We start from the raw sequence: 57,671 nt of genomic DNA on the forward strand, positions 1-57,671 counted from the left end.
CAAAATTATTCGGTTCCATTATCTTGTTTTTTTAAAATAGTAATTTGTGTTTGTAGCATTTTTCTGGCGTGCGATAACTGCGATTTTGATGTTCCCTCATTAATTCCTAACATCCTGGCAATTTCATTATGTTTATAACCTTCTATTGCATATAAATTGAAAACCATTTTATAACCATCCGGCAAAGCATCAATTAAGTATTGAATCTGATCTACCGTAAACTTACTATCAATGGCATTGAAGCTTTCTTCAACAAAAAATTCATCTTCGGCAAATTTTACTTTTTTCTGAACTCTTAAATACGAAATACATTCATTAACCATAATTCGGCGGATCCAGCCTTCAAAGCTTCCTTTGTGTTCAAAACTTTTCAGGTTTGTAAACACTTTCATAAAAGCGGTTATCATTACATCTTCTGCCAGCTGAATGTCTTTTATATATTGTCGACATACGCTTAACATTTTAGAAGAATACTTACCGTAAATCTGTTGCTGTGCCTGACGATTATTTTCGACAGCCAGCTTTATGATTTCGGTTTCTTCTTGATGTAATGGAATAATTTTCATTAATAAGCTTTCGGTTTTGGTTTTAGAAACAGACTTCTATTAGCATAGACGATTATCAATTTAAAATGGTTGCATGGGAATCAAAAAAAAAATGTCTTTGTAAATTTTGACAAACACATTTTTGGATTAGATAATGACAAACAAACGAATCTGATGAACAAACCCGAACTGAAAAGACAACAAATCCAGAGTTAAAAACACCTTTATAGTTACTAAATAACCAAGCTGCCTGAATTTTAAGCAACATCCTCTTATTTGTGTTTTTACAAATAAAAAGTCCATTTGATTATTTCTCCTTATTTTTGAAAGACATCGGGCTGCTGCCTGTTTGTTTTTTAAAGAATTTCCCAAAATTAGAGGTATCAGAAAAATTCAGTTTAAAAGCAATTTCAGCTACATTGAGATCGGTGTACGTAATAATCAGTTTAGCTTCTCGAACTATTCTTTCATTAATTAATGACAATACTGTTGAACCTGTAGTGATCTTTACCGATTTTGATAAATGACTAACACTAACAGCCAGAAGAGCGGCATATTCTTCTACTGTCCTTTTGGTAAGATAATGCATATTGATTAATTGCATTAGTTTTTTGGTCAGCAATTGCTGGGCATTTGGTTTCTGAATCGTTTTCTGCTCCTCAACTGCCCTAAATTCCTTCAGTTGATAAAGCAATGCCAGAAACTTATGTACCGCTACACTGTACGTCGACCGGGAGGCCTCATACGACTGGAACACTTCTTCAAAATGTGGTGCTATATTTTTGTATTCGCCCTGACTGAGCTGAAATAAATTTGTACTCAAAGTATCAAAAAAAGGAAATTCCTGTACCAAATCAGGTTTGAAAAAACCAAAACATTCTTCCTTAAAATAAATCAGATAGCCTTCGGTATTTTTATCCCTGAAAAAACTATACACTTGTCGTGGGGACTGAAAAACCAAAAACGATTCTTTAATCACTTCTTCCCTATTATTATATCCTACCTGGGTATTTCCTACAGAGGTTAAAAGAGCTACAAAAAAGAAACCTCGCCGAAAAGGCGGTTTGTAAATATCGCCTTCATGTTCTGCCAATCGCATACAATAAAACAAAGGATTGCCGGTGCGATGTTTAACAGGTATAGATTCTAAAAAAGAATTGATATCATCATAGAAGGGAATGTTTTCTTTTTCTTCTGGCATCTCTTTATGGTCTAAGTCTAACAGTATAAAAGGTTATATCTAAAGTAAATTTCATTGTACAGATGGCCAGGATTATAGCTACCTCTAACACTTGTCTAAGATCGAAAATCCAATTGACTTGTGCAATATCTAAATAACTAGTAATTCATGAAATATACCAGAATTGACCATTATTGTCCTTTTTTGAACCATTTTAAAACACGGTACTTCAAATACCTTTGATCTGTCAAATATTATTAAATAAAACCTTAAAACAAATGAAAATGTTAATACTTAAAATTCTTACCGTATTGATTATACTAGTGGCTATTCTATGTATAATTGCCGCTTTTGTACCTACCAAATACACTATTAAAAGAGAAATCACCATTAATACCCCGGCTGAAACGGTATACAATTACGTAAGATTTCAGAGCAACCAGAAGGAATTCAATCAATGGCTGCAATATGATCCAAATACCATAATTGAATTAAAAGGCAACACTGATGGACAAGAAGGATCAATTCTCTATTTTAAAAGCAAAAACATCAAAACCGGTGAAGGCGAATGGAAAAACACCCGTCTAATCAAAAACCAACAAATAGATTTTAACCTCCGATTTATATCTCCATATGTTTTTACTGCTGGCGGGTCTTTATATTTTAAACCTCAAAGCACAGATAAAACGACTCTTTTGTGGGAATTTAAAAGCGGGAAAAACTGGCCTTCGAATATTATTCTGCTATTTGTAAATATGGATAAAATTATTGGAGGAGATATCGAAAAAACCTTGAAAAATATAAAACTTAACACTGAAAAACTATAATTATGTCATTTCAAACTTATCTAAAAAACATCGAAGAAAAAACAGGTAAAACACCTGGCGACTTTCAGGTCATTGCAGAACAAAAAGGTTTTACCGAAAACGGAATCATTGGCCAGAGTATTAAAGCCACAACTATTATCAATTGGCTTAAAGCTGATTACGATTTAGGGCATGGTCATGCAACTGCTATATATGCTTACATTAAAGGAAAACGGGAATAATACTTTACAGTAAAAGAGCTCTGAATTACAGATAATTTGAGGCAATGATTATATTACTTCTTTCTTTCAATAACACAATTTATCATAAATCTATTGCTGTGCTTGTCGATTGTTTTCGACAGCCAGCTTTATGATCTTGGTTAATTCAAAAAAAGACAAAACTAATTGATTAACAAACAATTAAATCAAAACTCATTTCAATTAGAAACTAAAATATCATCCATTTAAAGTGAAAAAAAATACAATAAAAAAACCTTGCAATAAAACTATTACAAGGCTCATTATACTCAAATCTCTCTCAAATAGCAGTTTATGGCTGATTTTACCAACCGCCGCCTCCGCCGCCTCCACCTCCGCCTCCGGAACTACCACCACCAGAGCTACCAGAACTCCAGCTGCCGCTACTTCCTGATGATGAACTTGATGAACGCGAAGTTGGATCTACTGCTGCTGCGTTTACAGAATTTCGCAAGTCTGATAAAAACAGCGTTGGCTGTCTATAAAAATTATCATTCCCCTGATACCATTCCGGATTATATTTTGCCAGCTCTAAAATTTCTTCAAACTGTTTTCCCCATTTTATTTCAACTCCTAATGCTATTGCATACGGAAGTAATTTTTCAAATAACACAGGTGTTAGTTCCGGCGGATTCAACATATTCATTCTATCTTTTTCTGCCGTTTCTAGATATAATTTAAATCCTTCTAATCGATTAAATACTTCAGCTCCTCGTTCAGTTAATTTACCTAAGTTTACTACATAGAAAATATAAATTACAACAATAACCGCAATAACTATCATCTGGGTTATACTTAGAAAAGGGATACTCATAAAAAACAGACCAACTCCCAGTGGATAAATAAAAAATGCTAAAATACCTCTCAAAATCAACCAACCGGTTCCTGCTGCTTTTTTTGTAAACCAATATGTTAATGCTGCTAACGCGCAAATTAATCCACTGTAAAAAGGATAATTAATATACCCCTCATTTTTTGAGAACATCTCAAATGCCAATCCGGCAATTACCAGGACAGCAAAACCAACCCATTTTAATCTGGTATTATTTAAATAAATTTCTTCTAATTTGATTTGATTCTCTATCGCTTTAATCCAATTAGAATAGGCTTTTTCAAAAATTTTGTAATTAGAATCTGCAATTTTAATTTTTACTTTTTTTGAAAAACTGTTTACGATATCAGACTCTTCAACACTTAATGATTTTGCCTGTTTATCAAGAACTTCTATTTCGTACTTTTTTGTATTAACAAAAATACCGCTTTCTATCTCAGAACTAATTCTGATAGCTCCTTTGACAGCACTGTTGATAACCGATGACATATAGATTTTGTCTTCCAGTTTTCTGTGATACACGTAACCTACTACTGCTGGTGACCAGTCAAAAGGCGGTAAAAACTCCGGAATTATCGCTTTTTTTACCGGATCTTTTCCATATTTTCTCCAATTAAAAAAGAAGAAAAGCATCATCCCAATTCCAAATATAGCAGACCACAGATAGGTTTTTATCTGTTTATAAAAAGAATTAGATTTTTGAACCAAAGTTGGCGGGTCAACAATTCCTTTGGCAAATGAGGCGGCAACAGTAAGTCCTTCATTTTCTCTAAGGTGAACTGCCGAAAAACTGACCACCGTTTTAGTATCATTTAAGGAGCTTATGCAATTTGAAGCCGTAGAACCTTCCGCACCACTGTAACAATGCAGGTTTTCAAATTTATTATTTTCAGAAGGAAGATAAAATTGACACGTTACTTTATCAATAGGAAAATCCCAGCCGTTTCCTGTTACATTCCAATAAAGTTCATCATAATAATCAAAATAACCAATTTGAAAAGGAACATGATAAGCGATTTGGTATTTATAAATTCCGCTTTCTAATTCGACATCCTTATTTCCAATATAAACTTTCCAATTATTTTGTTCTTCTTCTGTAAAATAGTCCTCTGTTGCTCCATTTTTTTTAATAGAATCAATTGTATATTTTACATCAATATCGTGACCATTTTTATCTTTCCTTTTTAGTGGAAAAACCCTCAAGAGGCCATGTTTAAAAGCATTTCCTTCTGCTTTTATAGTAATATTTTCAAGAACCTGAATGTTGCCGGATTTTTCAATTTGAATTTTAACATCAAAATCCAAAATTCTCTCCTGCGCCTGAAGCTGACAAAAGAAAAGCGCAATTAAAACAAAAAATATTTTTCTTAGGAACATACCAAAACAAAGGATTAAAACTGAACTTTTGGTGTTTCTCGCTGAGCTTCATTTTCTAATTCCAGAAAATTTCTTTTCGAAAAACCAAAAGAACCAGCAAACAAATTACCCGGAAAAGATTCAACAGCCGTATTATACTCTCTCACAGTTCCGTTATAATACCTCTTAGAGCGTTCTATTTCAGTTTCGATTTCACTTAATTCTGACTGTAAGCTCAGAAAATTTGTATTAGCTTTTAAATCAGGATAATTTTCTGCCAGAGCAAAAATAGATCCAACAGCATTCCCAAGTTTTTTATTAAGTTCCATTTTTTCATCTGCACTATTTGCATTTAAAGCTTGATTACGCAGATTTACAATATTTGAAAGTGTTTCTTTTTCGTGATTTAAATATCCTTTTACCGTTTCGACAAGATTTGGAATCAAATCAAATCGTTTTTTTAAGATGACATCTATACCGCTCAAAGCTTCTTCGAGGAAGTTTCTTTTTGCAACAAAACCATTGTAAAGCATCATTAAATAAACAACCAGAAGAATAGCCAATACAACCACTACTATTAAAATAACCATATTTTTATTATTAAATTCAGCTCTAAATTAATAATAAATCCCTGTTATTTAATATTAAGATTATTTTTTTCTTTCAATAACGTAGTTAACCATCAAAGTCAAAGCATCTTTATACTCAGAATCATCGAAGTTCTGAAGTAAAGAGAGTGCTTCTTGTTGGAATTCGACCATTTTGTTTTCGGCGTATGCCAAACCATTATTGTTTTTTACAAAAGCAATAACTTCTTTTACACGTTTCTTGTCTTTGTTGTGGTTTTTGATGGAGTTTATCAGCCACTTTTTTTCTTGCAGAGTACAAGTATTCAAAACATGAATTAAAGGCAAAGTCATTTTTTGCTCCTTAATATCGATTCCTGTTGGTTTACCAATCGCTTCTTCGCTGTAATCAAACAAATCGTCTTTGATTTGAAAAGCCATTCCGATCAGTTCACCAAACTTGCGCATGTTTTCTACCTGAGCATCGTCTTCGATTACTGCTTTTGCACCAAGCGCACAACAAGCTGCAATTAGCGTTGCTGTTTTCTTTCTGATGATTTCGTAATAAACATCTTCGGTAATATCGAGTCTTCGGGCTTTTTCTATCTGAAGTAATTCACCTTCGCTCATTTCACGAACAGCTACAGAAATAATTCGAAGTAAATCAAAATCGCCATTGTCTATTGACAAAAGCAATCCTTTTGAAAGTAAATAATCCCCAACTAAAACTGCAATTTTGTTTTTCCAAAGTGCATTGATAGAGAAAAATCCACGACGACGATTACTGTCGTCCACAACATCATCATGAACTAAAGTTGCTGTATGAATTAATTCTATCACCGAGGCTCCACGATACGTCCTCTCATTTACAACACCACCTGAAACCATTTTTGCCGTTAAAAAAACAAACATCGGACGCATTTGTTTTCCTTTTCGGTTTACAATATAATAGGTAATTCTGTTCAGTAAAGCAACCTTTGAGGTCATCGATTCATGGAACTTTTTTTCAAAAAGTTCCATTTCGTTAAAAATGGGCTGTTTTATTTGGGAAGTAATATTCATTTCGATTTCAAATATACTATTTTTAATAAAAAAACGTTGTGTATTTTATGTTAGTATATCAACAATTTGAATACTAATTTAATTTCACACCAAAAACACAATGTAGTTAAAGCCTAATTTGAATTCATAAAGTTAAAACCAAAAAACAATTTATTATGAAAACAAAACTTTTCCTTATTGGAACATTAGTCGCTTTATCTTTTTTTGTTAGTTGTAATTCTGACGAAAAAACAAATGACGGATCATCTGCAGCAATTTCTAAAGATGAAATCATTACAAACTCTAAAATTGACGCGTCAATAGATGATGTAACGAATATTGCTGAAGATCAATTTAGCGCACAACAGAACGTTACCGCAAAACCAAGCGGCACTGTAAAAAGTTTCCTTCCAAGTTGTGCTACGATTACAACAGTTTTAACTAATAATACCTGGACAAGAACTGTCGATTTTGGTGTTGATGGCTGTACACTGGGGAATGGAAATACGGTAAAAGGAAAAATGGTTATTTCTTTTTCTAATGATTTTGAATCCTCAACCCAGACTATTAGTTATACTTTTGATGGATTTTATCACAATGGCAAAAAACTTCAGGGTAGCAAAAGTATTGTACGAACTGTAAAAACAACCGATTTACTGGCAACAGCGCATCCTGTTTTTACTGCTACAATAGATATGACTATTACTTTTGATGACGGAGGTATCTACACCAGAAAAGGTTCTCTGGTAAAAGAAATGGTTGAAGGGTTTGATACCTGGTTCGATTGGGATGATAATGCTTATCTGGTAACAGGAAGCGGGACAACAACTTTCCCTAACGGAGATACTTTTTCAGCTGAAATTACTACCCCTTTACAATTTAAAGCATCATGCAAAAAATCAATTCCTGTAAAAGGAGTTTTATCTGTAACCAAAAACGGAGCTACGGCTGTTGTTGATTATGGTGACGGAACATGTGATACACTTGCAACAATCACAAAAGATGGAGTAACGGAAGAAGTCGATTTGAAAAAATAAGAATCCCTTTTTGCCTGAAAAAGCATTAAAAACAAGAATTTTTCTCGTTTTTAATGCTTTTTATATATTTAGAAATGAAGATTATATCTAACTTTCTTTATTTGCCAATTGTCCGCAGGCAGCATCAATATCTTTTCCGCGGCTTCGTCTTACTTTAACAACTACGCCAATATTTTCCAAGGCTTTTATATAAGCCATAATTGACTCTTCTGAAGCTTGTTGAAACTCACCATCATCAATTGGATTATATTCGATTAAATTGACTTTACATGGCACGTATTTGCAGAATTTCACCAAAGCATCAACCGAAGCCTTATCATCGTTAATTCCTTTCCATACTACATATTCGTAAGAGATTTTGCTTTTAGTTTTTCTATACCAATATTCTAAAGCTTCCCTTAAATCTTTTAACGGGAAATTTTTACTAAAAGGCATAATCTTCGCACGCGTTTCATCAATCGCAGAATGCAGCGAAACGGCTAATTTGAATTTTACATCATCATCGGCCATTTTTTTAATCATCTTAGGAATTCCTGAAGTCGAAACCATAATACGTTTTGGCGACATTCCTAAACCTTCAGACGAGGTAACCATATCGATTGCTTTAATGACATTGTTATAATTCATCAAAGGCTCTCCCATTCCCATAAAAACAATATTAGAAAGCGGATGATTGTAATACAAACGACTTTCCTTATCAATTGCCAAAATCTGATCGTAAATTTCTCCCGGTTCCAGATTTCGCATGCGCTTTAATCTTGCCGTAGCACAAAAATTACAATCCAGACTACAACCTACCTGACTTGAAACGCAAGCCGTTGTTCTGGTTTCTGTTGGAATCAAAACAGATTCTACCACTAAACCATCATGAAGACGAACAGCATTTTTTACTGTACCGTCACTACTGCGCTGCATAGTATCAACCTTAATATGGTTGATTACAAAATTTTCTTCAAGCATTAAACGGGTTGCTTTTGCAACATTAGTCATATCCTCAAAACTATGTGCTCCTTTACTCCATAACCATTCATAGACCTGATTTCCGCGAAATGCTTTATCATTATTTGAAACAAAAAAATCTCTCAATTGATCTTTTGATAAGGCTCGTATGTCTTTTTTCTCAATTTGCATGGTGCAAAGTTAATCACTTTTGTTCTTTTTTTTTGATTTTTAGATGCATTCTTAAAACGGAACTAATAAAAGGAAAGATATTTTAAAAAAAATCTAATTAATACAAAGAAAGTATGGTCTATACTTCATTTACTTTTCAATTTTTACTAATTAATATTTGGCTTTATACTTTATAATTTCAAATTAAATCATCACCTCTTTAAAACTAAAATACTTACACACAAAAACTTATCCTACAAATCACACTCTTACAAAAAATGCATTGCAAAAAATGATTATTTCATCTCCTTAATGTAAGTCTTTAATAAAATCTTAACCATGATTTTTATCAGTTCTTATCCTATTCCTTCGTAATAAATTTGATCTAAGAAAAAGATAGAAGTTATAATCAAAACCAAACTGAGTTATAAACTATCCAGGTTTAACTAAATACCACATACAAATGAAAACGATTAAATCAATTTTATTAGCCGTAGTAATTACATTATCAATTCAGGTAAACGCACAAAAAAGATACTCCTTAACAAAATCAACTTTTGAAGTTGCAGGAACTTCTAATATACACGATTGGGTTATGAAATCTTCAGATGGTACAGGAGGCGCCATGTTAACTTTTACAGATTCAAAACTAACCGATATAAAAAACTTAACGGTTACATTAGCTGCAGAAAGTATAAAAAGCAGCAAAACCAGTATGGATGATGTAGCTTATGAAGCTTTGGACACTAAATCTCACAAGAATATTAAATATGTTTTAAAATCTGCTGACAAAGTAAACGAAACAACATGGGTTCTTACCGGAACTTATACCATTGCAGGTGTTAGTAAAGATTATAAAACCCAAGTAAGAATTACAACAAATGACAATAGCGCTTTTGTACTACAGGGCTCTAACCGAATGACTTTTGCTGATTTTGAAATGACACCTCCATCTGCAGCACTTGGAGTGGTTAAAGCAGGTAAAGAATTAACAGTGCTTTTCAATATTACTTTAACCGATTCGGCTAAAAATGAAAATAATTTTGTGATCAGATAAACACTTAATAATATGTAGAACATTTACTCTTTTATTTTTTTTTCGAAACAAAGAAATTTCAGTTTTAAAAAATAAAATTTGGCACGAGAATTGTCTTTCTCTCAAAAGAAAAATAATCTTACAAAGCGCGCAACAATTTTAAAATTTGTATTTTTATTATTCCACTTTATAACCTTTAAAAATTTTATAACCTAAAAAGACAATTTATCATGAAAAAACAAATTTTAAGCTTAGCTGTTGTTGCATTATTAGCGTTCGCTGTACAATCTTGCGAAAAAAAAGAACCAAAACCTGCACAAGATGAATTAACTCTTGGAAACAAAGTTGATTCGTTAACAACAGATATCGAAGAAGTAAAAGACACTGCTGTAGCCAAAACAGAAAATGCAGCTCAAGATGTTAAAGATGCTACCAAAAAAGCAGCAGACGATGTTGAAGCTGCCGCTAAAAAAACAGCAACTGACGTAAAAGATGCTACTAAGAAAGGTGCTGAAAAAGTTGAAAATGCAGCAAAAGCAGCAAAAGACGGAACTGTAAAAACAGCGAAAGATGTAAATGATGCTTTGAAAAAATAATTTCATTACAATCTAATATTAAACCATTCGTTTTCCCGAATGGTTTTTTTTTTGCAAAAAAGTGAGTGAATATTTTTTGTATTTTTACAATCAAATTTAGAAGACACTACAATGCATTTTATTTCACAAGAATTAGAAGATTATATCGAACAGCATTCTGAAAACGAACCAGCGTTATTAGCAAAACTCAATAAAGAAACTTACCAGAAAATTCTTCTGCCAAGAATGTTAAGCGGACATTTTCAAGGTCGTGTTCTAAGTATGCTTTCTAAATTGATTCGCCCTGTAAACATTCTTGAAATAGGAACTTATACCGGTTATGCTGCTTTGTGTTTATGCGAAGGAATGCAGGAAAATGGCCAATTGCACACCATTGATATCAAAGAAGAACTAATTGATTTTCAACGAAAATACTTTGACGCTTCGCCTTGGGGAAAACAAATTTTTCAACATTTAGGAGAAGCAGTAGATATTATTCCAAATCTGGATGTAAAATTTGATTTAGTTTTTATTGATGCCGATAAAGAAAACTATATCAATTATTGGGAAATGATTGTCCCAAAAATGAACAAGGGCGGAATCATTTTATCTGACAATGTTTTATGGAGCGGAAAAATTCTGGATCCGGTTCATCCAAATGATGTAAGTACAAAAGTACTTTTAGAATACAATCAGCTTTTAAAAGATGATCCAAGAGTGGAGACCGTTTTATTGCCAATTCGTGATGGGTTGACGGTGAGTAGAGTACTTTAAGGAAGGTTCTAAGATGCTAAGGTTCTGAGTTTTTTTATACTGATAATTATAAAAATAAATTTCAAAGATGATTTTTTTGAACGAAATAAATACTGAAGGTTTCTCTATTGTAAACAATGTTTATACAGAAAATGAAATTGAAAAACTGATTTCATTAATTGAAAATAAAACCGAAAGTGACTCTGATAATTCGACTTTCAGAAAATCTCAGGATTTATTTGCTATCAGACAATTTCATAAAGAAGTTCCTGAAACTTTAGATTTTATTTTTAATGAAAATTTAAAAGAGATTATTGATTCTAATTTTGGAAAAGGGTATTTCATTACCAAATCAATTTATTTTGACAAGCCCGAAAAATCAAATTGGTTTGTCGCTTATCATCAGGATTTGACAATTTCAGTAGATAAAAAAATTGAAGCTGAAAACTTCGATAATTGGACTATAAAACAAAATCAATTTGCAGTGCAACCACCGGTAGAAATTTTAGAAGACAATTTCACCATCAGAATCCATATAGATAAAACTACTAAAGACAATGGTGCTTTAAAAGTTATCAATAATTCTCACTCAAAAGGGATTTTAAGAATCGAAAACTTGGATTTTGAATCAGAGAAAAAAACTATATGCGAAGTAGAAAAAGGAGGCATCATGATTATGAAACCGTTATTATTTCATGCTTCAAACAAAACCACAAACAACGAAAGAAGAAGAGTAATTCATATTGAATTCAGCAAACAACAACTTCCAGCCGGATTAGAATGGAGTGAAGGCACAATTCTTAAAAACAATTAAGACACGACACTAAATAAATAAGGTTCTAAGTCTTCTCAAACAAAAAACTTAGAACCTTAGTATCTTAGTAACTCAGAACCTTTCTTAAAAATTATCCCGGAAAATACTGTGGCTTTAATTTTCGGTATACTAAGTAAATCAAAGATCCAAAAAGTGCTCCGAAGAAATATCCTGTAAGTATATCGCCCGGGTAGTGCAATCCTAAATAAATACGGCTATAAGCAAAAACTAAAGGCCACAAAAATAAAAATCCAAGATATTTGAACTGGCGTTTTAAAACCAGATACAAAAAGGTTGCTACAGCCATAGTATTGGCGGCATGACCAGAGAAAAAGCTGTATGATTTTCTAACCTGAACAACACGTATAAATGAATTGATTTCCGGATTATTGCAAGGGCGCAGACGCTCAAATGTGTGCTTAAACAAATTACAGGTCTGATCGGTAAAAGCGATCAAAACTGCTATAAAAAGTAGTAAGTACAAGGTTTGTTTACCTCCTATTTTTTTATAAATAAGATAAAAAACCAATAAAAAAATGGGAGTCCAATACCACTGATTTGTAATAATCAGCCAAAGTTTATCATATGTCTCAGAACCTAAACCATTCAGATACACAAAAAGATTGGTATCTAATTCCTTTATTTTTTCAAGCATATTACATTTGGCGTTTTATAGGTCCTGAAAGCGAATCAATATCTTCTTTTACTTTGTCAATTTCTGTTGCTGTGTTACCCAGCAAGTTACCAGAATCTCCTAAAATATTTGATTTTGCATCGTTGATTTGAGCATTAATATTTCCTGTAATATCAGTAAGGGATTTTGTATCAAGACCATTAGCCTCTGCTCCTTTTTGAATTTCACTTTTAATATCGTTAGTTGCATTTTTTAATTGTGCCATTGCTTTTCCCATTGTACGGGCGATTTCTGGTACTTTATCAGACCCAAAAAGCATTAGTACTATAAACAGTATGAAAACTAATTCTCCTCCTCCTATACCGAACATATCTTTTATTTTTATGTGCCACAAAGATATTAAATTTTGCAGCGTAGAGTTTTAAAATTTACTTAAAAAAAAAAGACTCTTTTCAGAGTCTTTTTTGCTTTATATTTAGTCAAATTTTGACTTTTGTTCCACTTTTGGCCAGGAATTATTAGTCACATCAATGTCAGCAGTCAATAACTTTGGATCAATTTGTATGCTTTTTATTGCTTTTGAAGTTGCATAAACTTTCTTGGCAGTATCATTATTTTTTCTCCAAATTTGCGCCGGATACTGATAATTGTCTTTTGAGCCATCTTCATAAGTGATCTCCACTAAAATTGGCATAATCATTCCTCCTGGTTTATTAAACTCAACTTCATAGAAATACTTAGGCGATTTTAAACTTGCTTTCTCTTCACTTGTAAACGTTTTTTCTACATAGTCTGCTAAAGTTTTTACGTCTTCAACTTTCAATGGTTTTTTACTAGAATCGCTAACTTCTGCATTGTCTCCTGCTACTAAATAAACAAAAGGGCCTTTATCAAAACCAAAACGTCCTTTTTTAACTTTTACATCTTTAATATCTGTTGTTGGAGTTTCAGAAACATAATACTGTTTAACCTCTTTAATTCCGATATCTACAAAATCAGTTGAATAAAACCATCCTCTAAAAAACCAATCTAAATCAACTGCCGAAGCGTCTTCCATTGTTCTAAAGAAATCTTCCGGAGTTGGATGTTTAAATTTCCATCTGTTTGCATAGGTTCTGAAAGCGTAATCAAACAACTCTCTTCCCATAACAACTTCTCTTAAAATATTAAGTCCTGTAGCCGGTTTTCCGTAAGCGTTATTTCCGAATTGATGAATTGTCTCAGAGTTTGACATAATTGGCTCCAAAAACTTCTGATCACCACTCATATAAGGAACAATATTTTTAGCAGGACCACGTCTTGACGGAAAGTTAGGATCTAATTCCTGTTCTGCTAAATATTGCAGAAACGAGTTCAAACCTTCATCCATCCAGGTCCATTGACGCTCATCAGAGTTTACAATCATAGGAAAGAAAGTATGTCCCACCTCATGAATAATAACACCAACCATTCCGTTTTTAACTTCTTTACTGGTTACTCCATTTTCATCAGGGCGACCATAATTCCAGCAAATCATAGGATATTCCATCCCCTGATCCTCTGCAGAAACCGAAACAGCCTTTGGATAAGGATAATCAAAAGTATGTGATGAATAGCTTTTAAGAGTATGCGCTACAGTCATTGTAGATGTTTCTCCCCAAAGTGGATTTGATTCCTTAGGATAAACCGATTCTGCCATTACGACTTTACCGCCCAATTTAACAGCCATTGCATCGTAAATGAATTTTCTTGAAGAAGCAATTCCGAAATCGCGTACATTTTTTGCACTGAATTTCCATGTTTTTTTCTTTTCAGAGAAACCTTTTTCTGCTGCTTCAGCTTCAGCCTGAGTTACAATTACAACTGGTTTATCAAATGATTTCTGAGCCTGCTCATAACGTTTTACCTGTTCAGCAGTAAAAACTTCGCTTCTGTTCATTAACTCCCCCGTTGCATCAATTACATGATCAGCAGGAACTGTAATATTTACATCAAAATTTCCAAACGGAAGAGCAAATTCTCCACTTCCCCAAAACTGCATATTTTGCCATCCTTCAACATCATTATAAACTGCCATTCTAGGATAGAATTGTGCAATTACATATAATTTATTCCCGTCTTTTTCGAATAATTCATAACCTGAACGCCCGCCTTCTTTTCTATAATTATTAATATTGTACCACCACTTTATTGCCATAGAAATCTTTTCTCCCGGTTTTAAAGGAGTTGCAAGATTAATACGCATCATAGTTTCGTTGATTGTATATGACATTGGATTTCCTTTAGCATCTTTTACCTGCTCAATATTAAATCCGCGTTCTAAATCTTTTTTCAAATATTTACCTGAAAAACCATCAAGCGGTAAAACCTGATTGATTTTTTCACTTTCTGCTAAAGTGCTTTGCGTATTGGCTTTGGCCTGATTTTGATCCAGCTGAATCCATAAGTATTCTAAACTGTCAGGAGAATTATTTGAATACGTAATAACTTCAGAACCTGTTATTTTAGAGTTTTTATCGTCTAATTCAATATCAATTTTATAATCTGCCTGCTGTTGATAATATGCAGGACCAGGTGCTCCAGATGCTGTACGAAACATATTTGGTGTCGCCAACAAATCGTACATCTGGCTAAATTTGTTCGTATCGTATTTTCCTTGCTGTTTTGGAGCAACAGGAGTAGTTGTTTTTTCCTGAGCTAGTAGCATAGCCGGAAAAAGTAAGAATAATGAAAGCTTTTTCATAAAAATTTAATGGTAATTTAAACAGACGGTGAAAATAACAATTAAAACAACAATTTTATGTTTTCACTAGTACTTTAACAGTTCTTTCCTCGAGGATTCTGTAAAAAGTACACTCTTTTTAGTATTGAATGCTGAAATATGCGTAATGTTTTGCTGTTCCGCATTCCAATCTACTAAAATTGAGTTTGAAATTTCAAGTGTTTTAAATTTATCTACATCTTTTACTCTGGAATAACAAACCAAAACATCATTTGACTCTACTTCTTTAAACAAAAAAGTAATTACTTTAGTCTGACCGTTTATTTTAATTGCAAAATTTTCAGTAAGATATTTTTTTAACAATTCGATATCTTCCGGAGTTTCTTTATCAGTACCTACAAATGCTTTTTTATGGTATTTTTTTTCTAATCCGTTATTTAGATCATCAATAAAAATACGGGAAGTGATTTGAATCATCTTTTTTTCAGCTGCATAATTAACCTGAAAAACACCCACATAAAACTTGTGAAATGCAAATGCTGAAAGCGATAAAAACAATATCCCGATTATAGGATAGAAAAACCTATTTCTCATTTTTGATGCACATTCGATTTTTGAAATTCTTTATTCTTATTGATTAAAAAATCTATTAATTCAAATTTCTGATCAGGATTAACATGTCTTTTAGACTCAGGATCGTTTGAGCAATACATTAAAAACAACTCCACTTCATCCTGCTCTAAACCTAAGGTTTTAGTAAAAAAATCTGGTTTAAAATTATCCTTTACATACGTAACAAAAGCAATGTCGGATATTTCCTCTTCTTTTACGTTGTCTTTTTTCTTCAGCAATTTCTTAACATCTTTAAAAATTCGAACAAAGTCTGTTCCGTATTTAATAGTCTGATCAGAATACATTGCCGTATTTTTTGCCGTAGATTGTTTGTCATCTTCAAATTGCATATCGACTATAGACTGCGACCCAACTCCTAATGATTTTACTTTTAAATCTTTACGAACAACAACTTCCTTTAACTGATTGTTTATCAAATCCAAAGGCACAACTAAAAGAATTTGCGCACAATCTTTCTCTGATAACACAATTTTTTTAGATTGAAATGCCATTCCGCTAAAAAGCAAGGTATCTTTTGGCTGAGCCAAAATATCAAACAAACCTCCTGAACCAATAAATGTTCTGGTATTGGCATTAATATTCATAACATAACCACTTTCTATTGAAAGTGAAGTATTAACCACTTGTCCGTGAAGTGATTTCCTCGTAGCATTTTGTCCTAAAGCAAATTGACAAAATAAACAAACAACGAATATTCCTAACTTATTTTTCATTTTCTAGAATAATTAAATATTTTCTGGCTAAATCTGTGATTAAAAACATACTCATTGTTTTGTTTTTCGTATTCAAAGATACAGCAAATTCAGTATCATCCACACAGAATAATTGAAATCCTTTAATATCATCTACCGGAATTTTCAATCTGTCAGTATAATAATTCTCCTCAAAAAGATATTCTATTTTCCTAAAAAGCATTTCTTTCTTTTCTACATTTACTTCTTTTTTAAGCATTGCAGTACGTCCGGAAATCTTGTTAATTAATTTATCTACAGATGTTGAAGTTGCTGTAAAAACTTTTCTTTCTGCTGGCGTATAAGTTTTCATCCCGCGTGGCACGATTCCAAGATTTTCGGTTGTGATATTTGCATTTTCATTCACAACAACTTCTTTCAGTTCAATTTCTTTGGCTGTCATTTTCACCAGAAGCTTACCAGACTCCATATCCTCAGCTGTAATTCTAAGCTTTAAGGGCTCTAAATTTACAGACGAAAAAACCAAAACATCACCTTCTTTAACCACAATGGAAAACATTCCGTTTTCATCTGAAACCGTAGTTAATTGAGTGGTATTATCCACAATATTAACTCCATTTACAGAAGTTGACTTTTCAAAAATCTGACCCAAAATTTCTTTTGAAGCTGTTTTTTGCGAAAATCCAACCTGAATCAAAAACAATAAAAAAATTATATTTAAAACTTTACTTAATTTCACCTGCAATTATTTCTTTATATTTAGTAGCCAGTTCAGCCAGTAAAAATTCCGTCGAAGTTTTATTCTTAGAATTTAGTATTACTGTAAACTTGTCATTTTCAACAGCATAATATTCAAATCCTTTCACATATTCACCAGGAATTTTCAAGACATTAACAAAATGCTCCAGAGTAAACATTCGTTCTAAAAGCCTCATAAAAGCCTCTTTTTTCTCAACCTCAACTTCTTTTTTAAGCATTGCTGTTCTTCCTGAAAAAACATTCAATATTGGATCAAGCGAAACAGACCCGCCTAAACCAACATGTGCATCTAAATCTGTAGCGGTATGTAATTTTCTTTCTGCCTCTGTATATGATTTTTGACCACTCGGAATTATCCCTAACGAAACTGCATTTATACCCCTATAGTTTCTAACTACAACTTCCTGCAATTGATGCATTACCATATTTAATTTTACAGTAAAATTAATATCCGTAAAATTCTCAGGTGTTAACAAAACTCTATTTTCTTTAAATTGTATTGCCGAAAAAACAAGAGTATCACCTGCATTGGCCAAAATCGAAAAGCCTCCTGAAGCATCTGTTATCGTCATTGCTTCTGTCTGAGCATTTACAACATATACACCCTCCAAATCTGAAGTATTGGCATTGATTTTTCCATTAATCACGGTACGCTCCTCAACCTGAGCACAAACGCTTTGCCCCAAAATAACCAGAAAAAAACAAGCGACTTTACGAATCAAAATGATGAAAATTTAGAATTATTCTTAAAGCCGTAAAAATATCTTAATGTATTCCAAATATAATATTAAGGACTTGGTAAAAATATGTTAATTAAACTTTGATAATCATCCTCAAAATCAGAGTTTTTAATACCTTTAACCTATTGAATTTGATTTAAAAAAATATGAAAAGCATTATTATTGCCAGCACTTCTACACTTCACGAAGGCAGCTATTTAGAGTATTTATTACCTACATTACAATCTCATTTTAAAAATTGCAAAAATCTTTTATTTATACCTTATGCACGTCCAGGCGGTATTTCGCATGACGATTACACTCAAAAAGCCTCAGAAGCTTTTGCCTCTATCAATATTTCTGTAAAAGGAATTCACGAATTTGAAGATCCTGAAAGCGCCATCAAAAACGCTGAAGGTATATTTACAGGCGGCGGTAATACTTTTTTACTGGTTACACAATTGTATAAAAATAAAATCATGCAGCTTCTTGCCGAAACAGCAAAAAATGGCACTCCATATTTAGGAACCAGTGCAGGAAGCAATATTTGTGGTTTATCTATGCAAACTACCAATGATATGCCCATAATTTACCCTCCAAGCTTTCAAACTTTAGGATTAATTCCCTTTAACCTAAATCCACATTACCTAGATCCGGATTTACAATCTAAACATATGGGAGAAACACGAGAAACAAGAATTAAAGAATTCCATTCTTTTAATTCAATTCCGGTTTTAGGTTTAAGAGAAGGAAGCTGGCTGGAAGTTAAAGGAGAAAAAATCACTTTAAAAGGAAACCTGACGGCGCGTTTATTCAAACAAAATGAAACTCCGATTGAATTAGACACTGAAAGCGACCTGAGCAATTTAAAATAAAATTTCAATGTTTTAAACTCCAAATTCCAAGATTAAAATGCATGAATCTAAAAAAATGGAATTTGGAATTTAAAATATCGGAATTTACATTAGTATAAAACAAAAAAGCCTCAAACAATGTTTGAGGCTTTTGAAGAGCGAAAGACGAGGCTCGAACTCGCGACAACCAGCTTGGAAGGCTGGAGCTCTACCAACTGAGCTACTTTCGCATTAACAGGGTGCAAATATAAATAATTTAATTTTAAAAAAAAAAATAAAATCAAAAATTATTTACTTTTGACTAAAAAAACCGAAACGTTTAAATTTTGGTTTTTTAGAGCGAAAGACGAGGCTCGAACTCGCGACAACCAGCTTGGAAGGCTGGAGCTCTACCAACTGAGCTACTTTCGCATTGGTGGTGCAAATATAGAAAGAAAGTTAAGTTCAAAACAAGCTTTTTGGTAAAAAAAATCAATTAAAAACAACATTTTTTTATAACTTATTTAAAATTAAAAAGTTATAAAATCAAATATTTTTCAAGAATTATGAATATTATTAAAGAAATCCTGTCAAAAGAAACTTATGCAGTTCGTCAACCCGTTTTAAGAAAAGGAAAATCTATAGAAAGTTGCGTCTTTGAAGGGGATGATTTGGCAGATACACATCACTTCGGATTATATGATAATAAAAAATTAATAGGAATTATTTCATTATTCAACAAAATCAATCCTATATTTGCCGACGAAAATCAGGCTCAAATTCGAGGAATGGCAGTTTTAGAAACGCATCAGAAAAAAGGATTTGGCGAAGCTTTAGTTAAGCATTGCGAAAACTACTGCATCGAAAACAAAGTCGGTTTAATTTGGTTTAATGCCAGAACTGCCGCAGTCGGCTTTTATAAAAAAATGAATTACCAGGTTGAAGGAGAAGCATTTGATATCAAAGACGTTGGGGAGCATTATTTGATGTTTAAAAATTTATAGAATGAACAAACTTTACTTTTTATTAGTAATATGTATTTTTATTGGTTGTAAAAAAGACACACCCAAAATCACCCCAATTGTCAAAAAAAAGACACCAATAATCATCCTTACTGACGAAAGAAAAGTTCAAATTGATACTGCCAAAATAAATATTTTTAAGAGCGAAACTCTTAAACAATTTTACACTGCATCTGAAAACAAAACTGTCTGGGGAAATCTAAAAAAAAGAACTTATGTTTTATCTCAGCTAGAAGAATCAGACAAACTAGGTTTAGAACCAGAAGATTACAAAATTTCGCAATTGAAAAAATTCGAAAAAAAAGTAAGCTCTCTTAGTGATTCTGACCTTGCAACTTATGATATTTTACTAACGTATAATTTTGAGAAATACTTAAACCATCTTTATAAAGGAAAACTAAATCCTAAAACCCTTTACACTGACTGGGATTTGGAGGAAAAAACTTTTGATGTAAACAATATCCTTATAAAAGGTTTCAACAACAACAAGCTAGATAGTGTTGTTGATAATATCCAGCCAAAATCGCAAACCTATAAAGAGTTATTAAAGGCACTCGAAATCATAAACAGTTTCCCGGATGATCATGTAAAAAACATTGAATCAGCCGAAAAAATCACCTTAAATGACACCAATTCTGCTTTAATAAATATTAAAAAAAGACTTTTGTATTGGGGTGACATGGAAGGCAAAGACAGCCTTTCAAAAATTTACACCAAAAAAACATTCGAATCTGTCAAAAAATTTCAGGAGAGACATGGATTGGCCGCTGATGGAGTTATTGGTGTAGGCACTATTAGCGCATTAAATTATTCTAAAGAAAAAAGAAAAGAACAAATTATTGCCAATCTGGAAAGATGGAGATGGTTTACAACTGATTTTGCCGAAAACTATTTTATCATTAACATTCCTGATTATAGCTTGAATGTTGTGGAAGAGCAAGACACAACTTTGACACGAAATATTGTTGTAGGAACAAGCAAAAGAAAAACTCCAATTATCACCTCAACATTAAGAACAATTGTTTTTAACCCCACATGGACCGTTCCTCCAACAATTTTAAAGGAAGATGTTGTACCTGCAATGAAACGAAACCGAAATTATCTAGCCAATAAAAACATAACTATATATGACACTTCTGGAAATGTTGTTGCTCCAAATGCCTGGAATGAAAACAAACCCAATAGATACCGTTATATTCAAAGTCCAGGTTACAACAACTCTTTAGGAGTAATGAAAATTTTGTTCCCAAATCATCATAGCGTATACCTGCACGATACCAATCATCGCAATTACTTTGGAAGAAGCAATCGTTCATTAAGCTCTGGCTGTGTTCGTGTTGAAAATCCTCTGGAGCTGGCAGAACATATATTAGCTGACTCTGTAAAATATTCAAAAATAAAGATTGACACTATTATTGCTTCTAAAAAAACAACTAGTATCAAAATCGAAAAAAAATACGCTTTATATCAATGGTACTGGACGGCTTGGAGCAAAAAAAATCAGCTCATTTTTAGAGCTGATATTTATAATCTGGATTCGGATTTGTATGCTAAATTAAGAAATTAGCTTTTCTTCCATCATAAAACTTCTTGATGGATGATAAATATACAAACACGATTTATCTTTTATTAACTGAATTATTTCATTTGTCAATTCAACAGGAACTGCCGGACATCCCTGGCTTCTTCCTAATCTTTTATGATCTCTGATAAAAGACTCAGAAACGTAATCTGCTCCATGCATAACAACTCCTCTTTGACGGGCGTTATCATTATACCCTCTTTCTAAACCATCCAGGCGCAAAGAAGCTCCATGTTTACCCTGATAAATCTCTCCGGTAGCATAAAAACCTAAACTGCTTTTATAAGACGAATTGTTATTTGAAAATGAAGAAGCAAATTCTTCTCCGGTATTTCTTCCGTGAGCTACTAATGACTGAAATAAAACTGTATTGGTTGCTAAATCAATCACCCATAGACGCTTACTATTTGATGATAAACTAAAATCAATCAGCGTTAAAATGTCTTTATGAATAACTCCTTTTTCTTTTAAGATATAAAACCCTTTTAAGGCTTCAGAAAAAGTTTTAAGTTCCGGTAACTGAAAATTGTTCGGATTCAAAGCGGTGTAAACACTTTCAATCTTAGCTTCAACGGTTAGTTTCTCAACCTTAGCAATGCTTCTGGTTGTTTCACTTTTAATTTTCGGGGTGTTTTTAGAATCTTTACCAAAAGACAACAGCAAAAACACAAATAGTGGATAAATCTTGTAAATCATTGAATTTCTTTAGGTTAATAATAAATTTGGGTAGGGCAAAAATATAAAAATTTTACAGCGATTGAAACTCAATACCTTGAATGTGTGCTGTTTTGCATAAAATTTAACAGAATAATAGTAAAATTTTGCGTTTTCAGCAAAAAAACAACGTTTTATGTAAGATATTTACTCATATTAAAAACCTTAACATTTTGAAGAATTTTCTTAAAGAAAATACAATTAAACATTATTTTTGATTTTTGAAACTGTAACTATAACACTAAATCACAACCTACTTACTTTATCTATTAACACTTTTAAAGTATTTCTCTTTTTAACTTTTCATCAAAAAGTTACTTTTCACAAGTATTATTTTGATTTCTTTTTTACAGATTTAGCCAAAAAATACAGAAATTAAAGTTTTCCATAATTAAGGACAATATATTATAGATGCCACGATGTGCAATCATAAACCCGACAAGATTTTAAAAGAAATATCGCAATAGCGCTCATAACTTTGATTGCATTATTGACAAACAATTTAAAGACAATGTCACTGGTTTACTAAACAACGAAACCATAAAACATGTTTTTTCAGTCAGCGTTAAGTATTTTATCGATTATAATGCTGTCAAAAATAAACTCCGCAGAAGAGTCTAGCGTGAATTAACTTTAAAAAATAAAGACTTCTGCAACTAAATTATTATTTTTTAATACGCTTCATTTTATTAAACATAAATGTAACAGTGCGTTCTTGCTAATTTTAGAAATGGCTTATCTTTGTAAAAAACTAAAAAGTAATGAACAAGAAAGTTATCCTAATGATTTTAGATGGTTGGGGAAAATCTCCTGACCCTAAAGTATCTGCAATAGACAATGCAAATGTTCCTTTTATAAACAGTCTTTACAAAAATTATCCAAGCGCACAGCTTAGAACCGATGGATTAAATGTTGGTTTGCCTGAAGGTCAGATGGGAAATAGTGAAGTTGGTCACATGAACCTTGGTGCCGGAAGAATTGTATATCAGGATTTAGCTAAAATCAATTTAGCAGTAGCACACAAAACACTTGCAAAAGAACAAGTACTTATTGATGCTTTTACTTATGCTAAAGAAAACAATAAAAAAGTACACTTTTTAGGATTAGTTTCCGATGGAGGTGTTCACTCACATACTTCTCACTTACGCGGATTAATTGATGCTTCACAGGAATATGGTTTAGACCAGGTTTACGTTCACGCTTTTACAGACGGACGTGACGTTGATCCAAAATCCGGTGCAAAATATATTCACGATTTAGAAGACTATATTAAAGATACTCCGGTAAAAATCGCTTCAATTGTTGGACGTTATTATGCAATGGATCGTGACAAACGTTGGGAGCGTGTAAAACTAGCTTACGATTTAGTAGTTAACGGAGTAGGAATTCCTTCTACAAATCCTGTAGCAAGTGTTCTTGAAAGTTATGAAAAAAATGTAACCGACGAATTTATTGAACCTGTTATAATAGTAAATGAAGAACAAAAACCACTAGCAACAATTGTTGAAGGTGATGTTGTAATTTTCTTTAACTTTAGAACAGACAGAGGCCGTGAACTTACAGAAGCACTTTCTCAACAAGATTTTCACGAGCAGAACATGCACAAACTAAACTTGTATTATGTAACATTGACAAACTACGACGAAACATACCAAAACGTAAAAGTAGTTTACAATAAAGATAATATTACCGAAACTCTTGGTGAGGTTTTAGAAAAAGCAGGTAAAAAACAAATTAGAATTGCCGAAACTGAAAAATATCCTCACGTAACGTTTTTCTTCTCAGGAGGAAGAGAAACTCCTTTTGAAGGCGAATCAAGAATTTTAAGAAATTCTCCTAAAGTTGCTACTTACGATTTACAGCCAGAAATGAGCGCTTATGAACTAGCTGATGCCCTTGTTCCTGAATTAAACAAAGGCGAAGTTGATTTCGTGTGTTTAAACTTCGCAAATGGCGATATGGTAGGACACACAGGAATCATGGAAGCTGCAATTAAAGCTTGCGAAGCTGTAGATGCCTGCGCTAAAAGAGTTATCGACGCTGCTCTTGCTAACAATTACACTACAATCGTAATTGCCGATCACGGAAACTGTGAAACGATGATCAATCCTGACGGAAGCCCAAATACTGCACACACAACAAACCCAGTGCCTATTATTTTAGTTGACAAAGAATTGAAAAACATCCAAAATGGTGTTCTCGGTGATATTGCTCCAACAATTTTAGAATTAATGGGGGTTCAACAACCAAATGCAATGACTTGTCATTCGCTTTTGTAGAAAATTTAAAACCATATAAGTGCTATAAGTTCATTTAAACGGAACTTAAAAAATCTCGCAAAGACGCTAAGTCGCAAAGAAATTTATAAACTTTGCGTCTCTGCGACTTTGCGAGAACTGTTTTATAATAGAATGTAAAGCCTAATTAATCTTATACATTTCTTATTTATATGATTTTTACTTTATAAACAATACTTATTTATATTTACTTATATTACTTATAGGGTTTGTATTTTTAATATACCGCTTTGTCATCCTGAGCGGAGTCGAAGGCTTATGAAACGAAAAAGGGCTTCGACTTCGCTCAGCCTGACAATCGTTTTATCAGGCAATAAAATAATGATAAAACTGTTCTACTCCATAAATAACAAGCCCTATAACTCCGCCAACCAAAGTTCCGTTGATTCTGATATATTGAAGATCTTTTCCTATTTCTAACTCCAGTTTTTCCGAAACTTCTTTCCCATCCCAACTTTTTACGGTTGAAGAAATTAAATCCCCAATTACTTTTTTATTATTTAAAAGTACGGACAACAAATCATTTTTAATAAAATTATTGATTTTGTCAATCATCACCGAATCTTCCTTAATTCCATTTCCAAAACCCTGAATTAAGTTGGCAATATTCTTTTTAATAGAGGATTCATTCCCCTTTTCCAGATCATTCGATATTGATACTTTTATTTCGTCCCAAATCCCATTGATGTAGTCCTGAACTTCTTTTTTCCCAACGAAACCTAAAATCATATCATTGATTTTAATTCTCATTTCTTCCGAGTTTTTTACCTTCTCTAAGAAGTCAAAGATATATTCATCTATTTTTAAACGAACAGCACTTTCCGGTTTTTTAGCTTCATTCAAAAAATCCTGCAATCCGTTAAAAACCCCTTCACTAATACTTTTGTCAGCCAACCCAAAACTTAAAAGCGGAGTTGAAGCTTTTACTTTCTTTCTGATTAAATCTTTATTATTAGTCAATTCATTACTTATCACTTCAAGGAGATTCGTCAGCATCTCGTTTTTCAAATTCCCTTTTTGCAAAGGTTCCAATGCCAATGCAACCCAATCACCAAAATTAATTCCCTCAATTTTTTCCTTAAACTGAACCTGAATAAATCTTTTAATATCTTCATCTTTTATAGTTCGTAAGATTCCCGGAATAATATTTACAGTAACCAAACTAGCAATCTTATTTGCGTTCTCTTCCTCCGAAAGCCAATCTGAAGCTTTTGTCGCAAAATTGAATTCTTCCAGTTTAATTTCTAATTTTTCTCTGTTCAGAAACTCTTCAGAAACAAAATTTCCGAGATTTTCACCGATTTCATTTTTCTTGGTTGGAATAATCGCCGTATGCCAAATCGGAATTCCCATCGGATGACGAAAAAGCGCTACAACAGCAAACCAATCGGCAATTCCGCCAACCATTGCCGCTTCGCTAAATGCCTGCAACATTGGAATTTTAAAGTAAATCGCAATTATAAATAATACAACTGCAACTCCCAAAAGAGCCAAAGCATTTCGCTTCATTTTCTTTAGCGCCCTTACTTTGTCCATATCTTGGTTTATAATCGTTTCCATAATTAAAAGTATTTCTACTACTAATTTATGGCTTTTTTCTGAAACACTTTAACTCCATTGATTAATGGCCACGAATTCACAAATTATATCAAACCATTATCTTTAGATCTTTTTATAATAACGTTTGTGAAATGCAATTTTTAAAGATTTTAATTGGAGATAATTCGTGAATTCTTGGCGAAAAATTTTTAATCAGAAATGAGATAAAAATTGTATTTTTGCCAACTGAAAATGGGAAAAATATGATTATCCAGAAAACTAGAGAAGAAATCGAATTAATGCGCGAAAGTGCTTTAATCGTATCAAAAACATTAGGAATGATTGCTTCTGAAATTAAAGAAGGAGTGACTACATTATATCTTGACAAATTAGCTGAGGAATTTATCCGTGATCATGGTGCCGTTCCAAGCTTTTTAGGATTATATGATTTTCCGAATTCACTTTGTATGAGCCCAAATTCTCAGGTTGTTCACGGTATTCCTAATAATACCCCCTTAAAAAGTGGTGACGTTATTTCAGTTGACTGTGGTGCTTTTAAAAATGGATATCACGGAGATCACGCTTACAGTTTCGAAATTGGAGAAGTTGCGTCTGAAGTTAAAAAACTTTTACAGGTAACTAAAGAATCTCTTTACGTTGGAATTAGAGAATTTAAAGCTGGAAATCGTGTTGAAGATGTTGGAAATGCAATTCAAAAATATACAGAATCGCACGGTTACGGAGTTGTTCGTGAATTGGTTGGTCATGGTTTAGGGCAAAAAATGCACGAAGAACCAGAAATGCCAAACTACGGAAAACGTGGTCGTGGAAAACTTTTTGTTGAAGGAATGGTTGTTGCCATTGAACCAATGATTAACCTTGGAACAAGAAATATTAAACAACATAAAGACGGCTGGACTATTACAACTGCTGACGGAAAAGCAAGTGCACATTTTGAGCACGATGTGGCATTAATTGATGGTAAACCAGAATTATTATCTACTTTTCAATACATCTACAAAGCCTTAGGAATCGAAAGCAATGAAGAAGATGAATTTAGAAAAGTACCGCTTGTATTATAACACGGATTTCACGAATTAACACGAAAGACTATTTTGTCTAAATTTCACGAAATGAAAGGTTGAATAATGAGTGAATTATATTTAAAAGAGGAGTCTTATAAAATTATTGGGATCTGTATGGAAGTCCATAAAATTTTAGGAAAAGGACATAGTGAGAAGGTTTATGGTGATGCTTTAGAATATGAATTTCAACAAAATGAGATTCCTTATAATCGTGAATTAAGATATAATATTACTTATAAAGACATCGTATTACCAAGTTATTATTTTGCAGACTTTGTTATTTTCGATGAAATCATATTAGAACTTAAAGCAATTGCAACATTAACAACAAGTGAAATCAAGCAGACATTAAATTATCTAGCTGCATCAAAAAATAAATTAGGCCTATTAGTCAATTTTGGAGAAGACAGCCTCAAATACAAAAGAATAATACTTTAATCCAAATCAAAAGTTCGTGAAATTTCACCACAGCATTAATCCGTGTCAATTTGTGAAATTCGTGTTCAAATTTATTTAACTGTGAAAAAACTTTTCAAATTAGTTCTTAATACAATCCCGCGTCCGTTATTAATTCGTTTGAGTTATGTGGCGCGTCCAATTTTAGCTTTCTCTTTAAGAGGAGATAAATTTACAGATCCTATTGACGGAAAAAGCTTTAAATCGTTTTTACCTTATGGATACGGAAAACAGCGTAACAATGTCCTTTCGCCTAGTACACTTTCATTAGAAAGACACCGTTTGCTTTGGTTGTATTTAAACGATCAGACTGATTTTTTTACAGCTCCTAAAAAAGTATTGCATTTTGCTCCGGAACAAGCTTTTTACAAAAGATTCCGTAAGCAGAAAAATCTCGATTATACAACAACCGATCTACTTTCGCCTTTGGCAGATGTAAAAGCAGATATCTGTAATTTACCTTTCAAGGACAACGAATATGATGTTATTTTATGTAATCACGTTTTAGAACACATTCCAGACGACACAAAAGCAATGCAGGAATTATACCGTGTTTTAAAACCAGGCGGAATGGCAATTCTTCAAATTCCTCAGGATTTATCCCGAGAAGTTACTTTTGCAGATGACTCGATTACAGATCAAAAAGAACGTGCTAAAATCTTCGGACAATACGATCACGTTCGTGTTTATGGTCGCGATTATTTTAATAAATTAAGAAGTATTGGTTTTATTGTAATTGAAGAAGATTACACTAATAAAATTGCACCAGAATTGGTTGAGAAATATTGTTTAGCAAAAGGAGAAATTATCCCGCTTTGTTTTAAACAGGAAAACTAAATTTTTCACCATATAAGTGATATAAGTTCATTTAAAAAGAGTTTTCAAATTATTGATATTTTGAAAACTCTTTATTTTTTTGCCCAAATCCCTAAATATAAGCCTAACCAAATCCCTTAAATCTTGGAACCTACAAAACCATTTCAGTTCTGTTTTGACATCAGTTTTGAAAAAAATCTGAATACTTATATCCCAACAGCATATATTGTTGAAAACACCAGCGAAATCAAATATCTGGACAAAAAAGCGACAAAAGGTGTACTTGAAAGCTTTGGAATTGATTTTGAAAATTTAGATCCTAATTCAAAAAAAATACTCACAATATGTGACTCTTTAAAACCTGAATTTATTTTCAAAAAATTTGGTGCAAAAATCAAATCAGCCAAAACAATTGCAGATTTACAGAAAGATTCCAAAATTGACTTTGCTATTCGTCAGCATCTAAAAATCAATTTAAGCCCTTTTTACAGTCTTATTGTACAAGAACAATTTCCCTTATCCCTCAATTTAGGAGCAGCAAAAGATTTTTATCATTCAAGAGTCAGTATTAATCCACTGGATTTTGAACCTCAGATTCAATTTGATAAACATTCTGAAGGAATCACTTATACTCTTTCATTAAAAGAAAACGAAACTACATTTCTTCCGATGGATAATCAGGTAGATATCCTTTCGGATGAACCCGGCTGGCTAATTGTCAATAAAAAGTTAGGGCAATTAAAAGAGCTGAATGCTAAAAAACTAACCCCTTTCTTAAAAAAGAAATCCATTGAAATTCCTTCAAAATTAGTCGACGATTATTTTAAAAATTTCATTCCGGAAATAGCCAAAAAGATTGACATTGAAGCCAATGGTTTTGAAATTGAACTTCGCAACCAAATTGTTTCCTGCACGATTCAGCCCGTTTTTGATTTCTTTAAAAACTGTTATTATCTCAATCTTTATTTTGACTATAACGGATATATTTTTGATGCCAGTAAAACTAAAAAAACACATTCTTTTGTTGATTTCAGCGTTGCAAACGAACCAAGAATAATTCAGTTTAAACGAAATTCTGATGAAAATTCATATACTGATAAATTACTGGAAATTGGTTTAGAAAAAATCAAAAATGAATTATTTGGATTGAACTCTGATACTGAAACTTCTGACTCTTATATCAATATCCAATTCATTATTGATAACAGAGAAAAACTGGAAAGTCTTGGTTTTACGATTCAAAATCTGAAACTAGAAAGCAAAGAAATCATTACAGAAAGTAATACGATTTCAATTGCAAAAGAAACAAAAGCAGATTGGTTTGACATTAAAATAATCATTACGATTGGTAATTATAAAATCAATTTCAGCGATATTATCCCAAATATAAAAAGCAAAGAAAGACTTTTCCAATTACCTGATGGAAATTACTTTTTAATTCCCCTGGAATGGTTCAGTAAATATGGCTCTTTGGCAAAATTGGCTAAAACAGAAAATGGGGCATTACTTTTACGCAAAAGCAATTTTACGGCATTGGACGGAATTTCAGAAATCGACAATGATTTAGACCAAATTCATAAAGCTGAATTTACTGATTCAGATTTACTAAAAGCAACCTTACGACCGTATCAGATTGATGGCGTAAAATGGCTTTTAGGTCATTTTAACTCAAATCTTGGTGCGTGTCTTGCTGATGACATGGGACTTGGAAAAACCTTGCAGACTTTGGCTGTTTTAGTTTCTGTTCAGGAACAATTAGGTTTTACCACCAAAACAACCAATTTTGATTTGTTTGCAAACGAAACTACTATCGAAAGAGAACCACTCAAAGCTTTAATTGTTTTACCATCTTCATTGGTTTTTAACTGGTTTAATGAAGCTGTAAAATTCACTCCCCACTTTTCAAAAATGCAGTATGTTGGTAATGACAGAAAATTATTAGCAAGCAGATTAGATTCAACTGATTTGATTTTTACAAGCTACAGTATTATTCATCGTGACATTTCCATTTTAGAAAAATACAATTTCCGTTATTTGATTTTAGACGAGAGCCAATACATTAAAAATAAAAATTCTAAGATTTTTAAAGCCATCAATAAAATTAGTACGGGTCATAAGATTGCCTTAAGTGGTACACCTATAGAAAATTCGCTAGACGATTTATGGTCTCAGATGCAGTTTATAAATCCGGATATTTTGGGCAGTTATGCTTTTTTTATGGAGAATTTCAAAAATCCGATTGAGAAAAAGCAGAATGAAGAAGTTTTGTCCGAATTAAAAAACCTTATCCAGCCTTATATTTTGCGACGAACCAAAGAACAGGTTTTAAAAGATTTACCAGAATTGACAGAGCAGATTTATTATTGCGATATGGATCCTGAACAGGAAAAACTATATGAAAAGGAAAAATCCAAAGCGCGCAATTTCCTCCTTAAAACTGATGGCTCAAGTCCGGACAAAATCAGTATCATCAATACTTTGATGAAGTTACGACAACTGAGTAATCATCCAAAAATGGTCGATCAGGAATCAGAAATTGATTCTGGAAAATATATTGCAGTAACCAATTATCTGGAAAGTTTAGTAAAAGGAAAACAAAAAGCCATTATTTTCAGTTCGTTTGTTACGAATTTGAGTTTTTATACCGATTGGTGCAAAGAACATAAAATAGAATTCTGTGAAATTACTGGAGAAACTCCAGCAAGCAAAAGAGAACAAGAAGTAAAACGTTTTCAGGAAAACGAAAATCCGTTGTTGTTTTTTATTTCCTTAAAAGCTGGTGGCGTTGGTTTAAATATTACCAAAGCTTCTTATGTTTTATTTTTAGATCCGTGGTGGAATCCTTTTGCAGAGAAACAAGGTGTTGGGCGAGCGCACAGAATTGGGCAATTAAATAAGGTAAATGTGATTCGCTTTATTTCAAAAAATACAGTTGAGGAAAAAATCATCAAATTACAGGAAAACAAAAAACTGTTGTCTGATTCGCTTTTAGAAGAAAGCTATATTAATGACGAAATTGAAGGCAATCTGGAATATATTTTAGGTTCATAAAATTTAAATCCAATAGATTGGCATATTTTTCGTTGCATAAAATTGTTATATTTACAACCTTTCAATGTAATAAGATGCCAAAATTTTTATCTCTAAGCTTACTTCTGATTTTTATTTTTACTTCGGCAAAAGCCCAGGAAGTACAAAACGAAATAGATCCGCCTTATAATATCAAAACCATTTCTTTTGTTCAAAATGGCAGTAATGTTGTTCCTATATTTGAAATGAATTCTGCTTTTCAGCTTCAATTTGATGACTTATTTGGCAATGAAGCCAATTATTATTTTGAAGTTGTACATTGTGACTATAACTGGATTCCAAGTGATATTCCAAAAACAGATTATCTTCGAGGCTTTGATGGTCAAAGAATTATGGATTATTCTAATTCATTTAATACCCTTCAGGTTTATTCACATTACCGTCTTTCGTTTCCAAATCAATTTGCAACACAATTGAGATTATCCGGAAATTATATGCTTAAAATTCTAAATGAAGATAAAGAAGTGGTTTTTTCCCGAAAATTCATTTTATACGAAGACCATTGCACTGTTGCAGCACAAGTTAAACGAACAAGAAACCTTAGTAACATTGATTATAAACAAAATCTGGATTTCGCGATATTATCAAATGACATTGTTTTCCAGACTCCGTTACAAAATGTAAAAGTACTTTTGCTGCAAAACGGCAATTTTAAAACCGGCATAAAAAATGTCGTACCACAATATACGATAGGCAATCAATTGGTTTATAAATATGATAAGGAAACACAGTTTTGGGCCGGAAATGAATTTCTTTATTTTGAAAATAAAGATATCCGTGCTGCAAATAACAATGTAGGAAGAGTGGGTTCTAACAATGATATTTACAATGCTTACCTCTATACAAACCAGGCAAGGGGAAATCAGATTTATACTAATTATGAAGATGTAAACGGAAATTTTGTTGTAAAAAACATAAATGGATCTGACAACCAAATCGAGGCAGATTATGCCTGGGTTTATTTTACACTCTCTGCTCCTGCTTTTAGATCTTCAAGCAAAGACATTTACATTACCGGAATGTTTAACAATTACAGTCTTTCACCAGAATATAAAATGGATTATAATCAGGACAAGGGTGTTTACGAAAAAGCTATTGTAATCAAACAGGGTTTTACCAATTTTCAATATACAATTGCTGATAAAAAGGGAAATATTGACAATGAAAATGCTGTTGACGGAAACTTTTATCAGACAGAAAATGAGTATACTATCTTAGTTTATTACAAAGAAAGTACTGATCGTTATCAGAGAGTTATAGGAAAAGGAAATGCAAACTCAATAAATATCGTCAATTAAAACATTGTTAACGTTTTAGGAATCCTAGTTTTTTTTTGTAGCTTTGCAAGTATAACACACACATATATACTACGTTAGTATGGTTTCTCAAATTACAAGAGGCATAAAAATATCGGTTTTGACTAGTTTTGAGGGGACTTACTTCAAAAACTACAAGATTCATTTTGCTTTTAGTTATGTAGTAACAATTGAAAATCACAGTAAAGATTCTGTTCAGTTAACTTCACGTCACTGGGAAATTTTTGACTCCCTAAATGACCTGGACATTGTTGATGGTGAAGGTGTTATTGGTAAAAAACCAGTTTTAAAACCTGGTGAAAATCATACTTATAGCTCAGGCTGTTTATTGTCATCTCCTTACGGTGCAATGAAAGGTCATTTTAATATGATCAATTTTACTACCACAAAAACATTCAAAGTAATTGTTCCTACTTTTAGAATGTGTGCTCCTTTTGCCTTAAACTAAGATATAGTTTACAACTGTCATTTTTATCGTTATCTTAATCACAAAATTATCAATTTATTAATTTATCCTTTGTACTTTTGTGCAACGTTAGATTATTCGTAACAAATCAAATTGTCTAACTGATAAATTGTCTAATTATCTAATTTTAAGTAACATGCTAAAAGGATTCTTTCATGTACCAAAAGCGGTAAACGAGCCAGTAAAAAGCTACGCACCAAATTCACCAGAAAAAGCAGCAGTTCAGGCAGCTTACACTACAATGTGGAACTCTCAAGTTGATGTTCCTTTACATATTGGAAGTGAAGAAATCAGAACTGGAAACACAAGAAACATTACAGCTCCTCATGATCACAAACATGTTGTTGGTAAATACCATTTAGCTGAAAAACAACATATCGAAAAAGCAATTGCTAATGCACTTGAATCAAGAAAAGCATGGGCAAATATGGCATGGGAACAACGTGCAGCAATTTTCTTAAAAGCAGCAGAACTTATCGCCGGACCATACAGAGCACGCATTAACGCTGCAACTATGATTGGTCAGTCTAAAAATATTCATCAGGCAGAAATCGATGCTTCTTGCGAATTAATCGACTTTTTACGTTACAATGTTGAGTTTATGACTCAAATTTATAACGATCAGCCAAAATCTGATTCTACTGTCTGGAATCGTCTTGAATACAGACCTCTTGAAGGTTTTGTATATGCAATTACACCATTTAACTTTACCGCTATCGCTGCAAACCTTCCTGCAAGTGCTGCTATGATGGGTAACGTTGTAGTTTGGAAACCAAGTGACAGCCAGGTATTCTCTACTAAAATTATTTTGGACGTTTTCAAAGAAGCGGGAGTTCCTGACGGAGTTATCAACGTAGTTTTTGGTGACGCCTTAATGATTACAGATACAGTTTTAGCAAGCCGTGATTTTGCCGGAGTTCACTTTACAGGATCAACTCATGTATTTAAAGATATCTGGGCTAAAATTGGAGCAAATATTCACCATTATAAAACTTACCCAAGAATCGTTGGTGAAACCGGAGGTAAAGATTTTATCATTGCTCACCCAAGCGCAAACGTAAAACAAGTTGTAACAGGAATTACTCGTGGTGCTTTTGAATTCCAGGGGCAAAAATGTTCTGCAGCTTCAAGAGCTTATATTCCTCAAAGTTTATGGCCAGCTGTAAAAGAACAATTAATTGCTGATGTAAAATCTATGAAAATGGGTTCTCCGGAAGATTTCGGAAACTTTATTACAGCAGTTATTCATGAAGGTTCTTTTGATAAATTAGCAAGTTATATCGACCAGGCTAAAAAAGATGCTGATGCAGAAATTATTGTTGGTGGTAATTACGATAAATCAGTTGGATACTTTATTGAGCCAACAGTTATTGTAACTACAAACCCTAAATATACTACAATGGAAACCGAATTATTCGGACCAGTAATTACTATTTACGTTTATGAAGATGCTAAATGGGAAGAAACTTTAGAATTAGTTGATACTACTTCTGAGTATGCTTTGACAGGAGCTGTATTTAGCCAGGATCGTTATGCTATTGAAGTAGCAACTACGAAATTGCAAAATGCTGCTGGTAACTTCTACATTAACGACAAACCAACTGGTGCTGTTGTAGGAATGCAGCCTTTTGGCGGAGCAAGAGCTTCAGGAACTAACGATAAAGCAGGTTCTGCATTAAACTTATTACGTTGGGCTTCTCCTAGAACTATTAAAGAAACTTTTGTAACTCCGGAAGATTACAGATACCCGTTCTTAGGTTAATTTTTGTTTCAAGTTTCAGGTTTCAAGTTTTGAGACCTGTCCATATAAAAAGCCGAATCTTTTAATTAAGATTCGGCTTTTGCTTTTATAATGTAATCATTAGAGACCAAAATGTCTTGAGAATCTTTTCTTCTTACAATCTATAATTCAAAACTTGAAATTGTATGAAAACTATCTGCTTCTTTATTTTTTTCGCCTTCAAAAGTATCATAGTTCACAACCAACAATTTTCCTTTATAGATAATAGTCTCGCAAGGATTATCTAATTGTCCGTCTGAACCGTTTGCGTCTTCATTTTCCCAAATTAAAGAAATCGTATTGGTATCTAAATTCAACTGATGCACACTATTATTTTCATAATTGGCTATAAAAATGGAATTTCTTTTTTCGTCATAAAAAAAACCATCGCAGCATTTTAGCTGATCCGAATCAAAAACAACTTTATTTGATTTTACTTTTCCATCTTTCTCAAATTCTATTTTATTGATAACACCATCACCAAAATTTCCAGCATAAAGATTCCCTTTTTTATCAAAAGCAATTCCATCAATTCCGATTGTTCTCTTAGTAACTTCAGGTTTTAAGGTAAAAGTTGCAATTAAGTAATCTTTCTTATTTGATGAATTCAGAACAATGTTTTTCTTATTTAATTCTTCTAACGAAAAACTATAAATTCCGCTTTCTCTTCTGTTTTCAAACAAAGCATCTGTTATGTAAACCCGATTTTGGGACCATCTTACTGCTTCTCCAAAATTAAATCCTTCGGCTAAAACCTCAGCATTTATTGGTTTCCCATCTTTTACAATAACTCTGATTAATCTGGAGAAATTCTCATTTCTGGTAAAAAACTGATTGTCCATTAGATATAAATTACCATCAGGCCCAAACTCCATTCCCATCGGATGCACTTTTTTTGTAACAGGATGCAACGGCAATTTATCAAACCAGGTTATGGGTTTATTATTCTCATCGAAAGTCAGAATTTTGCTGCCATATTTTTCAAATGAAATTGCATTTGTAATAGCCAGAAACAAATTTCCTTTTTTATCTATCGCCATTCCATCTGGTGTCTGGCAGGTTTCTCCCAGATCAGCAAATAAAGTTGGTTTGATTACTTTTGATTTTTCTGCATAAATTATTTCCTGTTTCGGCTTTTTCAGAGTTATAGTATTTTGCGCAGAATCTTCACGATAAATAATATCTTGTTTTCGTTTCTGTGAAAATAAGCTCAAAGAATTAATTAAAATCAGAGTACCGATCAGGGCTTTAATTGTTGGTTTCATTTTTTGTTGGTTTTATGTTTTTACTTGAATTTTATTTTAGCTTATTCCCAAGAAATAAAACTAAAAGCAGAATAAATTTGATCATATTTAACTGTTTTTAGCGAATGTAAATTCAAATTTCTTCCACTGTTTGAGACGCACATGAAAACAGTATTTATGCCTTCGAATAATAATTTTTAAAGCCTAAATACATTCGTGTGCTTAAACGGGTTTTTTAAAAGCAAAAACATATTATTCATACCTTTTCTAAAAGCTTAATTCTATATTTTGTTACCTTGCCCTTAATTAAAATACCTTATGAATTTTATCAAACAAATTGACTTAAAGAGAGCTGCACTTCACTGTTTTTATTGGGTTTTCTTTTTATTCTTTTATTATTCAAATAAATCAGACAATGAAGATTCTTATACTTTTATTTTCATCTATTGCTTTAAAATTTTAGCACAGGCTACATTTGGTTATGGCTTAATATATTGGATCATTCCAAAAACATTAAACAAGAAACTATACCTTCTTTTTATTGTGTCTGCACTTGGCTGGCTTTACTTCATTTTTGCCCTTTTAATGATGCTTAAGTTTTATTATCTGGAACCTAAATTCCCCGAGTTCTTTGCAGATTGGCTTGGACATAAAATGACTGTTGCGGAACGGCTTACTTCATTTAAATTGATTTTAAGAGAATTCTCCTTTCTAACCTATCCAGTTATTATCTTAGGTTTTATCAGCTTTAACAGAAAACAACAACGTCTTTTAAAACTGGAAGAAGAAAAAAAATCAATGGAATTAAAAATTCTAAAAAATCAATTGAACCCGCATTTTCTGTTTAATACGCTAAATAATTTATACACTTTAACTATAAAAAAAGATAGCAAAGCACCTGAAGTAATTGCTAAATTATCTGAAATTCTTGATTTTGTACTTTATCGTTGTAACGAAGATTATGTTTCTATCGAAAAAGAAATCACTTTGATAGATAATTATATTGCATTAGAAAAACTGCGCTATAGCGAAAACAGATTAGATATTTTGTTTACCAAAGATATTCAGGAAAGTAATAAAATCTCTCCCTTAATTGTATTGACTTTTATAGAAAATGCTTTTAAACATGGGGTGATTAATGAAACCGAAAAAGCAAAAATCAGATTGCATTTAGAGAGTAAAAAAGGGCAAATCATTTTTAGTATTGAAAACACAAAACCTCAAAATGACCATAAACCTCTTTCTGATAAATCTAAAATTGGATTAGAGAATGTCAGGAAACAACTGGATTTATTGTATCCTAAAAAACATCGCTTAGAAATTGAAGAAACCGAAAACAATTATACCGTTAAACTTTACCTTACTCTTTAATTTATTGCGCAAAACTCTAATGAAGACGTTATAAAAATGTGATTGAACTAAGTCCAAAAAATAAAAGCAAAAGAGAGTTTCTCAAAAGAAGGCAAAAAACAGTTTAAAATTTTAAATTAGACCTAAAAATAAAAACCTCCAATTTCTAAATGAAACATAAATGTATAATAGTTGATGACGAGCCTCTGGCAAGAGAATTAATTGCATCACACTTAGCCAATTTTGAAAATTTTGAGCTAATTGACTCTTTTGAGAATGCACTAAAAGCATATACTTTTTTAGAAAATAATGCAGTTGATCTTATTTTTTTAGATATAGAAATGCCGTTACTAAAAGGAAATGATTTTTTAAAAAAATTAAAAAATCCTCCTAAAGTAATTTTCACAACCGCTTACAGAGAATATGCTTTAGAAGGTTATGAGCTTAATGTAATTGATTACCTTTTAAAACCAATTACTTTTGACCGCTTTTTTGTTTCAATCGAAAAATTCAGACAACTACAAACTCCTAAAAAAGAAAACAATTCAACGAATGAAAACTACATTTTTGTAACAAGCGGAAATAAAAACATCAAAATTATTCTGGATGAAATATTATTTATCGAAAGCCTGAAAGACTATATTACAATTCATCTGGAAAATGAAAAATCATACCATATCAAACAAAATATTTCCGTTTTTGAAAAGCTCCTAAACTCCAACTTTGTTCGTGTTCATCGCTCATACATTATTCAGGCAAAAAAGCTGACTTCTTATTCTAAAAATGAAATTGAAATAAACTCAGTTGAAATCCCGATTGGGAATAGTTACAAAGAAAACTGGTTAAATCATTTAGATACCATTATAGAAAAATAACTTCCCGACAACCTTCTATTAAGCTTAGAGTAACCAAATCCAAACGTCATGTTTTTTGTTATTCTGCAGTCAGAACTTTCTTTTTTAACAGAACTAATTTTTAAAGCTGTTTCTATCATTACATTTTCATGTAGTTCTTCAGACCTTTTATCTCCTTTTGTTTGTTTCTTCTGGCAAGAAACAAGTAAAAACATCATTAAACCGATCGCACAAAGTATTTTATTCTTTTTAGACAATTAAAAAAAAACAGTTCTCCTTAATTATTATTCCGCTTTTAATTTTAATTGTAATACTTTTCTTACCGCATTGATTTCTAACACGATACACTTGCAAAAAAACTTATTTTGCTGTTTTAAAAACTTCTAGCAGCATTTCGCAAAAAACCATCCCACTAAATTTGTCCTCAATAAATCAATCAACTTTTAAATAACTTAACACTTTAGTCAAATGAGAAATCTAAACAACATCCCTAAAGTAATATTGAAATCAAAAAGCATCGGAGCTCCAATTAACTTTAAATGGACGAAAAAGAAAATAGATGAACTATTAGATCCTTTAGAAACAACAATAGATCTGGAGAATACTTTAATGCAAATTAATCACAAGGGTTCTATTGGATTAACTGCCGCACTATTAGAATGGATATATTGGCGTTTTACCGGATATACTCAATTTACTAATGATACTCAAAAACGGATTGAAGCACTTTGGTGTTCTATTGAAAATCGCGAGCAAACTAATCCTTTATTATTTGACACTGATCTTAACTTTCCAGCCTCAGGTTCTGTTAATGGTGCATTATGGATCGCATTAATGAATGTGAGAATGATTGATGTAAGATATAGAAAAGGCTCGTATTATTTACAAAATGAACTGATCGGATTAGTATTACTGGCGCGTCATATTACTCCAAAAAAGAAAATATTCGACAATTGGTTTGCCCAAACTATAACAAATTTAATTCATCTATATCCTTGTTCCTATAAAAATGCAGAACTGGACCAATCTGATGAAGCGGTATATGATTCTTCAAACGAAGCTGTTATTTCCCGTGAATTCTTTTTTGATGAAGGATTTAAATACACTATAGAAGCATCAGAGAATGCCATTCATAATTTTATCAATAATCTAAACGCTAAAGAAAATGCTTTTTTAAATCTTTTACAAAAGCCTCATAATTGTAATAATTTTATTTTTAATTAAAATAACCCGGGCAGAACATACATTCTAACCGGGTTACTAAATTTATATTGCTCAGCTTAAACTTTAAACTTCAAAGGGAGATGTACCACTTTCTTTGTTTCAAAAAACTCATCATCAAATATTTCTGCCAAATCGTATAGCGTTGCGCTTGGAAAACTATTTAGTTCTTCACTCAAATCACCGCCTTTTAAATATAGAATACCGTTTTTTAAAGTGTGTTTATGTTGCTTTTTGATTTTGTCTTTTATCCAGGAAACAAAATCAGGCATATTGGTTACAGCCCGGCTTACAATAAAATCGAAATCCCCTTTTACCAATTCAGCACGCTTTTGTTCCGCTTTTACGTTCTTTAATTCTAATGCATCAACAACACCCTGAACCACTTTAATTTTCTTTGCAATCACATCAATCAAATAAAAACGTGTTTCAGGAAAAAGAATCGCTAACGGGATTCCCGGAAATCCACCACCAGTTCCAACATCCAAAACTGTTGCTCCAGGTTCAAATTTCATAATTTTAGCAATTCCTAAAGAATGCAAAATGTGTTTTGTATATAAGGAATCAATGTCTTTTCTAGAAATCACATTGATTTTTTCATTCCAATCGTGGTACAAAAAGTCTAATTTTTGAAATTGTTCGATTTGAAGATCGGTCAAATCAGGAAAATATTTCAATATCTCATCCATTGCTCTAAATTTTTAACAAAAGTACTACTTTACGATTGAAATATTTAACTCAATTTTGCAAATTGAAAATTTATAATAATTACCTTTGAAAACTATTTAAATTAATTATGAATAACACTGCACCAACATTTGCAAGACAAGACAATCTGAAGTTTTTCAGAACGCTTAACTCTCGCGTAAACAATTATTTCAAAGAAAATAATATCAAAAAAACCGGGAACTGGAAATTACATTTAAAAGCCGTTATTCTATTTGCAGTTTTTTTAACTCCTTATTTTTTAATTCTTACACTGAACATGCCTTTTTGGGTAATGTTACTATTGTCAATTGTTATTGGAATTGGAATGGCCGGAGTTGGTATGAATGTGATGCACGATGGTAATCATGGATCTTATTCTACAAAAAACTGGATTAATAAATTCATGGGAGGAACTATTTATGTCCTTGCAGGAAATGTTTACAACTGGCAAGTACAACATAATGTACTTCATCATACTTATACTAATATTCCGGGACATGATGAAGATCTGGATGCAGGGAGAATTATCCGCTTTACACAAGATGCAAAATGGCATAGTTTTCACCGTTTTCAACATTATTATTCTGTTTTCTTATATGGTCTTTTGACTTTCAATTGGGCAATTACTACCGATTTTAAGCAAATGAGAAACTATTTGAAAAGGAAACTATCCTACGGAGAACCAAAAAGCCCTAAAATTCTTTGGACAACTTTAATCATTACAAAAATCATATATGTTTCAATCTGGATTGTTTTACCAATTGTAATTGGAATTACATGGTGGAAAGTTCTTATTGGTTTTTTTGTAATGCACTACACTGCCGGATTAATTTTAAGTGTTGTATTTCAGTTAGCACACGTTGTAGAACATACTACAAATCCTTCACCAAACGAATTAGGAGAAATGGAAAACACCTGGGCGATTCACCAACTATTTACTACTACTAACTTTGCTCCAAAAAATGCAATTGTAAACTGGTATACCGGTGGGCTAAATCATCAAATCGAACATCATATTTTTCCAAATATCAGTCATATTCATTACGGTAAAATTGCACAAATCGTTAAAGAAACTGCAAAAGAATGTAATTTACCATATTATGAATACAAAACGATGCGAAGCGCTATTGTTGCTCACTTCAAACATTTACGAGATCTTGGGATGAAACCAGAATTATCACTTTAAACTAAAAAATCTATTAATAATTAACCCTCCTTGATTAGCGTAGAAAATTAAGGACATTCAAAAAATTTATAATGAATCATATTCTTTCGGACAGAATCAACAACTTAGCAACTTCACAAACATTAGCAATGGCTGCTTTGGCCCGCGAATTAAAAGCACAAGGAAAAGACATTATTAGTTTAAGTTTAGGCGAGCCTGATTTCAACACGCCTGATTTCATTAAAGAAGCTGTAAAAAAAGCAGTCGATGAAAATTACAGTACTTACTCTCCAGTTGAAGGTTTTTTAGAATTAAGAGAAGCAATTTGCAGAAAATTTAAAAGAGATAACAACCTGGAGTACAAACCAACTCAAATCGTTGTTTCTACAGGAGCAAAACAATCGTTATACAACATTGCACAAGTAATGTTAAACGATGGTGACGAGGTTATTTTACCAGCACCTTATTGGGTTTCTTATTTCGAAATCGTAAAACTTTCTGGTGGAGTTCCTGTTGAAGTTCCAACATCTGTAGAAACTGATTTCAAAATCACACCAGAACAATTAGAGGCTGCAATTACACCAAAAACAAAAATGATGTGGTTTTCTTCTCCTTGTAATCCATCAGGATCTGTATACAGCAGAGAAGAATTAACAGCCCTTGCAAAAGTTTTAGAAAAACACCCAAATATATATGTAGTTGCTGACGAAATTTATGAGCATATCAATTTCTCAGGAACTTTCTGTAGTATTGGTTCAATCCCGGGAATGTTAGAAAAAACAATTACTGTAAATGGAGTTGCAAAAGCATTTGCAATGACTGGATACAGAATTGGTTATATCGGAGCTCCTGAATTTATCGCAAAAGCATGTACAAAAATCCAGGGACAAGTAACCTCTGGTGCAAACTCTGTAGCACAACGAGCTACAATCACGGCTGTTGACGCTGATCCAAGCGTTTTAAACCACATGGTTCAGGCTTTCCACACTCGTAGAGATTTAGTAGTTGGATTGCTAAAAGAAATTCCAGGTGTAAAAATCAATGTTCCGGAAGGAGCTTTCTACGTATTCCCAGACGTTTCTTCATTCTTTGGAAAAACATTAAGAGGAACTGAGATTAAAGATGCAAACGACGTTTCTATGTATCTTTTAGCAGAAGCAAACGTTGCAACCGTAACAGGAGATGCTTTTGGAAATCCAAATTGTATTCGTTTCTCTTACGCAACAAGCGACGATATTTTAAAAGAAGCACTACGCAGAATCAAAGAAGCTTTGACTGCATAACAATATTCTAAGTTTTATTAAAAACGGCTTAAGGTTCAAAAGTTTCATCACTTTTATACTTTAAGCTGTTTTTTTTATGGGATTATTTTGGGCGTGAGCCTGTCCCGATAGCTATCAGGAGGCTATCCGCTTCAAGTCCTCGCACTTCCTTCGTCAGGCTGTGGGCTTTCCACTACTATCCCTCACGCAAAACGGTATGCGAGAAAATTTTCATTTCAATAAACTAAATCCTCTTTTGTGTTTTATTAAAAACTGAAATATTATATTTTTATGTCAAAATAAAACAAGACAAAATAGTATCTCATGAAAAAAGTAATTTTAGATTTAGCGGTAACCTTAGACGGTTTTATTGAAGGTCTAAATGGAGAAATTGATTGGTGCATTATGGATGATGACATGGATTTTGATGGATTCTTATCAAGCATCGATACTATTTTTTATGGCCGGGTAAGCTATGATGCATGGGGCAATTTTCAACCGGATGCAAATGCAGATTCAACCGAACAAATGCTTTGGAAAGGAGTTCATTCAAAGAACAAGTATGTCTTTTCAAGTCAAAATAGACAAGATAATAATGCAATTTTCATCAATTCTGACATTACAAATACAGTAAATGAGATTAAAAATCAATCAGGAGGCGATATTTGGCTGTATGGCGGGGCAAGTCTTATTAAAACTTTTATTCAATTAAATCTTATTGATACCTATAGAATATCAGTTCATCCTATTGCTTTAGGAAGAGGCAAACCATTATTTGAAGACTTAAAAGAACAACTTGAATTAACATTACTTAAAAGCAATATTTTCAAATCTGGAGTGGTCCAGCTTATTTACAAGCCAACCAAATAAACAAAAACTTCATTTATCATCATTCCATATTAAGTTAACAATTTCAAAAAAATCCCTCTATCATTAGCAAACTCGAATATTTTATAAGACCTTTGCACACTTTTTTTCGGGAATACCACAAAAGTCTAAAGTTTTAGAAATGAAGAAGAAAATCGAAATATTAGCTCCTGCTAAAGATTTAATTGGAGGAATGGCCGCCATAAACAGTGGTGCCGATGCAGTTTATATTGGTGCACCGCAATTTGGAGCACGTTCTAATGCCAACAACTCTATTGAAGATGTTGCTGCGTTAGTACAATATGCGCATTTATTTAACGCTCAGGTTTTTGTTGTTATGAATACGATTTTGTACGACAACGAACTTGAAACCTGTCGCTCAATGATCTGGGAGTTATACGATATAGGTGTTGATGCACTGATTATTCAGGATATGGCAATTATGGAAATGGACTTACCTCCTATCGTACTTCACGCCAGCACACAAGCCAATAATCGTGATGCTGACAAAATTAAATTCCTTAAAGATGCCGGAATTAAACGTGTGGTTTTAGCCCGTGAGTTGAATTTGCATCAAATTAAAACGATTTACGACGAAGCTGATGTTGAATTAGAATTTTTCGTAACCGGAGCTTTATGTGTTTCTTTTAGCGGAAACTGTTATATGAGTGTGGCAAATGGAGAACGCAGCGCCAACCGTGGTTCTTGTGCTCAAAACTGTCGTTTACCTTATAACTTAATCGACGGAAACGGAGAAACTTTAATCAGAAACAGTCACTTGCTTTCGATTAAAGATTTAGATATTTCAGATCAGATTCCAAATTTGATCGAAGCCGGAATCGTTTCCTTTAAAATTGAAGGACGTTTGAAAGATGTGGTTTACGTAAAAAACAACGTATCTTATTTACGTCAAAAACTAGACAGTTATTTAGAAGGCGAAGGAAGCGAAAAATACATGAAAGCTTCTTCCGGAACTTGTACTTATACTTTTGATTCCTCTTTAAACAGAACCTTCAATCGTGGTTATACGGATTATTTCGTAAACGAAAGACACAGCTCGATTGGTTCTTGGGAAAGCCCAAAATCAAAAGGTCAATATATTGGTAAATTAATTAGAACGGTTGGAAACGCTTACGAAATTGAAAACGGCGAATTATTAAACAACGGTGATGGACTTTGTTTCATCAACGAAAATAACGAAGCTGACGGAATCTACGTAAACAAAGCCGAAAACGGTAAAATTTACCCGAACGTTCTAAAAGAAGTAAAAGATGGAACTTTCATCTATAGAAATAACGACGCTGCTTTCATCAAAATTGTAGAAAGAGAAGACAGTGCTGTTCGTAAATTAAGCACAACTTTATTACTTACTGAAACTGAAACTGGTTTCGAATTAATCGCAACTGATGAAGATGGAAATGTAAGCACTGTTAATTTAGAACACGCAAAAGAACAGACAAAAACGGGCGAATCAATCGAAGAAAATATTAAAACACAATTAGCAAAAACTGGTTTTACACCTTATACTGCTAATGAAATCAACATTATGTTTTCTCAAAACTGGTTCCTTCCTATTTCAAAAATCAACGAAATGCGAAGAACAGTTTACGATCAATTGACTGAAATTCGTTTGGCAAATTACAAACGTGAAGAACATCAATTGGTAAAAACGTCACATCCGTATCCTGAAACCAAATTGGATTTTATGTACAACGTTTCGAACAAAACCGCTCGTAAATTCTACGAACGTCACGGTGTAACTGAAATCGAAAAAGCATTCGAATTACAATGGGATCCAGGAAAATCTCGTGTAATGACAACCAAATATTGCATCAAATACGAATTAAAAAAATGTCCGATACACCAAAAAGATATAGTAGGTGTTAAGGTAAAAGAACCATTGGTATTGAAGCAAGGCGAACTTGAATACAAACTAAAATTCAACTGCAAACCTTGCGAAATGGAAATCTGGGAAAAAGATGCTGAATTTGAGATTGAAGAAGATCATTTTCATTAAATAGTTTAACCGCAAAGAGCGCAAAGTTATACGCAAGGTTCGCAAAGATTTTAAAATAATCTTTGCGAACCTTTGCTTTTACTTAAAAACAAAACCTTGCGTTCTTCGCGTTCCCGATAGCTATCGGGATTGGGGACTTTGCGGTTAAATATCCTGCTATTCCCCCAATCTTGTCATTTCGACGGAGGAGAAATCTTCGCAAGTAACTCCGTTCCAATAAGCCAATCTTTATAGAGCTACTAGTGGAGATTTCTCCTCCGTCGAAATGACAAACTGCATGGTTACTTAATGCAAAAAATTAAATCCTCACTTAAATTAAATCTGCTCGATTTGCAAAATCTACGAGAAAACTCTTTACACTCATTTCTTTACCTTAAAAACAAAAACTTAGCGTTCTTTGCGTAAATCTTTGTGAACTTCGCGGTTAAAAAAAGCTTTTTCGTTACTTTTACTACTCAAACATTACAACACTCCAAAATGAAAATACTACTCCTGGGTTCAGGCGAATTAGGCAAAGAATTTGTCATTGCCGCGCAACGAATCGGACAAACCATAATTGCAGTTGACAGTTACGAAAACGCACCAGCAATGCAGGTTGCTCATGGTTTTGAAGTCATCAATATGCTTGACGGAGAAGCCCTCGACCGAATCGTAGCCAAACACCAACCAGATTTTATAGTTCCTGAAATAGAAGCCATTCGTACCGAACGTTTTTACGATTACGAAAAACAAGGAATCACTGTTGTTCCTTCTGCGAAAGCAGCAAACTTTACTATGAATCGCAAAGCCATTCGTGATTTAGCATCAAAAGAACTTGGACTAAGAACAGCAAAATATCAATATGCAACTTCAGCAGAAGAACTTCAAAAAGCTGTTCAGGAAGTTGGAATTCCGTGTGTGGTAAAACCTTTAATGTCTTCATCCGGAAAAGGACAATCAACAATCAAAACCGAAAGTGACATTGAAAAAGCCTGGCAATATGCCGTAGCAGGTTCGCGTGGTGATGTTATCGAAGTTATTGTAGAAGCTTTTGTTAATTTTGATTCAGAAATTACGCTTTTAACGATTACTCAAAATAATAATCCAACTTTGTTTTGTGCTCCAATTGGCCACAGACAAGAACGTGGCGATTATCAGGAAAGCTGGCAGCCTGCTTTAGTTTCAGACAAAGATCTGTACGAAGCTCAGGATATGGCCGAAAAAATCACTGAAGCGCTTGGCGGTGCCGGACTTTTTGGCGTTGAATTTTTCCTGACCAACGAAGGCGTTTATTTCTCTGAACTTTCTCCACGACCACACGATACCGGAATGGTAACTTTGGCAGGAACGCAAAATTTCAACGAATTCGAATTGCATTTAAGAGCCATTTTAAGCCTTCCAATTTTTGAAATTACTTTAGAAAAAGCCGGAGCGAGTGCCGTAATTTTAGCATCAGAAGATTCAACAAATCCAACTTTCAGTGGAATCGAAAAAGTAGCGGCTTTACCAAAAACCGATTTTAGGATTTTCGGCAAACCTACTTCAAGACCTTACCGCAGAATGGGAGTCGTTTTAAGTCAAGATACTCTTTCGACTCCAATAAACGAAGTAATCGAACGCGCCAAAGAAACGGCGAAATTAATAACTGTAAATTCTTAACTATGAAAAATATATTATTAATAGCATTCCTATTTATCGGAATCGCAGTTCAGGCTCAAAGCAAAAAGAAATTTGACAAACCAACAATCGTAGAAGCTTCATGCGGAGAATGCCAATTCGGAATGAAAGGTAAAAGCTGCGATTTAGCCGTTCGTATTGATGGAAAAAGTTATTTTGTAGACGGCACAACCATTCACGATCACGGAGATGCACATGCAGAAAAAGGTTTTTGCAATGCGATCAGTAAAGCTTCTGTTACAGGAGAAATTGTTGGTGATCGATTTAAAGCAACTTCATTTGTATTAATAGAAGATAAAAAATAATGGCATTAATTCTTGAAAATATTGCCAAACACGTTTCTCTGACTCCTGAAGAACAAGCCCTTTTTTTATCTAAAACAGAAACGCATACTTACAAGGCTAAAACAATTTTATTGAATGCTGGCGAAATTTGTAAACATTCGTATTTTGTAAATTCTGGTATTTTAAGAAGTTTCAATATCAATGATAATATTGTTGAGCATGTTTTGGCATTTGCCTGTGAAGGCTGGTGGATGAGTGATATGTACAGTTATTTTTCTCAAAAACCAGGACAACTTTTTATCGAAGTCTTAGAAGAAGCAGAAGTGGTTTCCTTATCCAAAGAAAATCAGGAGCAATTGTTTCTTGAAATCCCAAAACTGGAGCGTTTTTTTAGAATTTTAGTTGAAAATTCACTCGTTGCCAATCAGCAGCGATTAATGGATAATTTAAGTTTGCCGGCAGAAGAACGTTTTGATAAATTCAGTAAAAAATACGGAACATTGGTTCATAAAGTTCCTCAAAAACAAATCGCTTCTTTCATTGGAGTAACACCCGAATTCTTCAGTAAAATGAAAGCTCGTCTTTTGAAGAAATAGTTTTTTTTGCCACAGATTTCACAGATTAAAAGGATTTTTTTCGCCACGAATTGCACAAATTTTCACTAATTAAATTGGTTAAAAATTAAAATAAAATTCGTGGAAATTTGTGCAATTCGTGGCAACATTTTTTTAATCCTTTTAATCTGTGAAATCTGTGGCAAAAAAACAAAGCCAGTTCAATGAACTGGCTTTTCTTTTGAATTAAAATTGCTCAACCTCTGTAGAATGCTCCATCGCTGTTATCGTTGATTTTCCTATCATAACCGTATTTTGAACGGCATCAAAATAAGAAGTCCCCACAAAAGCCTGATGTTTTACAGCTCTGAATCCATTTTTCTGTAAAGCAAATTCACGTTCCTGCAACTCAGAATATCCTGCCATACCACGTTCTTTGTAAGCTCTTGATAATTCAAACATACTTGTATTTAAAGCGTGGAATCCTGCCAAAGTTATAAACTGAAATTTATACCCCATTGCAGCCAAATCTTCTCTAAACGTTTCCATTTCGGCAACAGTTAATTTTGCAGCCCAGTTAAAAGATGGAGAACAATTGTAGGCCAGCATTTTATCCGGGAATTCTTTTTTCATAGCCGTTGCAAACTTTCTTGCAAATTCTAAATCCGGATTACTGGTTTCCATCCAGATCAAATCAGCGTAAGGAGCATAACTTAATCCTCTTGCAATTCCCTGTTCGATTCCGTTTTTTACATAAAAGAAACCTTCAGCCGTTTTTTCTCCGGTTAAAAACTTCCTGTCTCTCGGATCTGCGTCGCTCGTTAATAAATTTGCTGCTTCTGCATCTGTTCTTGCTACGATTAAAGTCGGAACTCCCATAACATCTGAAGCTAATCTGGCTGCAATCAGTTTATTAATTGCTTCTTGCGTTGGTACCAAAACTTTACCTCCCAGATGTCCACATTTTTTAGCAGAACTTAGCTGATCTTCAAAATGAACTCCAGACGCTCCTGCTTCAATCATTGATTTCATTAACTCGAAAGCATTTAAATTTCCTCCGAAACCTGCTTCAGCATCCGCTACAATCGGCACCAAATAATCCTTTTTATCTTCAACTTTATTTACAGTCTGAATCTGATCAGCACGTAATAAAGCATTATTAATCTTTTTTACTACCATCGGAACACTGTTTACAGGATATAGCGATTGGTCCGGATACATCTCACCCGCCAGATTTGCGTCAGCTGCAACTTGCCATCCACTCAAATAAATCGCTTCTAAACCGGCATCTACTTCCTGAATCGCCTGATTTCCAGTCAAAGCTCCCAAACCCGCAACATAATCCTGACTTTTTAACTTTCTCCATAATTTTTGCGCTCCCATTTTGGCAATAGAATGCTCAATATGATAGGAACCCTGAAGTGTCACTACTTCACTGGCAGTATAAGGACGTTCAACGCCTTTCCATCTTGGGTTTGCAATCCAATCGTTAATCAATTCCTGAATTCTGTCTTCTGTTGTTTTCATAAATGTTTAAGTTAAAGTGGTTAGTAAGTAATAGTATTCAGTCTCTCCCGATAGCTATCGGGATCAGTTTTTAGTTTTTAACACATAGAAACATAGTTATCTATTGTGGTTAAAGACGTTACACTTGTTTAAATAATTAGGCGTAAGCTTTAGTCTCATTTTATCTGCCTGATCTGCTAAATCTGCGTGAAAAATTTATTCGCCCCAGATCTCGCAGATTTAGCGTTTTTTTTCTTATAAATATTTGTAACACGGAATTGTCAAGAAATCAACAAAGTCAGTATTTACAACTAATCTTTCCAATACTTTTTCAGCTAATGGGAATTGCTGTTTTTCGTGATTTTCTTCTCCTAATTCTGTTTTTATTTTTTGAAATTCATCCAAAGCCAGTTCATGATAATATGCCAAATCCAATTTTCGTCCATTATCTAAAACCACTTTGTTTTGAAGCCACTGCCACAATTGCGATCTTGAGATTTCGGCTGTTGCTGCATCTTCCATTAAATTATGTAAAGCAGCTGCACCTTGTCCGTTCAGCCATGAAGCCAGATACAAAACACCAACATTGATATTTTTTCTAACACCATTTTCAGTAATCAATCCAATTGGTGGTTCAATTAAATCTTCTTCTGTAATTTTTCGATGTTCTCTTTTAATATGAATTTGATTTGGAGTCGGCATTCCTCTATCAAAAATTTCTTTTGCCAGCAAAACCAAATCCGGATGTGCTACCCAGGTTCCGTCATGGCCATTTTTAACTTCACGCTCTTTATCGGTTTTTACTTTTGCAAAAGCGATCGCATTGGCCTCTTCATTATTTCTAATCGGAATCTGTGCTGCCATACCGCCTATTGCATGAATACCACGCTTATGACATCTCTGAATTACGAGATTTGAATACGCATTCATAAAAGGCGAAGTCATATTTACCTGATCACGATCCGGAACAATAAATTTTGGATTTTTTCTAAACTTTTTGATGTAAGAGAAAATATAATCCCAGCGTCCGCAATTAAGACCAACGATATGTTCTTTTAATTCGTAAATGATTTCATCCAGTTGAAAACTTGCCGTAATTGTCTCAATTAAAACTGTCACTTTTATAGTTCCTCTTTTCAACTTCAAATAGTCTTCTGTAAAATCAATTACTGTATTCCACCATCTTGCTTCCAGATAATGTTCCAATTTAGGAATGTAGAAATACGGCCCTGAATTGTTTTCTAATAGTCTTTTATGGTTATGAAAAACATACAAACCAAAATCTACCAAAGATCCGGAAACTTCATTTCCTTCAATCAAAAGATGCTTTTCCAGTAAATGCAAACCTCTCGGACGAACAATAAGCGTTGCTATTTTTTCATTTAAATGATATGATTTTTGTTTCACCAAATCAGTATAAGTGATGGTTTTGTTAACCGCATCAATTAAATTCACTTGCCCGTCCATTAAATTTTGCCAGGTTGGCGAAGTGCTGTCTTCAAAATCTGCCATAAAAGTTTTAGCACCCGAATTCAAAGCATTGATAATCATTTTGCGATCAACTGGCCCAGTAATCTCCACTCTACGATCTAATAAATCTTTCGGAATTTCTCCAGCTTTCCAATTGCCTTCTCTGACGTTTTTTGTTTCTGGAGTAAAAACCGGCATGACACCCTGATCAAAAGCGATTTGTTTTTGCTCTCTCTGCAAAAGCAATACTTTTCGTTGTGATTCGAATTTTTTGTGCAATTCAGCAATAAATGCAATCGCTTCTTCGGTCCAGATTTTTGGATAAGCGAGTTTCTTGTCGGCCAGAATTTCAAAAGCCATTTCAGTGATCTCTAATTGGTTTTTCATAGCTGCAGATTTTAATTTTTATTTGATTAAAAAGCTTTTCTCCTTAATTGCTTTTCGTTTTACCAAAACGAATAAATTATAACTAATTCATAATTAATACGTTTCGACAGTACAATGTTATAAAAAAGTTTTTTACAAAACAAGCGAACGTTCGCTAAATTTTAAAAATATTTATTTTGCGATTGTTTTTAGAATACTTATATTTGACATTATGGATATCGAAAAAGACTATATTAAGCTGATTTTTGGGCTAAAACTCAAGCAAGTCCGCACTGAAAAAAATCTTTCACTTTTTGGCCTGGCTAAACTGACTAATCTTTCAAAATCGTACTTAAACGAGATTGAAAAGGGAAAAAAATATCCTAAAACAGATAAAATTTTGCTTTTATGCGAACATTTGGATGTGACTTATGATCAAATGGTGTCGTTAAAACTTGATAACAACCTCGCTCCGATTGGTGAAATCTTAAAATCAGGAATTTTAAAAGAGATTCCACTCGAGCTTTTCGGAATTCAGGAAGCCGATTTAATTGATATTATTGCCAATGCACCTGCAAAAGTCAATGCCTTTATCAGTACTATTATTGAAATCGCACAGCATTATAATTTAAGCCGGGAAAGTTTTTTTCTTGCTGCTTTGCGATCGTATCAGGAAGCACACAGTAATTATTTTGAAGATTTAGAAGAAAAAGTAATTGCTTTTTCGAAGTCATTTCAGATCAATTTAGATTCTAAAATCAGCATTGAAGAACTTGAGGCGATTTTAAAAGAAGAATACGAATATAATATCAAAGAAATTGCTTTTACAGATCAGGAAGCCTTAGATGATTTACGGTCGATTTATGTTCCGAAAAGCAAAACCTTGCTACTTTCAACAGAAATTGACGCACCTCAGAAAGCTTTTATTTTAGCTAAAGAAATAGCCTATAATTACTTAAAAATTTCAGAACGTTTACTGACTTTCAGCTGGATTAAATTTGAAAATTTTGATCAGGTCCTGAATAATTTTTATGCTTCTTATTTTGCCGGTGCTTTATTGCTTCCTAGAAAATTAGTTGTAAGCAAAATCAATGCTTTTCTGGAAAACGAAAGCCCAAAACCGGAAGAATTTGTTTCATTAATTGAAAGTTTTGAAGTTTCGCCTGAATCATTTTATCAGCGGTTAACCAATTTATTACCAAAAGATTTTCATCTGAAGAACTTATTCTTTTTGAGATTATCACATCGTCCCGGTTCCGATTTTTATCAAATAAACAAAGAATTACATATAACCAATCAACAGGAACCGCATGCCAACGAAACCAACGAGCATTATTGTAGAAGATGGGTTTCGGTAAAAACAATAGATGAGGCAATCAGACAAAATAAGCCTCATTTTTTTGATGCCCAAATTTCAAGTTATGCCAACAGCGGAAACGAATATTTGGTTTTTTCATCGGCTACAAAAGATCCTTTCGCAGAAAATTATATTAGAAGTATTTCGGTTGGAATTCTAATAAATCCAGCAATGAAAAAGAAATTCAAATTTATTGAAGGAAAACCTTTAGTCAAGCGAATTGTGGGCGTTACATGCGAAACTTGTTCAGTTCAAGATTGTCTGGAACGTGCTTCTCCTCCTATTGCTCTGGAGAAAAAGAAACGCCATGAGAATACAGATGCTGTGGTACAGCAATTTATGAATCAATATAGCTAAAGAAATTTTAGATTTCAGACTTTAGATTTTAGATTTTTTTTGCGTACAATTTTGTCTTCTCGACGAAGGAGAGATCGCACTAGAAATTCCGATTCTATAATCGCCAATCTTTGTCGATTATGATTGCGTAGAATGGATTAAAATCCATCCCTACAATATAATTCGTTCCTCTGGAACTTTTATACAAATTGAAAATATAGATTTCTTATAAAAATGAAACTTCTAGCATAGCCCCGATAGAAGTGAAAATCCTTTTGTGTCCGCCGCGGCGGACACAAAAGATTGCAACGGATAGCGGGACTGAACGTCTTTTGAAAACCAAAATTTCTGCTCCATAAAAAAACTTAGTCCTGATAGCTATCGGGATAGCCCCTTAGAACCTCAGAACCTTAAAAAACCTTTCTTAATCTACATTAAGTGCTTTTCCTTGACCTTGACTGTATCTTTGTACTATAAAATTAACAAAACATAAAAATCATGGAAAATATAATATTGCACAAAGCAGAGACAAGAGGAAATGCAAATCACGGATGGTTAAACGCTTATCATAGCTTTAGTTTTGCGAGTTGGTACAATCCGGATAGAATTAACTTTGGAGCACTTCGTGTTTTAAATGACGATACGATTGCTGCCGGAATGGGATTTGGAACTCACCCTCACGATAATATGGAAATCATTACGATTCCTTTAGAAGGTGATTTGGCTCACAAAGACAGTATGGGGAATACAGAAGTAATCAAAAATGGTGATATCCAGGTAATGAGTGCCGGAACCGGAATTCAGCATAGTGAGTTTAATCCAAACGCAGATCAGCAAACTAAATTGTTGCAAATCTGGTTGTTTCCAAATAAAAGAAATGTTACACCACGTTATCAGCAAATTACTTTAGATGTTGCTGACAGACATAATAAACTGGCTCAGGTTTTATCCCCAAATGCAGACGATGAAGGAGTTTGGATTCATCAGGACGCCTGGTTCAACATGGGAAATTTTGATACTGGAGTTACTACTGAATATAAAATCAAAAAAGAAGGAAACGGAGTTTATGCTTTCATCTTAAAAGGAAACGTAACTATCAACGGTCAGGAATTAAACAGCCGTGATGCAGTTGGAATTTCAGGAACTGATACTTTAAATATTAAAGCAAATACAGACGCTGAATTTTTATTAATGGATATTCCTATGAACTATTAATTAGGAAACAAAAGCAATTAATACCTGTACTTTGAAACGATAATAAATCTATAAATCAGATTGTTATCGTTTCTTTTTTTGCTTAATTTGAAAAAAATATAAAAAATAAAGACTAAATTTATAATAGAAAATTGGTCTGACTTCCATCAAAATTAACCGCTAAAATTTTCAATCATGAATCTAGATAATCTTACCAAAGAATATACAAACGGAGAAGTAACTATCGTGTGGCAACCCGAAAAATGCATTCATTCTGCTAATTGCAAAAACAACAATCCTGATGTCTTTCGCCCAAAAGAAAAACCTTGGATTACTCCAGAACACTCTACAACAGAAAAGATAATTTCAACCGTTAATAAATGTCCTTCAGGAGCGCTGAGTTTTTATATGAATAAATAATTATCGTAGACCTGACAGGTTTTAAAAACCTGTCAGGTCTATTCACAAAAAAAACTTTAAAATGTGATAATCAAAAAATTATCACATTTTTTATTTCTTAATCTAGGTTAAGTGCGATACGCTTAGTGCCACCGTAACTTTGTCCTATCAAAATGAAATTAATAATAAAAAAATAAAATTATGGCAACTACAAAATGGTCAATTGACCCAACTCACTCAGAAATTGGTTTTAAAGTTAAACACATGATGTTTACAAATGTTTCAGGAAAATTTGGAACTTACGACGCTACAATTACTACAGACGGAGATAACTTCGAAAACGCTACAATCGAGTTTTCTGGTGATATCGCTTCAATCGATACTGCAAATGCAGACAGAGACGGACATTTAAGAAGCGGTGACTTTTTTGACGCTGAAAATCATCCAAAATTAGCTTTCAAAGCTGCATCATTCAAAAAAATTGATGCTGGAGAATATGAATTAACTGGAGATCTGAATATTAAAGGTGTTTCGAAAACAGTAAAATTCCCGGTAGAATTTAGCGGAACCATGACTGATCCTTGGGGAAATACAAAAGTAGGCTTAAGCATAGAAGGAAAAATCAATCGTAAAGATTGGGGATTAAACTGGAACTCAGCTCTTGAAACTGGCGGTGTTTTAGTTGGAGAAGAAGTAAAATTAAACATTGAATTACAGTTTGTAAAACAAGCTTAATTAAGCATTCTCGGATTTAATTGGTTGGTTAAGAAATCCTGTACTTTTAGTATGGGATTTTTGCTTTTAGGAACGGGGCTTCGACTTCGCTCAGCCTGACATATGATATCTTTAAGAATACGATTGTCAGGCTGAGCGAAGTCGAAACCCTTTTTTACTTTATATTTCGAAATTCAGTCGGCGACATTCCGGTTTGTTTTTTGAAGAATCGGGAGAAATAAGAGTAATCTTCATAGCCCACTTTAAAAGCAACTTCGTTTACTGCTAATTGTTTATCCGTAAGCATTCTTTTTATTTCGAGAATAACGCGGTCTGTGATTACTTCTGTTGCTGTTTTTTGAAGGATTTCATTGCAGATTCTGTTCAAATGCTTCAAAGTAATATTTAACTTTTCGGCATAAAATGACGGCAGTTTTTCGGTTCTGAAATATGCTTCCAAAAGAGATTCAAATGTATTGATTTTGATATTGTACGAATGCGCTTGATGCGAATAGGTTTCACTATATTTTCTAGCCACTTCAATATGAATGCAGTCCAAAAGATTCAACAGTTTGTCTAATTGATACTTATTGCTTTGATTATTCTCCTGAATGAGCAGATCGAAATACGGCAGAATTTTCGGGATTTCTTTTTCTTCAAAAACCATTTCCGGTCTGTTATAAATTGAATGATAAAAATTATAATCATTAATCTTTTTCTGTCCGAAATACAAATTATACAATTCCTGAGAAAAGATAATTACAAAACCTTCAACATCCTCAGATAAATTCCAGTGATGCATTTGCCCGGGTTGTAAAACAAAAAGACTTCCTCTCTTAATTCCGAATTGATCAAAATCCACTTCATGTAATCCTGAACCTTTTGTAAAAAACACCATTAAGTACGAATCATGCCGATGTGGTTCTTCGACAAAACTGTGGTTTTTTAAATGTTCTTTAAACGTATTTACATAAAAATCGCGATGAATATCATTGCAACTGAAATTCTGCACACTGTAAACAGGATACTTCTTCATAACAAATGTCTTTATTGTGCTATAATTAGCGAAGATATAAAAAAGGCTTTTATAAAGCACTGAATTACCTTTGTATAAATAAAAACAACAAAATCATGTCAAGCGCATTAACTCATATTTTAAGCAACGAATGTCCTGTTTGTCATAAAGGAAAAGTATTTACAGATAAAAATATTTTCTTCAACTTCAGTTTTCCAAAAATGAATGAATACTGCAGTCATTGCAACTATAAATTCCAAAAAGAGCCGGGTTATTTCTTTGGTGCTATGTACGTAAACTACGGATTAACAGTCGCACAAGGAATTGCAACGTATTGTATTGCTCAGTTTTTCTTCGAAAAAAATTTCGATTTAAGAATTATTCCAATCATTGCAGTAGTGATTACTTTACTCACTCCCTTTAATCTCCGATTTTCAAGATTAGCATGGATTTACATGTTTAAGGATTATACGAAGTAAAAAAGTACTATTTTTGCCTTTCAATTGAAGCTAATTTCAATTCCAAAAAAAATAAAAAACAAATTAGACAAATGAAAGCATACGTATTTCCAGGTCAGGGTGCACAATTCACAGGAATGGGCAAAGACTTATATGAAAATTCGGCTTTAGCCAAAGAATTATTCGAAAAAGCTAATGAAATATTAGGTTTCAGAATTACAGATATTATGTTTGAAGGTACTGCCGAGGAACTAAAAGAAACTAAAGTTACTCAACCGGCTGTATTTTTACACTCTGTTATTTTAGCAAAGACTTTAGGTGATGATTTTAAACCGGAAATGGTTGCAGGACATTCTTTAGGCGAGTTTTCAGCTTTGGTTGCTAACGGAACTTTATCTTTTGAAGACGGTCTTAAGTTAGTTTCTCAGCGTGCTTTGGCTATGCAAAAGGCTTGCGAAATTACTCCATCTACAATGGCTGCGGTTTTAGGTTTAGCGGATAATATTGTTGAAGAAGTTTGTGCTTCTATCGACGGAATTGTGGTTGCTGCAAACTATAACTGCCCGGGACAATTGGTAATTTCCGGAGAAACTACTGCTGTTGAAAAAGCTTGTGAAGCAATGAAAGCT

56 protein-coding genes and 2 tRNA genes (2 of these 58 running past the window's edge) are annotated in these 57,671 nt (G+C 33.1%); 35 read left to right on the forward strand and 23 right to left on the reverse strand.

The genetic code is table 11. The features are described from left to right. The 3 genes from OLM51_RS19120 to OLM51_RS19130 form a co-directional block, all read right to left on the reverse strand. A protein-coding gene (locus OLM51_RS19120; RefSeq protein ID WP_264552170.1) for a hypothetical protein crosses the window boundary here: on the reverse strand, window positions 1–19 show its 5' end (the start). It extends 680 nt beyond the left edge of the window; the window shows 19 of its 699 coding nt (coding positions 1–19); the start codon lies at window positions 17–19; its stop codon lies off the left edge, out of view. Beyond that, entirely contained in the window at window positions 6–566 is a 561-nt protein-coding gene (locus tag OLM51_RS19125) for an RNA polymerase sigma factor (protein ID WP_264552171.1), read from the reverse strand. The genes OLM51_RS19120 and OLM51_RS19125 overlap by 14 nt, the downstream gene beginning before the upstream one ends. A 286-nt stretch (window positions 567–852) precedes the next feature. Beyond that, entirely contained in the window at window positions 853–1,746 is an 894-nt protein-coding gene (locus OLM51_RS19130) for a helix-turn-helix domain-containing protein (protein WP_264552172.1), read from the reverse strand. 263 nt (window positions 1,747–2,009) lie between these two features. Here OLM51_RS19130 and OLM51_RS19135 point away from each other — a divergent pair, with 263 nt between their 5' ends. Next, on the forward strand, window positions 2,010–2,552 hold the full coding sequence (locus OLM51_RS19135; protein WP_264552173.1) for an SRPBCC family protein: 543 nt from the start codon (window positions 2,010–2,012) through the stop codon (window positions 2,550–2,552). A gap of 2 nt (window positions 2,553–2,554) precedes the next feature. Next, entirely contained in the window at window positions 2,555–2,773 is a 219-nt protein-coding gene (locus tag OLM51_RS19140) for a DUF4287 domain-containing protein (RefSeq protein ID WP_264552174.1), read from the forward strand. Window positions 2,774–3,095: 322 nt separating this feature from the next. On the opposite strand, the gene OLM51_RS19145 is transcribed toward OLM51_RS19140, so the two are convergent. Genes OLM51_RS19145 through OLM51_RS19155 form a run of 3 tightly spaced genes read right to left on the reverse strand, consistent with a single transcriptional unit; the run spans window position 3,096 to window position 6,607 of the window. Next, window positions 3,096–5,000 (reverse strand): DUF2207 domain-containing protein, encoded by a 1,905-nt coding sequence (locus OLM51_RS19145; RefSeq protein WP_264552175.1) that lies wholly within the window; start codon window positions 4,998–5,000, stop codon window positions 3,096–3,098. 14 nt (window positions 5,001–5,014) lie between these two features. After that, window positions 5,015–5,569 (reverse strand): LemA family protein, encoded by a 555-nt coding sequence (locus OLM51_RS19150; protein WP_264552176.1) that lies wholly within the window; start codon window positions 5,567–5,569, stop codon window positions 5,015–5,017. A 60-nt stretch (window positions 5,570–5,629) separates the two neighbouring features. Beyond that, on the reverse strand, window positions 5,630–6,607 hold the full coding sequence (locus tag OLM51_RS19155) for a polyprenyl synthetase family protein (protein ID WP_264552177.1): 978 nt from the start codon (window positions 6,605–6,607) through the stop codon (window positions 5,630–5,632). Between the two features lie 155 nt (window positions 6,608–6,762). Between OLM51_RS19155 and OLM51_RS19160 the strand changes: the two genes are divergently transcribed. Then, a complete protein-coding gene (locus tag OLM51_RS19160) occupies window positions 6,763–7,623 on the forward strand; it encodes a hypothetical protein (RefSeq protein WP_264552178.1) in 861 nt (286 codons plus the stop codon). An 87-nt stretch (window positions 7,624–7,710) separates the two neighbouring features. Here the strand turns inward: OLM51_RS19160 and rlmN are convergent, their stop codons facing one another. Next, window positions 7,711–8,754 (reverse strand): 23S rRNA (adenine(2503)-C(2))-methyltransferase RlmN, encoded by a 1,044-nt coding sequence (rlmN, locus tag OLM51_RS19165; RefSeq protein WP_264552179.1) that lies wholly within the window; start codon window positions 8,752–8,754, stop codon window positions 7,711–7,713. A gap of 442 nt (window positions 8,755–9,196) precedes the next feature. Between rlmN and OLM51_RS19170 the strand changes: the two genes are divergently transcribed. From OLM51_RS19170 to OLM51_RS19185, 4 genes are all read left to right on the forward strand, one after another. Next, window positions 9,197–9,790 (forward strand): YceI family protein, encoded by a 594-nt coding sequence (locus tag OLM51_RS19170; RefSeq protein ID WP_264552180.1) that lies wholly within the window; start codon window positions 9,197–9,199, stop codon window positions 9,788–9,790. 209 nt (window positions 9,791–9,999) lie between these two features. After that, window positions 10,000–10,365, forward strand: coding sequence for a hypothetical protein (locus OLM51_RS19175; RefSeq protein WP_264552181.1), 366 nt, complete (start codon window positions 10,000–10,002; stop codon window positions 10,363–10,365). Window positions 10,366–10,476: 111 nt separating this feature from the next. Beyond that, window positions 10,477–11,118 (forward strand): O-methyltransferase, encoded by a 642-nt coding sequence (locus OLM51_RS19180; RefSeq protein WP_264552182.1) that lies wholly within the window; start codon window positions 10,477–10,479, stop codon window positions 11,116–11,118. Between the two features lie 67 nt (window positions 11,119–11,185). Continuing rightward, complete coding sequence (locus OLM51_RS19185) at window positions 11,186–11,911, forward strand: phytanoyl-CoA dioxygenase family protein (RefSeq protein WP_264552183.1); 726 nt, start codon at window positions 11,186–11,188, stop codon at window positions 11,909–11,911. A 91-nt stretch (window positions 11,912–12,002) separates the two neighbouring features. Here OLM51_RS19185 and OLM51_RS19190 read toward each other — a convergent pair whose 3' ends face one another. From OLM51_RS19190 to OLM51_RS19220, 7 genes are all read right to left on the reverse strand, one after another. Then, window positions 12,003–12,566, reverse strand: coding sequence for a phosphatase PAP2 family protein (locus tag OLM51_RS19190; RefSeq protein WP_264552184.1), 564 nt, complete (start codon window positions 12,564–12,566; stop codon window positions 12,003–12,005). Between the two features lies 1 nt (window position 12,567). After that, complete coding sequence (locus OLM51_RS19195; protein WP_264552185.1) at window positions 12,568–12,915, reverse strand: twin-arginine translocase TatA/TatE family subunit; 348 nt, start codon at window positions 12,913–12,915, stop codon at window positions 12,568–12,570. Between the two features lie 105 nt (window positions 12,916–13,020). After that, the gene (locus OLM51_RS19200; RefSeq protein WP_264552186.1) at window positions 13,021–15,267 is read right to left on the reverse strand and encodes a M1 family metallopeptidase; all 2,247 of its coding nucleotides are present in this window, start codon (window positions 15,265–15,267) and stop codon (window positions 13,021–13,023) included. A gap of 66 nt (window positions 15,268–15,333) precedes the next feature. Further along, entirely contained in the window at window positions 15,334–15,840 is a 507-nt protein-coding gene (locus tag OLM51_RS19205) for a DUF6702 family protein (RefSeq protein WP_264552187.1), read from the reverse strand. Further along, a complete protein-coding gene (locus tag OLM51_RS19210) occupies window positions 15,837–16,592 on the reverse strand; it encodes a hypothetical protein (RefSeq protein WP_264552188.1) in 756 nt (251 codons plus the stop codon). Before OLM51_RS19210 ends, OLM51_RS19205 begins: the two co-directional genes overlap by 4 nt. After that, entirely contained in the window at window positions 16,582–17,310 is a 729-nt protein-coding gene (locus tag OLM51_RS19215; RefSeq protein WP_264552189.1) for a carboxypeptidase-like regulatory domain-containing protein, read from the reverse strand. Before OLM51_RS19215 ends, OLM51_RS19210 begins: the two co-directional genes overlap by 11 nt. Further along, window positions 17,297–18,052 carry a carboxypeptidase-like regulatory domain-containing protein gene (locus OLM51_RS19220; RefSeq protein ID WP_264552190.1) on the reverse strand — a complete coding sequence of 252 codons (756 nt, stop codon included), beginning with the start codon at window positions 18,050–18,052 and terminating at the stop codon, window positions 17,297–17,299. Before OLM51_RS19220 ends, OLM51_RS19215 begins: the two co-directional genes overlap by 14 nt. A gap of 164 nt (window positions 18,053–18,216) precedes the next feature. On the opposite strand from OLM51_RS19220, the gene pepE reads away from it, so the two are divergent. Beyond that, window positions 18,217–18,924, forward strand: coding sequence for a dipeptidase PepE (pepE, locus tag OLM51_RS19225; protein ID WP_264552191.1), 708 nt, complete (start codon window positions 18,217–18,219; stop codon window positions 18,922–18,924). 136 nt (window positions 18,925–19,060) lie between these two features. On the opposite strand, the gene OLM51_RS19230 is transcribed toward pepE, so the two are convergent. Then, window positions 19,061–19,133: transfer RNA gene (locus tag OLM51_RS19230), tRNA-Gly, on the reverse strand. 108 nt (window positions 19,134–19,241) lie between these two features. Continuing rightward, window positions 19,242–19,314 (reverse strand) — tRNA-Gly (locus OLM51_RS19235). Between the two features lie 134 nt (window positions 19,315–19,448). Here OLM51_RS19235 and OLM51_RS19240 point away from each other — a divergent pair. Together OLM51_RS19240 and OLM51_RS19245 are read left to right on the forward strand one after the other, a co-directional pair. Then, complete coding sequence (locus tag OLM51_RS19240) at window positions 19,449–19,886, forward strand: GNAT family N-acetyltransferase (RefSeq protein ID WP_264552192.1); 438 nt, start codon at window positions 19,449–19,451, stop codon at window positions 19,884–19,886. A 1-nt stretch (window position 19,887) separates the two neighbouring features. Then, window positions 19,888–21,471, forward strand: a complete 1,584-nt coding sequence (locus OLM51_RS19245) for a L,D-transpeptidase family protein (protein WP_264552193.1) — start codon at window positions 19,888–19,890, stop codon at window positions 21,469–21,471. On the opposite strand, the gene OLM51_RS19250 is transcribed toward OLM51_RS19245, so the two are convergent. Next, complete coding sequence (locus OLM51_RS19250; RefSeq protein WP_264552194.1) at window positions 21,460–22,182, reverse strand: murein L,D-transpeptidase catalytic domain family protein; 723 nt, start codon at window positions 22,180–22,182, stop codon at window positions 21,460–21,462. The genes OLM51_RS19245 and OLM51_RS19250 overlap by 12 nt on opposite strands. 507 nt (window positions 22,183–22,689) lie before the next feature. Between OLM51_RS19250 and OLM51_RS19255 the strand changes: the two genes are divergently transcribed. Both OLM51_RS19255 and gpmI read left to right on the forward strand, forming a co-directional pair. Next, entirely contained in the window at window positions 22,690–22,821 is a 132-nt protein-coding gene (locus OLM51_RS19255) for a DUF5916 domain-containing protein (protein ID WP_264554305.1), read from the forward strand. A 140-nt stretch (window positions 22,822–22,961) separates the two neighbouring features. Next, window positions 22,962–24,479 (forward strand): 2,3-bisphosphoglycerate-independent phosphoglycerate mutase, encoded by a 1,518-nt coding sequence (gene gpmI / locus OLM51_RS19260; protein ID WP_264552195.1) that lies wholly within the window; start codon window positions 22,962–22,964, stop codon window positions 24,477–24,479. A 324-nt stretch (window positions 24,480–24,803) separates the two neighbouring features. Here gpmI and OLM51_RS19265 read toward each other — a convergent pair whose 3' ends face one another. Beyond that, a complete protein-coding gene (locus OLM51_RS19265; protein WP_264552196.1) occupies window positions 24,804–26,057 on the reverse strand; it encodes a DUF445 domain-containing protein in 1,254 nt (417 codons plus the stop codon). 242 nt (window positions 26,058–26,299) lie between these two features. On the opposite strand from OLM51_RS19265, the gene map reads away from it, so the two are divergent. The 7 genes from map (at window position 26,300) to pruA (ending at window position 35,027) form a co-directional block, all read left to right on the forward strand. Further along, on the forward strand, window positions 26,300–27,118 hold the full coding sequence (gene map, locus OLM51_RS19270; RefSeq protein ID WP_264552197.1) for a type I methionyl aminopeptidase: 819 nt from the start codon (window positions 26,300–26,302) through the stop codon (window positions 27,116–27,118). Between the two features lie 66 nt (window positions 27,119–27,184). Then, window positions 27,185–27,559: a GxxExxY protein gene (locus OLM51_RS19275; RefSeq protein WP_264552198.1), complete on the forward strand. Its 375-nt coding sequence runs from the start codon at window positions 27,185–27,187 to the stop codon at window positions 27,557–27,559. 81 nt (window positions 27,560–27,640) lie between these two features. Further along, the gene (locus OLM51_RS19280) at window positions 27,641–28,414 is read left to right on the forward strand and encodes a class I SAM-dependent methyltransferase (protein WP_264552199.1); all 774 of its coding nucleotides are present in this window, start codon (window positions 27,641–27,643) and stop codon (window positions 28,412–28,414) included. Between the two features lie 123 nt (window positions 28,415–28,537). Beyond that, a complete protein-coding gene (locus tag OLM51_RS19285) occupies window positions 28,538–31,444 on the forward strand; it encodes a DEAD/DEAH box helicase (RefSeq protein WP_264552200.1) in 2,907 nt (968 codons plus the stop codon). Window positions 31,445–31,518: 74 nt separating this feature from the next. Further along, window positions 31,519–32,781, forward strand: a complete 1,263-nt coding sequence (locus OLM51_RS19290; RefSeq protein WP_264552201.1) for a DUF5103 domain-containing protein — start codon at window positions 31,519–31,521, stop codon at window positions 32,779–32,781. Window positions 32,782–32,860: 79 nt separating this feature from the next. Then, on the forward strand, window positions 32,861–33,247 hold the full coding sequence (gene apaG, locus OLM51_RS19295; RefSeq protein ID WP_012023834.1) for a Co2+/Mg2+ efflux protein ApaG: 387 nt from the start codon (window positions 32,861–32,863) through the stop codon (window positions 33,245–33,247). A 154-nt stretch (window positions 33,248–33,401) separates the two neighbouring features. Next, window positions 33,402–35,027, forward strand: a complete 1,626-nt coding sequence (gene pruA / locus OLM51_RS19300) for an L-glutamate gamma-semialdehyde dehydrogenase (RefSeq protein WP_264552202.1) — start codon at window positions 33,402–33,404, stop codon at window positions 35,025–35,027. A 140-nt stretch (window positions 35,028–35,167) separates the two neighbouring features. Here the strand turns inward: pruA and OLM51_RS19305 are convergent, their stop codons facing one another. Continuing rightward, window positions 35,168–36,310 (reverse strand): hypothetical protein, encoded by a 1,143-nt coding sequence (locus OLM51_RS19305; protein WP_264552203.1) that lies wholly within the window; start codon window positions 36,308–36,310, stop codon window positions 35,168–35,170. A 297-nt stretch (window positions 36,311–36,607) separates the two neighbouring features. Between OLM51_RS19305 and OLM51_RS19310 the strand changes: the two genes are divergently transcribed. From OLM51_RS19310 to OLM51_RS19320, 3 genes are all read left to right on the forward strand, one after another. Further along, window positions 36,608–37,660, forward strand: a complete 1,053-nt coding sequence (locus OLM51_RS19310; RefSeq protein ID WP_264552204.1) for a sensor histidine kinase — start codon at window positions 36,608–36,610, stop codon at window positions 37,658–37,660. A 149-nt stretch (window positions 37,661–37,809) separates the two neighbouring features. Further along, window positions 37,810–38,514 carry a LytR/AlgR family response regulator transcription factor gene (locus OLM51_RS19315; RefSeq protein ID WP_264552205.1) on the forward strand — a complete coding sequence of 235 codons (705 nt, stop codon included), beginning with the start codon at window positions 37,810–37,812 and terminating at the stop codon, window positions 38,512–38,514. A 447-nt stretch (window positions 38,515–38,961) separates the two neighbouring features. Further along, the gene (locus OLM51_RS19320; protein WP_264552206.1) at window positions 38,962–39,717 is read left to right on the forward strand and encodes a hypothetical protein; all 756 of its coding nucleotides are present in this window, start codon (window positions 38,962–38,964) and stop codon (window positions 39,715–39,717) included. Between the two features lie 56 nt (window positions 39,718–39,773). Here the strand turns inward: OLM51_RS19320 and rsmG are convergent, their stop codons facing one another. Then, window positions 39,774–40,403 (reverse strand): 16S rRNA (guanine(527)-N(7))-methyltransferase RsmG, encoded by a 630-nt coding sequence (rsmG, locus tag OLM51_RS19325; protein ID WP_264552207.1) that lies wholly within the window; start codon window positions 40,401–40,403, stop codon window positions 39,774–39,776. A 107-nt stretch (window positions 40,404–40,510) separates the two neighbouring features. On the opposite strand from rsmG, the gene OLM51_RS19330 reads away from it, so the two are divergent. The 7 genes from OLM51_RS19330 to OLM51_RS19360 all read left to right on the forward strand — a co-directional run bounded on the left by OLM51_RS19330 (window position 40,511) and on the right by OLM51_RS19360 (window position 48,269). Beyond that, entirely contained in the window at window positions 40,511–41,608 is a 1,098-nt protein-coding gene (locus OLM51_RS19330; RefSeq protein ID WP_264552208.1) for a fatty acid desaturase family protein, read from the forward strand. A 71-nt stretch (window positions 41,609–41,679) separates the two neighbouring features. Next, window positions 41,680–42,870, forward strand: a complete 1,191-nt coding sequence (locus OLM51_RS19335) for a pyridoxal phosphate-dependent aminotransferase (protein ID WP_264552209.1) — start codon at window positions 41,680–41,682, stop codon at window positions 42,868–42,870. 303 nt (window positions 42,871–43,173) lie between these two features. Continuing rightward, a complete protein-coding gene (locus tag OLM51_RS19340) occupies window positions 43,174–43,719 on the forward strand; it encodes a dihydrofolate reductase family protein (RefSeq protein WP_264552210.1) in 546 nt (181 codons plus the stop codon). A gap of 139 nt (window positions 43,720–43,858) precedes the next feature. Further along, window positions 43,859–45,733 (forward strand): peptidase U32 family protein, encoded by a 1,875-nt coding sequence (locus OLM51_RS19345; protein WP_264552211.1) that lies wholly within the window; start codon window positions 43,859–43,861, stop codon window positions 45,731–45,733. Between the two features lie 477 nt (window positions 45,734–46,210). After that, window positions 46,211–47,371, forward strand: a complete 1,161-nt coding sequence (gene purT, locus OLM51_RS19350; protein ID WP_264552212.1) for a formate-dependent phosphoribosylglycinamide formyltransferase — start codon at window positions 46,211–46,213, stop codon at window positions 47,369–47,371. A 2-nt stretch (window positions 47,372–47,373) separates the two neighbouring features. Continuing rightward, window positions 47,374–47,694: a DUF6370 family protein gene (locus OLM51_RS19355; protein ID WP_264552213.1), complete on the forward strand. Its 321-nt coding sequence runs from the start codon at window positions 47,374–47,376 to the stop codon at window positions 47,692–47,694. After that, the gene (locus OLM51_RS19360; protein ID WP_264552214.1) at window positions 47,694–48,269 is read left to right on the forward strand and encodes a Crp/Fnr family transcriptional regulator; all 576 of its coding nucleotides are present in this window, start codon (window positions 47,694–47,696) and stop codon (window positions 48,267–48,269) included. The genes OLM51_RS19355 and OLM51_RS19360 overlap by 1 nt, the downstream gene beginning before the upstream one ends. Before the next feature lie 204 nt (window positions 48,270–48,473). Here OLM51_RS19360 and aceA read toward each other — a convergent pair whose 3' ends face one another. After that, on the reverse strand, window positions 48,474–49,754 hold the full coding sequence (aceA, locus tag OLM51_RS19365; RefSeq protein ID WP_264552215.1) for an isocitrate lyase: 1,281 nt from the start codon (window positions 49,752–49,754) through the stop codon (window positions 48,474–48,476). Window positions 49,755–49,988: 234 nt separating this feature from the next. Further along, window positions 49,989–51,590 (reverse strand): malate synthase A, encoded by a 1,602-nt coding sequence (gene aceB / locus OLM51_RS19370; RefSeq protein WP_264552216.1) that lies wholly within the window; start codon window positions 51,588–51,590, stop codon window positions 49,989–49,991. Between the two features lie 211 nt (window positions 51,591–51,801). Between aceB and OLM51_RS19375 the strand changes: the two genes are divergently transcribed. The 4 genes from OLM51_RS19375 to OLM51_RS19390 all read left to right on the forward strand — a co-directional run bounded on the left by OLM51_RS19375 (window position 51,802) and on the right by OLM51_RS19390 (window position 55,590). Continuing rightward, window positions 51,802–53,283: a helix-turn-helix domain-containing protein gene (locus tag OLM51_RS19375; RefSeq protein ID WP_264552217.1), complete on the forward strand. Its 1,482-nt coding sequence runs from the start codon at window positions 51,802–51,804 to the stop codon at window positions 53,281–53,283. Between the two features lie 477 nt (window positions 53,284–53,760). Continuing rightward, window positions 53,761–54,477 carry a pirin family protein gene (locus tag OLM51_RS19380; RefSeq protein ID WP_264552218.1) on the forward strand — a complete coding sequence of 239 codons (717 nt, stop codon included), beginning with the start codon at window positions 53,761–53,763 and terminating at the stop codon, window positions 54,475–54,477. Between the two features lie 174 nt (window positions 54,478–54,651). Next, on the forward strand, window positions 54,652–54,876 hold the full coding sequence (locus tag OLM51_RS19385; RefSeq protein WP_264552219.1) for a (4Fe-4S)-binding protein: 225 nt from the start codon (window positions 54,652–54,654) through the stop codon (window positions 54,874–54,876). A gap of 180 nt (window positions 54,877–55,056) precedes the next feature. Further along, window positions 55,057–55,590 carry a YceI family protein gene (locus OLM51_RS19390; RefSeq protein WP_264552220.1) on the forward strand — a complete coding sequence of 178 codons (534 nt, stop codon included), beginning with the start codon at window positions 55,057–55,059 and terminating at the stop codon, window positions 55,588–55,590. Between the two features lie 154 nt (window positions 55,591–55,744). Here OLM51_RS19390 and OLM51_RS19395 read toward each other — a convergent pair whose 3' ends face one another. Then, the gene (locus tag OLM51_RS19395; protein ID WP_264552221.1) at window positions 55,745–56,605 is read right to left on the reverse strand and encodes an AraC family transcriptional regulator; all 861 of its coding nucleotides are present in this window, start codon (window positions 56,603–56,605) and stop codon (window positions 55,745–55,747) included. 95 nt (window positions 56,606–56,700) lie between these two features. Here OLM51_RS19395 and OLM51_RS19400 point away from each other — a divergent pair, with 95 nt between their 5' ends. Both OLM51_RS19400 and fabD read left to right on the forward strand, forming a co-directional pair. Then, the gene (locus OLM51_RS19400; RefSeq protein WP_264552222.1) at window positions 56,701–57,063 is read left to right on the forward strand and encodes a DUF983 domain-containing protein; all 363 of its coding nucleotides are present in this window, start codon (window positions 56,701–56,703) and stop codon (window positions 57,061–57,063) included. Window positions 57,064–57,134: 71 nt separating this feature from the next. After that, window positions 57,135–57,671: the 5' portion of an ACP S-malonyltransferase gene (gene fabD, locus OLM51_RS19405; protein ID WP_264552223.1), read on the forward strand. It continues 339 nt past the right edge of the window; 537 of the gene's 876 nt are visible here — the first part of the coding sequence; the start codon lies at window positions 57,135–57,137; its stop codon lies beyond the right edge, outside the window.

The sequence above is a fragment of the Flavobacterium sp. N2038 genome, from assembly GCF_025947185.1.
In the GTDB taxonomy this organism is placed as follows: domain Bacteria; phylum Bacteroidota; class Bacteroidia; order Flavobacteriales; family Flavobacteriaceae; genus Flavobacterium.

Bases quoted from the DNA above. Each gene is read 5' to 3' on its own strand.
- OLM51_RS19160 (WP_264552178.1), top strand. From the start codon at position 6,763: ATGAAAACAAAACTTTTCCTTATTGGAACATTAGTCGCTTTATCTTTT.
- OLM51_RS19355 (WP_264552213.1), top strand. From the start codon at position 47,374: ATGAAAAATATATTATTAATAGCATTCCTATTTATCGGAATCGCAGTT.
- OLM51_RS19130 (WP_264552172.1), bottom strand. From the start codon at position 1,746: ATGCCAGAAGAAAAAGAAAACATTCCCTTCTATGATGATATCAATTCT.
- OLM51_RS19305 (WP_264552203.1), bottom strand. From the start codon at position 36,310: ATGAAACCAACAATTAAAGCCCTGATCGGTACTCTGATTTTAATTAAT.
- pruA (WP_264552202.1), top strand. From the start codon at position 33,402: ATGCTAAAAGGATTCTTTCATGTACCAAAAGCGGTAAACGAGCCAGTA.
- OLM51_RS19265 (WP_264552196.1), bottom strand. From the start codon at position 26,057: ATGGAAACGATTATAAACCAAGATATGGACAAAGTAAGGGCGCTAAAG.
- OLM51_RS19330 (WP_264552208.1), top strand. From the start codon at position 40,511: ATGAATAACACTGCACCAACATTTGCAAGACAAGACAATCTGAAGTTT.
- OLM51_RS19320 (WP_264552206.1), top strand. From the start codon at position 38,962: ATGAGAAATCTAAACAACATCCCTAAAGTAATATTGAAATCAAAAAGC.
- OLM51_RS19140 (WP_264552174.1), top strand. From the start codon at position 2,555: ATGTCATTTCAAACTTATCTAAAAAACATCGAAGAAAAAACAGGTAAA.
- OLM51_RS19375 (WP_264552217.1), top strand. From the start codon at position 51,802: ATGGATATCGAAAAAGACTATATTAAGCTGATTTTTGGGCTAAAACTC.
- OLM51_RS19275 (WP_264552198.1), top strand. From the start codon at position 27,185: ATGAGTGAATTATATTTAAAAGAGGAGTCTTATAAAATTATTGGGATC.
- OLM51_RS19210 (WP_264552188.1), bottom strand. From the start codon at position 16,592: ATGAAAAATAAGTTAGGAATATTCGTTGTTTGTTTATTTTGTCAATTT.
- OLM51_RS19245 (WP_264552193.1), top strand. From the start codon at position 19,888: ATGAACAAACTTTACTTTTTATTAGTAATATGTATTTTTATTGGTTGT.
- OLM51_RS19310 (WP_264552204.1), top strand. From the start codon at position 36,608: ATGAATTTTATCAAACAAATTGACTTAAAGAGAGCTGCACTTCACTGT.
- OLM51_RS19315 (WP_264552205.1), top strand. From the start codon at position 37,810: ATGAAACATAAATGTATAATAGTTGATGACGAGCCTCTGGCAAGAGAA.
- OLM51_RS19335 (WP_264552209.1), top strand. From the start codon at position 41,680: ATGAATCATATTCTTTCGGACAGAATCAACAACTTAGCAACTTCACAA.
- OLM51_RS19250 (WP_264552194.1), bottom strand. From the start codon at position 22,182: ATGATTTACAAGATTTATCCACTATTTGTGTTTTTGCTGTTGTCTTTT.
- OLM51_RS19145 (WP_264552175.1), bottom strand. From the start codon at position 5,000: ATGTTCCTAAGAAAAATATTTTTTGTTTTAATTGCGCTTTTCTTTTGT.
- OLM51_RS19395 (WP_264552221.1), bottom strand. From the start codon at position 56,605: ATGAAGAAGTATCCTGTTTACAGTGTGCAGAATTTCAGTTGCAATGAT.
- OLM51_RS19390 (WP_264552220.1), top strand. From the start codon at position 55,057: ATGGCAACTACAAAATGGTCAATTGACCCAACTCACTCAGAAATTGGT.
- OLM51_RS19400 (WP_264552222.1), top strand. From the start codon at position 56,701: ATGTCAAGCGCATTAACTCATATTTTAAGCAACGAATGTCCTGTTTGT.
- OLM51_RS19240 (WP_264552192.1), top strand. From the start codon at position 19,449: ATGAATATTATTAAAGAAATCCTGTCAAAAGAAACTTATGCAGTTCGT.
- rsmG (WP_264552207.1), bottom strand. From the start codon at position 40,403: ATGGATGAGATATTGAAATATTTTCCTGATTTGACCGATCTTCAAATC.
- OLM51_RS19185 (WP_264552183.1), top strand. From the start codon at position 11,186: ATGATTTTTTTGAACGAAATAAATACTGAAGGTTTCTCTATTGTAAAC.
- OLM51_RS19345 (WP_264552211.1), top strand. From the start codon at position 43,859: ATGAAGAAGAAAATCGAAATATTAGCTCCTGCTAAAGATTTAATTGGA.
- OLM51_RS19135 (WP_264552173.1), top strand. From the start codon at position 2,010: ATGTTAATACTTAAAATTCTTACCGTATTGATTATACTAGTGGCTATT.
- map (WP_264552197.1), top strand. From the start codon at position 26,300: ATGATTATCCAGAAAACTAGAGAAGAAATCGAATTAATGCGCGAAAGT.
- OLM51_RS19200 (WP_264552186.1), bottom strand. From the start codon at position 15,267: ATGAAAAAGCTTTCATTATTCTTACTTTTTCCGGCTATGCTACTAGCT.
- pepE (WP_264552191.1), top strand. From the start codon at position 18,217: ATGAAAAGCATTATTATTGCCAGCACTTCTACACTTCACGAAGGCAGC.
- OLM51_RS19205 (WP_264552187.1), bottom strand. From the start codon at position 15,840: ATGAGAAATAGGTTTTTCTATCCTATAATCGGGATATTGTTTTTATCG.
- aceA (WP_264552215.1), bottom strand. From the start codon at position 49,754: ATGAAAACAACAGAAGACAGAATTCAGGAATTGATTAACGATTGGATT.
- OLM51_RS19385 (WP_264552219.1), top strand. From the start codon at position 54,652: ATGAATCTAGATAATCTTACCAAAGAATATACAAACGGAGAAGTAACT.
- OLM51_RS19195 (WP_264552185.1), bottom strand. From the start codon at position 12,915: ATGTTCGGTATAGGAGGAGGAGAATTAGTTTTCATACTGTTTATAGTA.
- rlmN (WP_264552179.1), bottom strand. From the start codon at position 8,754: ATGCAAATTGAGAAAAAAGACATACGAGCCTTATCAAAAGATCAATTG.
- OLM51_RS19150 (WP_264552176.1), bottom strand. From the start codon at position 5,569: ATGGTTATTTTAATAGTAGTGGTTGTATTGGCTATTCTTCTGGTTGTT.
- OLM51_RS19360 (WP_264552214.1), top strand. From the start codon at position 47,694: ATGGCATTAATTCTTGAAAATATTGCCAAACACGTTTCTCTGACTCCT.
- OLM51_RS19290 (WP_264552201.1), top strand. From the start codon at position 31,519: ATGCCAAAATTTTTATCTCTAAGCTTACTTCTGATTTTTATTTTTACT.
- OLM51_RS19180 (WP_264552182.1), top strand. From the start codon at position 10,477: ATGCATTTTATTTCACAAGAATTAGAAGATTATATCGAACAGCATTCT.
- apaG (WP_012023834.1), top strand. From the start codon at position 32,861: ATGGTTTCTCAAATTACAAGAGGCATAAAAATATCGGTTTTGACTAGT.
- OLM51_RS19380 (WP_264552218.1), top strand. From the start codon at position 53,761: ATGGAAAATATAATATTGCACAAAGCAGAGACAAGAGGAAATGCAAAT.
- gpmI (WP_264552195.1), top strand. From the start codon at position 22,962: ATGAACAAGAAAGTTATCCTAATGATTTTAGATGGTTGGGGAAAATCT.
- OLM51_RS19190 (WP_264552184.1), bottom strand. From the start codon at position 12,566: ATGCTTGAAAAAATAAAGGAATTAGATACCAATCTTTTTGTGTATCTG.
- OLM51_RS19175 (WP_264552181.1), top strand. From the start codon at position 10,000: ATGAAAAAACAAATTTTAAGCTTAGCTGTTGTTGCATTATTAGCGTTC.
- OLM51_RS19125 (WP_264552171.1), bottom strand. From the start codon at position 566: ATGAAAATTATTCCATTACATCAAGAAGAAACCGAAATCATAAAGCTG.
- purT (WP_264552212.1), top strand. From the start codon at position 46,211: ATGAAAATACTACTCCTGGGTTCAGGCGAATTAGGCAAAGAATTTGTC.
- OLM51_RS19155 (WP_264552177.1), bottom strand. From the start codon at position 6,607: ATGAATATTACTTCCCAAATAAAACAGCCCATTTTTAACGAAATGGAA.
- aceB (WP_264552216.1), bottom strand. From the start codon at position 51,590: ATGAAAAACCAATTAGAGATCACTGAAATGGCTTTTGAAATTCTGGCC.
- OLM51_RS19170 (WP_264552180.1), top strand. From the start codon at position 9,197: ATGAAAACGATTAAATCAATTTTATTAGCCGTAGTAATTACATTATCA.
- OLM51_RS19340 (WP_264552210.1), top strand. From the start codon at position 43,174: ATGAAAAAAGTAATTTTAGATTTAGCGGTAACCTTAGACGGTTTTATT.